Consider the following 53,802-nt stretch of genomic DNA (forward strand, 5'->3'; position numbering starts at 1 on the left):
GCTGATCGATCAGACGCTGGCTTGTGGTTCGGACACCGCCTGCCGAATAGCTGCCACCTTGGCCCGAGGTGACCATGGAGTGAAAGTCGATCTCAACCCTTTTGTAGCCAAATGTCGACGAGTTGGCGATGTTGTCAGAGATCGTGGCCAGCCTGTTGGCGTTGGCCTTCAGCGCTGCCACACCGGCATTCAGCGAAGAGGAAATGGTCATCGGCACGCCTTTTTGTTGCGTCTTTCGTTAATGCAACACGTACCGCACTGCCCCTTAACAGCGGACTAACACCTAAAATGCGTTCTATCCTTTGCCTCTCAGGGATTGCGCAGAAATATGATCTCGACCCGATCATTGCGGACCGCCATTGGGTTATTGACCGACAGTTCCCGGTCGGCATGCCCGGTCACACGGTCGAGCCGCGTTGGTTGGACCCCCTTGTTTTGCAGCAATTGACGGGTGCTTTGTGCACGTTCGGTTGAAAGATCCCAGACCGGATTATGCGCCACTACGACCGGTGCAGACCGCACATGACCTTCGACCGCTATTGCGTTTGTCACCAGATCAGAAGACCGTGCCACCAGCAGTGCCAGCGCGCGCATCATTTGCGTCGGCTTACCCGTACCCGATTCGAATAACGGTTGTTCATCTGTGGCGAACAGCTCAACCACCAGCCCTTCGTCGGTAACACGGGTTACGATATGCTTGAGCATCTTGTCAGACACGAGACTTTCGCCAGCGCGCCCGAGCAGTTGAGCCTCAAGCGACGAAAAATCTTCGAACGCGCCCGCATCACCGCTTTGGACGTCTACACCGGTTGAGCCGCGCGCCTGTTTCGCTTCAGTGGGGTGCCGATTGCTCGCACCAGAGCCATCCATCACCATGGTTTTTTCTGAGAACATGTTATCGCCGCCAAATGCACCATCGCCTCCGCCAGAAACCGGATTGACCGGGATCGTGGGCGAGAAATAGTCTGCCAGCCCTTTGCGTTGTGTCTCGGTCGTTGCATTTAGCAGCCACATCAACATGAAGAACGCCATCATGGCCGTCACAAAGTCGGCATACGCGACTTTCCACGCCCCACCGTGGTGGCCATCGCCACCCGACACACGTTTCTTCTTGATGATGATTGGCACCGCATTGGATTGCGCACCCATCTCCACCACCTTCTATTCACCCGTCTACCGGGGTAGCAGGGCAGGTCTTAAGGTGGGCTTAACACTTAAAACTGTTCGGAATTCTATGCCCGTTGAACTGGGTTCGCCACCGCGCGCCGCAAGATCAGAGACAGCCGGTTAAAGCTGTTGTCGATCCCGTCTGACTCAGCTTTGGCAAAGAAATCGTCCAACTCTTCGTGCACCCGAATCGCGCGGTCCAGCAATGGATCAGCCCCTTCGGCATAGAGGCCTGCTTTGATCATGACCTCGGACTGCTCATAGCTTCCGACTAGTTTCCGGGTTTCCGCGATCATTTCGTTTTCTTCAGCAGTGGCAGCGCGGGGCAGGCTGCGCGAAACCGACCGGCTGAGGTCGATTGCAGGAAATCGCCCCCGCTCTGCGATCTCGCGGCTCAGAACGATATGCCCGTCCAGTGCGCCGCGCAGAATATCAGCGATGGGCTCGTCCATGTCCGATCCGGCCACCAGAACGCTGAAGATAGCTGTGATATCTCCTTGTTCGGCAGTTCCAGGGCCTGCCCGTTCGCAAAGATTTGCGATCAGCGAAGTAACCGACGGCGGGAAGCCCCGTAACGACGGTGCCTCACCCATGGCGACTGCAATTTCTCGGTGTGCTTCGGCAAAGCGCGTGACCGAATCGGCCAGAAGCAGGACATTCATCCCCTGATCTCGCAGATGTTCCGCCACAGACATGGCCGACCACGCGCAGCGCCTGCGGGCAAGAGCGGATTGGTCCGAAGTGGCTGCCACAACAACCGATCGCTTCATGGCATCCGCGCCTAAGGCGGTCTCGACAAATTCGTTCACCTCGCGCCCGCGTTCCCCCACCAGAGCTACGACAACGGCATCGGCCTGCATCGCGCGGGCAAGGGTGGCCAGCAACGTAGATTTGCCAACGCCTGATCCGGCGAACAGACCGATCCTCTGGCCTTGAACAATGGGCAGCATTGTATTCAGAACCGCCAACCCGGTTTCCATGCGCGTACCAAGAGGTTTGCGCGCAACCGCAGTGGGTGGGGCCTGCATCAGATCGCGCTCGTGCACGCCCGCCAGCAACGGTTTGCCGTCTAGGGGCTTGCCGAACGGATCAACTACACGCCCCAGCCAATGCTGTCCGGGGGCGAATGCAGGCATCTGCTCCAATAGCACCAGATCACCCAAGCTCACCCCGTCAGGCGCGGCGCCGGGCAGCATCTGAATCTGATCTGCTTCGACATGCAAAACCTCACCTTGCAGCTCCGTTCCACTGCGCCTGCGCAGGGTCAGGTGATCGCCGATTCGAGCCCGATTGGCCAAACCGCTGATTTCAATCACGCCGCGGGCAACACCAGAGACGCGCCCAACGTGCCGCGCCGCAGACATCCTGTCGAATTCACATTTCAGGCGCATCGGATCGAGTTCGGACATCGTGGGGCCTCCAATTTGTTTCTGAAAACGGTTTCTAAAGGAATCGGGGTTAAGCCTTGATTGAAATTGATCGAGGGAGAAGCCCCGATGTTCTCTGACCTGAACGTCTTTAAAACAGCGTACGCAATGGCAACCCATGCCGGGCAACGGCAAGCTGTCATCTCGCGCAACATGGCCAACGCCGATACGCCGGGATACAAACCCCGCGATATTGAGGCCTTTCAGACAACATTTGAAAACACGGGCCAGGAGGTGGCGATGACTGCAACCCGTGCCGGCCATTTGCACAGAGATACGCACCAACAAGCCTGGGCCGTATATACGGCCACCGAAACAGGCGACCCAAACGGCAACGGTGTTTCACTGGAAGAAGAAATGCTGAAAGCCGTCGAGGTCAAACGACAGCATGATCGTGCCTTGGCGATCTACAAATCTTCAATCGGCGTACTGCGCACCAGCTTGGGTCGGGCGTAAGGGGGATCAGGATGAGCGACTTTTCCCATTCCCTGAGTGCGTCGGCGAGTGCTCTGCGGGCGCAAGCTGCGCGGCTACGTCACGTCTCTGAAAACATTTCGAACGCGGATACGCCGGGTTATCGGCGCAAAACAGTTCCGTTCGAGACGGTCGAGAGTAGTGGCAAAGAAATGGTGCGAACCGGGCAGGTCAAACTCGATCGCCGCGATCTAACCCAAATCTACGATCCCGGCCATCCGATGGCGGATGCAACCGGCTACTACCGCGGCTCCAACGTCGATTTGATGATCGAGATCGCCGACGCCCGTGAGGCGCAACGCAGCTACGAAGCCAATCTCAAGATGTTCGATCAGACCCGTCAGATGTCGTCGAGTTTGATGGACCTACTCCGTAAATAAAGGAAACCCAGAATGGATATCCGCTCAGTTATAGCCGCGCAGAACTATGCTGGCGCGCGTCCCGCAACGCAGGCCGATCCCGATCATCAAGGAGCCGCACAAGGCTTGCGCGCCACGTTTCAGGATTTTGCCGCAACGCTGAAACACAGCGAGCAGGTGGCGCAATCTTCGATGGTAGGGCAGGCCGATCCGCACGCTTTGGTTCAGGCATTGGCACAAACCGAACTTGCGGTGGAAACGGCTGTGATCGTCCGAAACAAAGTCGTTGAAGCCTATCAGGAAATCCTGCGGATGCCGGTCTGAACTATGCTGAGTGAAGGTCTGTTCTACGATATTGTCCGTCAGGCGCTCTGGGTTGCGGTCATCACGTCGGTTCCGATTTTGGCCGTGGCGCTGATTTCGGGCCTTACCGTGGGTCTGTTCCAAGCGCTGACCTCGGTGCAGGAGATGACGCTGACCTTCGTGCCCAAACTGATCGCCATCGTCGTCGTTTTTTGGATGTCGATGGGGTTCATGACCCAGACCCTTGTCACCTTCTTCATCGGGACGCTGATCCCGCTTATCGCCGGAGGCCGCTGATGGACACCGCCTATGTCACACTATCCCGCCAATCTGGCCTAATGAACGAGATGAGGCTGGTCGCCAACAACATCGCCAATGCCAACACGACCGGTTATCGCCAGCAGGGATTGGTGTTTTCAGAGTTTGTTCGGGATTTGCCAGGCCATCCCTCGCTGTCGCTCAGCCGCGCCCAAGTGCGAAACACCTCGTTGCAACAAGGCGTTCTGACCGAAACGGGTGGCTCGTTTGATTTCGCCATCGAAGGTGACGGGTTCTTCATGATCGAAACACCAGCGGGAAATCGTCTGACCCGGGCAGGCAGTTTCTCTCCGAGCGCCGAGGGCGACTTGCTAACAATGGATGGATATCGCGTTTTGGATAGTAATGGCGCGCCGGTCTTTGTTCCGCCGGATGCTGCAACGATCGATGTTGGCAGCGATGGTACTCTAAGTGCCAACGGACAACTGTTGGGTCAGATCGGGGTCTATAATGTTGCGAACCCAGAAAATCTGGTGCGCGAGGGTAAAACACATTTTCGACCCACTGGGCAGATTGATCTGGTCGATGAACCGATTGTGCTGCACCGTTTTATCGAAGGCTCAAACGTCAATGCCATCGGTCAAGTCACACGAATGATCGAGGTTCAACGGGCGTATGAACTTGGGCAGAGCTTTCTCGAGGCCGAGGACGAACGTGTTCGCGGGGCGCTCAAAGCGCTGATGCGCTGATCACCTGAAGGAGAAATTCAAATGCGTGCTTTGAAAATAGCGGCAACAGGCATGACCGCGCAGCAAATGCGGGTCGAGACGATCTCGAACAACCTCGCGAACATGAATACAACGGGCTACAACACGCGCCGGGCCGAGTTTGCCGACTTACATTATCAACAGATGGCGCGTGCCGGTGCCGTGAATGCCTCTGACGGGACGGTTCTTCCGACGGGAATCCAACTGGGGTTGGGCGTACGGCCTGCCGCGGTCACGGTGCAGTTGGAACAAGGCGGGCTTTCGGCAACCGGCAGTGATCTGGATGTCGCAATCGAGGGGCGCGGTTATCTTGAGGTGACATTGCCCAATGGCCAGTCTGCCTTTACCCGTGACGGCAGTCTGAAACGATCAGCCGAGGGGCTGATTGTAACATCCGACGGGTTCGCAGTCGCCCCAGAAGTCACCATTCCAGACGATGCCAGATCGATCTCGATCAACGCCGCAGGCGAGGTCTATGCCTATTTTGACGATACCGCTGAGGGCCAGTTGTTGGGAGAATTTACACTGGCCAGCTTTTCGAACGCCAAAGGTCTTGAGGCCGTAGGCAGTAATCTTTTCAAGGAGACTGAAGCTTCGGGCGCTTCGGTTGTCGGGACGCCGGGCGAGGACGGGCTGGGAACCCTGCGGCAGGGCTATCTTGAGGACAGTTCGGTCGACGCGGTGCGTGAAGTCACGGAGCTGATCGAAGCCCAGCGCGGTTACGAGATGAACGCCAAGGTTATTTCCGCCGTCGATCAGATGATGGGCGCAACCGCGCAGGTGCGGTGATGCGGTTTCTGATCCTGATCCTGTGTCTGACGCCATTCGCAAGCATGGCCGAGATTGTCGTACCGATACGGACGATCCGCGCCAAAGAGGTGATAGTTGCATCTGATCTGGAGATCAAAGCTATCGAGGTCAAAGGAGCGGTTCGCAACACCGAGATGTTGGTCGGTCAGGAGGCACGTGTTGCGCTTTATCCTGGCCGGCCAATTCGCCCCGGTGATATCGGCCCGCCAGCCGTCGTGGACCGAAACGATCTGGTCACGCTGGTTTTCGATCACGTCGCGCTGTCAATCACCGCTGAAGGTCGTGCCTTGGGTCGGGGTGCAGTCGGAGAGCGCATTCGCGTTATGAACCTGGCGTCCCGCACCACTGTAGAGGGCGTTATCCGCCCGGATGGTCAAATCGAGGTCAATTAATGCCAAGCCTTTCTAAATCCCTGTTGTTTGTCGTTCTAAGTGTCTCGGCCTGCGGCCGTCTGGACCATCTGGGTAAACCGCCGAGCCTAACGCCAAACACTGAATCGCCCGAGCATGTCGCGATGCTGTGGCCGGGGCTTCCCTTGCATAGCCAGCCGCGGCGCACGGTCGACCAATCCTCGTTGTGGAGCGGTGGACAGCATTCGCTGCTGGGGGATCAGCGGGCAATGAAAAAGGGTGACATTCTGACCGTCGTGATCGAATTGGATGAAAAGGCGGAGATATCCAACGATACCAACCGCTCACGCGCCGGATCGGAAAGCCTTGCCGTCCCCGATCTGTTTGGATTGCCCCAGCGCGCGGGCGAACGGCTGCCAGAAGGGGCGTCACTTGATGAGGCTGTGTCGATTGACTCGGCTTCCGTCAGCAAAGGCAAGGGGTCGGTCAAACGCAAAGAAAAGCTGACCTTGCGGGTGGCGGCAACAGTTACCGACGTACTCCCCAACGGGGTGCTCTCGATCTCGGGCTCGCAGGAGCTGCGGGTGAATTTTGAACTTCGTGAACTGCTGGTATCGGGCTATGTCCGCCCCGAAGATATCTCGCGCCAGAATGAAATCACTTATGACAAAATCGCTTCTGCGCGTGTCTCTTATGGTGGCCGGGGTCAGATTACGGATGTGCAGCAGCCACGCTATGGCCAGCAAATCCTGGACACTTTGTTGCCGTTCTGAGGGTTAGGTTTATGGGGAAACTGTTACCAATTGTTTTTCTGGTGGTGGGCTTGGCCATGGGCATCGGGGCCAGGATGGCATTCGCGCCCGCAGAGAAAATTACTGATAAAGCTGATGTTGAAAATAAACCGGCAAAGGGAAGGGATATGAAATCCGACCCCGGAAAAGATGATGCGCCAGCAACTCATGAATATCTGAAACTCACCAAACAATTCGTGGTTCCTGTAGTTGCCGAGGACGAGATTTCAGCATTGGTCACCATGTCTCTTAGCCTTGAAGTGCGTCCCGGGATGGCCGAGGCGTTTTACGAGATCGAGCCCAAATTGAGAGACCGTTTCCTGCAGGTCCTTTTTGATCACGCCAATACTGGCGGCTTCGACGGGGCCTTTACACACTCTGACAACCTTGCTGCATTGCGTACGGCATTGTTGGAAGTGGCTAAAAAGGATCTGGGGCAGGATGTATCGCAGGTTCTGATTATGAGCGTCAGCCGTCAGGATACCTAAACAGCATTGCTTGGAGGCTGTCCAAGCTCCCCCTTGCCGATACCCTGTTTTAAGTTAGCGCCACCTGTGCTTATGCAGCCGATGTGTCAGTTCTGCGACGGCCTGTTTTCGCCCAAACGCGTCGCGCAAGTTGTCTATCGCAGCAAGTTTTTGCGAACGTAGTTTTGCTAACTCGATATTCAGATCTCGTCGTGTGGATTCTTCCCAACTGTGCCAAACGAGGTCCGCTCCGGTAATCTGATAGCCCTTGGTCAGTGAGTTCTCAGACTTCACTTCGACCGATTGAGCCTGAAGGAGGGACAATTGCCGAAGTATTTTGGCCTCATGTTGCAGCAAAGGGCCGAGCTTTTGGTGTTCTCGCTGAAATACCGCTTCGGCCACACTCGATAGACTTTCTATGTGATCTCGTTTCATCAGACCTGGCCCTTTGCCTTTTTGCGCATGGATTCGGCAAACCGAATAGCTGCAGCGACCGGGCGATAATATTCTTCGGTAATCTCCTGTCCGATCTCGACCGTGGCGTGTATCGCCCTCGCAGTCGGCGGGTCAGAGTGAATAGGCACGCCTGCCGCCCCGGCGGTTGAGCGAATGGTCGCAGCGATTTCGTCAACACCTTTTGCAACGCAGACCGGCGCGCTGCCGGTCGCGCGAGACCACTTCAAAGCAACGGCAAAATGGGTCGGGTTGACGATCACAACATCGGCTTTGGGAACTTCTGCCATCATCTGATTGGTTGCAATGTCCTGTGCGCGCTGGCGCCGTTGTTGTTTGATATGCGGATCACCTTCGGAATCTTTGGTCTCGTCCTGGATTTCCTTGCGCGACATTCTGTTTTTGCGCAGGTGTTCTGCATGCTGCCACAGATAATCGACAACGCCGATCGCCAATGCAATCGTGATGACGATGAACAGAAAACGTGTGAGCAAACTCATCATCAATAAGATTGAGGATCGTGCGGGCGTCGCGCTCGCAGTTAGAATCTCAGGCAAATTGGCGCGTAAAAACAGGGCTAGGCAAGTGCCGTAAATCAATAATTTCACAAAGCTTTTGGCAAATTCGAAAAGGCCGCCCCGGCCAAATTTGTTCTTTGCATTCGAAATGATCGAGATCCGCGAGATGCGTGGTTTCAATTTGTCCGGGGCAAAAATCAGTGCGCGTTGTGCAATGAGGCTGAGCAATACTGCGGCAGCCGGTAAAACGAACAACACTGCGATCGGGGTCAGTGTCGATTTCAGAATACTAGCGACTGTGGAGGTGGCTGGACCGACGGTCACCAAACCTGCGAATTGGTCTGACTGGTCGATCAGCACTAATAACAGATTACCAAGTTGTTCAGCCATATACGGGCCTGCGGCCAATAGTGCGGCGAGCAAACCAGCATATGCGGCGACCACCGACAGGTCATTGGATTTTGCGATTTCACCCTTTTTGCGGGCTTTTTCAAGCTTTTGTGGTGTGGCCTCAAATGACTTGTCGCTGTCGTCGTCCGATGCGCTCATCGCAGACCTCGCAGCGGGTTTTGAAGAAAGTCGAACAACGTGTCAGACCAGGTTGACAGGATAAATGGGACCCCTGCGAACAGCAGGAACAAGCCCGCGAATGTAATTGCCGGAGCACCAACAAACGCGACCATGAGTTGCGGCATTGCCCGGTTGATCACACCGAGGGCGAGGTTGTAGATCAGCGATGCAATGACGAATGGCATTGCCAACGCGAACGCCAACCCAAAGCTACGCGCAATTTGTGTGACGCCCCAAGGTGAAAGGTCGGGTGCCGCTGGCAGAACCCCCATGGGGAATAGCATGTAACTGTTAATCATGAATTGTGCGGCGCGGATATGCAGGCCCAACAACATTGCCAGCGCCAACCCGGCCAATGTCAGCAGATAACCCATGGCCGGGACGGGCTCGGTAGCCACGCCGCCCAGAATCTGCGACAGTGACGTAGCTTGCGCCGCAATCGACCCAGCTGTTTGCAGGGCAAGCACAAACAAGCGCAACCCGATGCCGAGCATAAGGCCAATCAGGATTTCAATGCCGATCAAACCTGTCATGTTGGGCGCATCCGGGACTATTTCCGCGGAAGGGATCGCGGGCACGATAATCAGCGTGAATGCGACCGCGACCCCAAGTTTTACCCGCGTCGGAATGCTGCGCTCACCGAATGCGGGTAACAGAGAAACCAAGGCAGATACGCGAAGAAACACGGCGAACAGATGCCACAGGTTTTGCCCAAGAAGCGGCAAAAGCTCTGCCGGGGCTGAACTCACGCGGATACCGTTCCGACCAAGGCCGGCCTCGCCTCCAGCCCGATTTCTTCAAAAGACAGAACAGGGTTTGCAACGCCGCGTGCTTGCATGATGGTTCTAAGTAATCGGCGACGCCGGGTCGAGGTGACAACAGCTGGGAACAAGCCGCGATCGGCAGATTGCGCAATGCTGTTTACGACCCCATCAGCGAGCTTGTTGAACAGATTTGGTGGCAGTGCCACATCCAACCCGGCATTCGGGGCGTCGATCTGGTAGGTGGCGAAAGTGTCCTCCCACTCGGGGGCTAGCTGGATCAATGGGATCGATCCGTCCTCGCGCTTCATGTCAGAGACCAACTGAAAACCCAACCGCTGTCTAACCAATTCGCAAATCCCTGCGGGCTGAGTTGTGGTCAGGCGCGCTTCGGCCACGCTTTCAAGGATCAGTGCCATGTTGCGGATCGAGACCCGCTCATCAAGCAACAGCCGCAGGACTGCATGCAGTGTGTCGATTGGCACTTTGTCGGGGATCAGTTCGTCCAGCAACTTGCGGTTGGCCTCTGCCCGAGTCGGATCGCTGAGCCGCGTCATCTCGGACAACAGGCGGCGTAGGGATTTCAGATTCAGCAAGCGTGAGAAATTCTGTTTGATGATCTCAAGCAGATGGGTCGCAAGGATTTCCGGGGGGGTGACGATTGTAGCCCCATTGAGTGCTGCGACCTCCTGATCTTTGGGTAATATCCAGCGTGCAGGAGCGCCATAAACGGGTTCAGTCACGTCCGTGCCGTCGGGTAGAAAATCGTGCCCTTCTTGCACCAGAGCAAGCACAAGTTCAGAGTTTAGAACACCACGTGCCTGTTCAACCCCCTGCACTTTGATCACGTAGGTGCCCGTCGGCAGGTCCGCGCGGTCGGTCAGGCGTATCTCGGGCAGGATCAGGCCAAAGCTAGAAGCGACATAGGTCCGCATATTGGCGATCCGTGCATCTAGGCCGGTACCAGGATTCAACACCATGCTGACAAGGTCAGGTGCGAATTCAAGATGTACATCATCAAGGTCCAGGATGTCTCCGATGGCTTGCGAGACCGGTGTGTCAGCATCGACCACTTGCGGTTCGGTCTCGGCTTCTTCGCTTCGTTTACGGATACCGGAGTAGGCGGCATAGCCCAAAACCCCCGCCCCCAGAATAAAGGGCAGAAATGGCAAGCCGGGAACCAACGCAAACAGAGCCATCAGAACTGCAACCGTCCCCAACGCTGCCGGGTGGCGTCCAAGCTGCGAGAATATCGCGTTGTCAGTCGCGCCTTGCGTACCGCCGCGTGCCAGCAGCAAAGCCGAGGCGATCGATATGATCACCGCTGGAATCTGCGAGACCAACCCATCGCCAACAGTCAGGATGGCATAGGTCTCAAAGGCCGATGTGACTGGCATCCCATGCACGATAACACCCATGACCAGCCCCATCACGAGGTTAAGCAGCGTGATCAGCAGCCCGGCGATGGCGTCACCTTTGACGAATTTTGACGCCCCGTCGAGCGAGCCAAAAAAGGTGGTTTCCTGTTGTTCGCGTTCACGCCGTTCTTTGGCTTGCTGGTGGTCGATAGCTCCGGCGGACATGTCACTGTCGATGGCAAGCTGTTTGCCGGGCATTCCGTCCAGTGCGAACCGAGCGCCGACTTCGGCCATGCGTGCCGCACCCTTGGTAATGACCATGAAGTTCACGATCAAAAGCACGCCAAACACCACCAGCCCCAGAAATATGCTGCCGCTCATGACGAATTGGGCAAAGCCCTCGATCACGTCGCCAGCCGCATTGGTGCCAGTATGCCCCTGCCCAATAATCAGCTTGGTCGAGGACACGTTCAGCGACAAACGCAGCATCAGTGAGGCCAGCAGAATTGTCGGGAAGGATGAAAAATCCAAAGGCCGCTCAATGAACAATGTCAGGGTGAAGATCAGGATCGCCAGTGCAAATGAGGCGGCCAACCCCACATCTAGCACCCAGGCGGGCATTGGCAGGATCATCATGACGATGACCGCCATCAACGCTAATGCCAGTAGAATGGTCGGAGAGAACAAGGTGCGGGGATCGATACGGGGCACGGTCTGCTCCTAGTTGAATGTAATGAAGGCGGTGGCGGTGGTGGTTTCGGGTACCAGAGACCCCAGCGCTTTCTGTTCGGCCGGATGTACGCTCAAGGGTATGAGCGGAGCTGCCGCAGCTGTGAATGGATCGCGCCGACTGACTAGGGGTGATCCGTTCAATTGCGCCAATACAGTTTGAAAGCGGTCTGAATACGCCGCTGCGTGCCGACGGGTCCGCGAATGGTAGGCTCCGGCGGCAGCTGGCCATGATCCAAGCTCCGCATAGAGCTGGGACAGAAACCGGGCTGCGTAGGCGGCGTTTTCATCCGGATCGAACATTGCATCGATCGAGCGGAAGGCCTTGCCGTGCCAGCGGTAATTGATCTGGAAGCATCCCACATCAAAACTGCGAGTGCCAGATTTGAAGATGTCGAACACGTAGGACTTTGCTTCGACTTCAGAGGCGAACCAATAGCCTTGCCCATCGCGATTGACGGTCCAGGGCCAGGGTTCCAGTCTGCCGTCCAGTGTACGGCCTGTTTCGACCCGAGCAATTGCCCTGAGGACGTCAAGAGGAACGCCCTCGGACTGAGCTGCGCGGCGCGCGGCGTGATCGCACAGCGCGGCTGTCGATGTTGCATGTCCGGCGTGGGCCAGAAAGTTATGCGCCAGAAGTGCAGCAACGAGAAGTTTATGAATTGGCATTCTGTTGGTCCGGGATTCTGGTCAGTCCCGCTCAAGCTAGCCAATTATCTGTTTACAGAGGGTTAGCGCATCTCAGTTTCGATCAATTTTGCGGCCGAAAACAACGCTGGTGTTGGTGCGCAAAACACCGGGGACGCGCGCGAGCTCGTCAACCAAAATATCAAGGTCTTCGATTCGCGGGGCTTCGGCTGACAGCAACAGGTCAAACTCACCATTGATCGACAAGCAGAGCTTCACCTCGGGATAGGCTTCAAGCCGTTTGATGATGCGTGTGGTTTCCTTTTGCTGCACTTCTAGCAGTACAACGATCTGTACCTTCGGTGTGTCTTCGTTTTCTCGCAGCACGACGGAGTAACCAGCAATGACACCTCGCTCTTCCATGCGGTTAATGCGTTCATGCACAGTTGTCCGGGCAACACCCAGCATTGCCGCGATGCGCGTAGTCGAGTCGCGCGCGTTATGCTGGAGAGCGGCGATGATGCGTCGGTCAAGCTGGTCCATGCGGTCTCCGGGATGAGGCAGATGTGTCCGGGTTTAGGGTAGATGCCGGGCAAAGCTCAAGGTTCAAGAGGAATACGAGGGTGCAACTCGTCAATGATGATCGGATGGGCATGCGGTTTGGGTCCTGCGAGATGTGGATGATCCGGCGGCAGTTCCGGATGGTTGTGGACCACAGATTTTGCGTCGGTGCGAGGCCAAACCCTTATCACGAAGATAAGGCCCAAAACGGCAGCGGTGGCCATTCCGGCCATGGCGACCGTCGAACCAAACCAGGTCATCAGCGACCCGGCCAACGGATACAGCACCAGCCAGCAGGCATGAGACAGTGTGAATTGAGCGGCGAAGACTGCCGGGCGATCTTCGGGATGTGCAGATCGGGTCAGCAGGCGACCCGATGGTGTCAGAGTGCTAGAATATCCAAAGCCAACCAGTATCCAGATCGCAGTCAGCACGCCCAGCGTCATCGGTATGGTTGCGGCCAGAATAGCGGCCACCGCCATTGTTCCGGTTGCCATTGTGGCACCACTCAGCATGACACGACGATCAGGGATCCGATCCAGCAGGCGTGGCAGCGCGAACGCAGCCAACATCGAACCACCACCAAAACCGGCCAGTGCAATGGCAACAGCGCTTTCAGACAGGTCGAGATCACCACGCACGATCACGACGGTATTAACGATCACCATCGAACTAAGGGCCGCTGCGCTCCAGCTCAGAGCCAACAGGCCACGTAGGCGCGGGGTCTTGAGGTATATTCTGATACCACGGGTGGTTCGGTCATAGATGCCGCGTGGTTCTTTCGGTTTTGGGGAAGGCAGTGTTGCAGACACCACAAGCAGGGCGGAAGCGACAAAGCCAATACTGGTGCCCAGGAACAGACTGTCGAAACTGACGATCAATAAGAGTGCGGCGGCCAGTATCGGGCTTAGAAGACTTTCCAGATCGTATGCCAGACGCGACAGAGACAGGGCTTTGGTATAGTCCTGTTCGTCTGTAAGAACTTCAGGAATCGTCGCCTGAAAGGCCGGAGTGAACCCGGCAGAAGCCGATTGCAGGACAAAGATCAGCACATAGACCTGCCAAATTTCAGTGACGAATGGCAAACACAGAGCGACGATTGCACGCACAATGTCCAATGCCACAAGCATTCTACGCCGGTCCAAACGTTCGGCAAAGGCTGCGGCAAGAGGAGCCACAGTGACATAGGCTACCATCTTTATGGTTAGCGCGGTGCCTAGAACCAACCCTGCTGAATCTCCGGCCAGATCAAATGCTAAAAGCCCCAGCGCCACTGTCGCCAGACCGGTGCCTGTCAGGGCCACAATCTGGGCAGCCAGCAGATGCCGATAGGTGCGATTTGTCAGGACGCTGAGCATTGGTCAGAGGTACTTGGTTATAGTTTTGAAGTCTTCGATGGCAGTCTGATCTGCTTCACCAGACAGGCAGTGATCAACATGATCATGGATCAGCACGCGCTTGGCGTTGGTGATAGCTTTCTCCACCGCAAAAAGCTGCTGAGCGATGTCAGCGCAGGGGGCTTCAGCTTCTAGCATGGTGATCACCTTGGCCAAATGCCCGTGCGCGCGTTTCAGGCGCGCGGTGATCTGCGGGTGAGAATTATGGGTATGGGATGTCATGGTGTATCCTTATCCCCCCCATGGGGTTATTGTCAAGTTGGTCGCGATGCTGTAACTACGCGCGCGCCGAGGACGTTGAGTTTGGCTGCGAAACCTCCTATCTCGGGGTCGAGACCGCACAAAGGAAGTCGGCGTGGCGAATTATCTGTATAAAAACGATCTGCCCGAAGGGTTGAATATGGGCCCAGTCGTGGCCATCGATTGCGAAACCATGGGGCTGAACCCGCATCGGGACCGGCTGTGTGTCATCCAGATGTCGGGTGGGGATGGAAACTGTCACATCGTTCAGGTCGAAAAGGGTCAATCATCAGCCCCGAACCTCTGTGCGATGCTTGAAGACCCCAATGTGTTGAAGCTGTTCCATTTTGGCCGCTTCGATATTGCAGCCATGTATCACGCGTTCGGTGCGCTTGCAGCGCCGGTCTATTGCACCAAGATCGCCAGCCGGTTGGTGCGTACCTACACCGACCGCCATGGCCTGAAGAACCTGTGTCAGGAACTGCTGGGTGTCGATATTTCGAAACAGCAGCAAATGAGCGATTGGGGTGCGGAAACCCTGACGGATGCTCAGCTGGACTATGCTGCATCGGATGTATTGTATCTGCACCGTCTGCGCGACGCGCTGGACGGTCGGCTTGCCCGTGAAGACCGTACCGAGGTGGCACAGGCCTGTTTTGATTTCCTACCCACGCGTGCGAAGCTTGACCTCGCAGGCTGGCCCGAAACTGATATTTTTGCGCACTCATGACAGATACTGAGTCCTTTTTGAAAACTGCACGCCAGGTCATCACCGATGAGGCCCGTGCCTTGGACGTCCTTGCCGAAGGCTTGGACGAGCATTTTGCCGAAGCTGTGCAGCTGATCCTGCAGGCCACAGGCCGCATCATCATCAGCGGTATCGGCAAATCCGGGCATATCGGCCACAAGATCGCGGCGACCTTGGCTAGTACCGGTACGCCAGCCTATTTCGTCCACCCGGCCGAGGCCAGCCACGGTGATTTGGGCATGGTCTCGAAAGGGGATGTGGTTCTGGCTATCTCGAACTCAGGTGAAGCGCCGGAACTTGCCAATCTGCTGGCCTTTACGCGGCGCTTTGGAATTCCGCTGATTGGTCTGTCCAGCAAACCCGAAAGCACGCTGATGAAGCAGGCTGACGTGCACCTGCTTATTCCATCGATGGGAGAGGCCTGCGGCTTTGGTATGGTTCCCTCGATCTCGACCACTCTGACGTTGGCGATGGGTGACGCTTTGGCAATCGCGTTGATGAAATACCGAGATTTCAGGCCCGAGGATTTTCGTGCCTACCACCCAGGAGGCAAACTGGGGGCGCAATTATCTACCGTGCGCGATTTGATGCACAAAGATATGCCTCTGGTAACTGCCGGTACTCCGATGAGCGAGGCACTGCTGGTTATGAGCCAGAAGAGCTTTGGGGTCGTTGGCGTTACTGATGAGGCCGGCTGTTTGCTGGGCATTATCACGGATGGTGACCTGCGTCGGAACATGGACGGGCTACTGAACAAAAACACCACAGAGGTAATGACCGAAAATCCTCTGACCATCGCGCCAAACGCAATGGCAGAAGAGGCGGTTTCGATCATGAATGATCGCAAGATCACTTCTCTTTTTGTGGTGGATCCCGAGACCAATGGTCCGACATCGGGGCTGTTGCATATCCACGACTGTCTGCGTGTAGGGCTGGGTTAAGGAAGTGGCCGAGGTGGATCGCCATTCCCGTTGGGTGCAGTTTCTGAAAGTTCTGCTACCACTGGCGGCGATTCTTATATTGTCCTCTGTGTTTTTGCTGTCCCGCAGCATCGAAACCAATGTGTCGGCGCCCTTCAGTGATCAGGATATTGGAGAGCGACTGACAGATCAGGTCGTTACCCGCCCCGACTACAAAGGCGTAACCCGCAAGGGCGAAGGGATTCGGGTCGAAGCTCGTCGTGCCAGCCAAAGTGGTGAACTAGAAACCCCAACGGCTTCTGAGGTTCAGGGGCGATTTGAGTTGAGCAGCGGTGGCGTGATTACACTTGAATCGAATACGGGCATGATCCGGCCAGATAAGGGCACCGCGACATTTGTGGGCGATGTAGTCATCACGACGGCGGATGGTATTAAGGTAACGACTGACCTTTTGAATACATCTTTGGATGAAATCCGCGGCGACAGCCCAGGTCAGATTGACGGAACGGGTCCGATTGGCGACTTTACTGCAGGACGAATGATTTTTGGGACTGTAAAAAAGGACGGTCCGGTCCATATTCTTTTTACAGGCGGCGTGAAGCTGATATACGAGCCGCAAAAAGCAGAAAGATAACTTGTGTTCGATTTACGTGTCGCCGTTTTGTGTTGTGCCATCGCAGTTGGGGCCACGCCTGCATTTGCGCAGGAGGCTCAGGTGGCATTTGGATCGGTCAACGCTGACCCGACCCTGCCGGTTGAAGTCACGTCCGAGACTCTGAACGTAAATCAGGAAGACGGCTCTGCCGAGTTTATCGGCAACGTGATCGTCATACAGGGTGAAATGCGCCTGACCGCAGATCGCGTTCTTGTCATCTATAACGAAGAACGTTCGGCCATTGATCGGATGGAAGCGACCGAAAATGTCGTTCTGGTCAGTCCACCTGACGCTGCCGAAGGTGATTGGGCGGAATACACCATCGATTCCGGTGTGATCGAAATGAAGGGCAATGTGCTGCTGACTCAGGGGCCCAGCATTATCAGTGGTGATCAGATGATCGCAAATCTGACGTCCGGAACCGCAACGATGTCGGGGCGCGTCAAGACGATCCTGCAGCAAGGTGGCAACTGATGAACCGTCCCGAATTGTCCATCGCTGAAGGCTCTTCCGGTCTGAAAATCGAGAAGCTGCGGAAGTCTTATCGCAAGAAGACAGTCATCCGTGACGTGTCTATGGAGCTGAACCGATCTGAGGTCGTGGCGCTGCTGGGGCCGAATGGATCGGGCAAGACCACCACGTTTTATTCCGTCGCAGGTCTGGTTTTTCCTGAAGCAGGTACCGTGATCATTGACGGGCAGAACGTCACGACCCTGCCAATGTATCGCCGTGCGCGGTTGGGTATCGGTTATCTTCCACAGGAGATGTCAATTTTCCGCGGAATGAGTGTCGAGGACAATATCGCCTCGGTTCTGGATATCACGGTCAAACACGCTCATCGCCGGAAAGAGCGGCTTGAAGAGCTGCTATCGGATTTCTCGATCGAACACCTGCGCCGCGCGCCTGCGCTTGCTCTCTCTGGTGGTGAGCGGCGCCGGGTTGAGATCGCGCGCTGTTTGGCTGCCGATCCGAAATATTTGCTGTTGGACGAGCCCTTTGCCGGGGTCGATCCGATCAGTGTCGGCGATATTCGACATTTGGTCGCTGATCTGAAGAAACGGGGTATCGGGGTTTTGATCACGGATCACAACGTGCGGGAAACGCTGGAAATTGTGGATCGCGCCTATATTCTGCATGATGGTCAAGTTCTGATGTCCGGCACCCCAGACGAGGTAGTGGAAAACGAAAATGTGCGCCGGGTCTATCTGGGCGAAAACTTCCGTATTTCATAAGTTTACGCGGAAATGCGCCGGGCGCATGGCGGAAATCTCGCATAAACACATCTGTTTTGATTGACTCTCCCGCCGTCCCTTGCATCAATTGGGTCATGGCATTGCTTCGGTTCCAGTCAGGATCTCGATGTCCCTTCTTGGAAGGGCAGGATCAGCGGCAACCGCAGAAAATGCCGATACCCCCCACCCGATAAAAACAAGTCAGTCGCGTTACGCGGCGTCAGAATGGGTGTGAATTGTGAAGGAGATCACATGCGTTACCAAATCAGCGGAAAACAGATCGACATCGGTGCGGCGCTGCAGACCCACGTGCAGACCGAACTGGGCGAGGTCGTGGGCAAGTACGCCCAGCGACCGACTGACGCCAACGTCGTCTTTTCCCGTTCGGCGCATGAATATGTATGCGAAACCACTGTGCATCTGTCGACTGGCCTGACCGCTCAGGCCAAGGCTCATGCGACCGAGATTTATGCGGCGTTTGAAGGCTGCTGTGACAAGATGGAGACACAACTGCGGCGTTACAAACGGCGCCTCAAAGACCACCATAAGGATCGATCCGAGCCGGTTGAACTCTTTGGCGCGTCCTCTTATATCCTCGCCTCTGACGAATCGAACACGGCGGATGAACCCGAATCGCTGCAGCCGATGATTGTGGCTGAGATGGAGACCAAGATCCCATCGCTCAGTGTGGGTGAAGCTGTTATGCAAATGGAACTTGCCGGTGCCCCGGTGCTGGTGTTCCGGAATGAGAACAAGGACGGATTGAATGTCGTATATCGTCGTGAGGACGGCAATATTGGCTGGATTGATCCGTAACAGGCAAGAATAGTCGGAACGCCCCCTCGCAGAGGGGGCACGGCTTAGGAGCAGATTGATGGAGCTTTCGAGTATTCTAAAGCCCGAAGCGGTGCGTGTAATGTCCGCTGCGTCCAGTAAGAAGCGATTGTTTCAGGAAATTGGCGACGTAGGTGCTGCGACGCTTGGGCTGGATGCGCAGGCCATCGTTGAAAGCTTGCTTGAGCGGGAGAGCCTTGGCCCGACTGGCGTTGGCCATGGTGTTGCGCTTCCACACGCTCGGTTGTCGGAACTGGAATCGGTCTCGGGTGTGTTTGTCATGCTCGAGAAACCCATCGACTTTGGCTCGGTCGACCGTCAGCCCGTTGATCTGGCGTTTTCGCTGTTTGCCCCTGAAGAAGCCGGGGTCGAGCATCTGAAGGCGCTGGCGCTAGTCTCGCGCACATTGCGTGAGCAATCGGTCTGCGCGAAGTTGCGGGCAAATCCTGATCCGGTAAAGCTGTATGCTATTCTGACCGAAGCTCAGTCGATGCAAGCGGCTTAAGGTACTAAGAAACGAAGAATGCGTTGAGCGACGGCAGGGTAATCATCTTTGGCGCCGCCTTTTGCGGGCAATACACGGCTGATCAGTCCAACTAAAGATGATCCCAAAGAAAACTGAATATGGCGGCTAGGTAGAGGCCGGCGATCACATAGATTTTGTGTCCTTCATCCACCCATTCCTGCATTGTTAATGTAAAGCACTTTAGGCGACATGCGTCGTGCGAACCTGTAAACTCGCCGCCGAGCATCAGGAATGTCGCGATTCCGCCGAACAAAATCAGCGATATCCATTTTCTGTTTTGTCTGGGTATCTTAATTCGCATTGGGATTGCTTAGAGGAACACGATGGATATCACCGTGAACTATGTCACGCTTTAGCAGATGCCGCGTAAGCAGCGTTAAAACCCAATGCAAGTTGCTATCCAACGCCACCACCTTTTTCGGATTGCCCTCTGTGCTCACTCATTATTTTGACCAAAATAGCGTCTCTGAAATGACAGCACCCTCGCAAAAGTCTGCGAGGGTGCTCGTTTCGCAAGGGTGATAGACAGTCAAAGGTTCGTTCGGCCTGCGACCGGAATACTCAGCCGCCGGTGCCCATCTCCAATGTCCACCAGATTTTACCGCCTTTTTCCTGATGCCAGGCAAAGCCCATCTGTGTGGCTTTAGGGTCCATTATTACCGCGCGCGATCCAGGTTCCTGCATCCAAGCAGCTAGCGTTTCCGTCTCGGTCTCATAGGTCTCCGAGATCGCTTCGCCCAGGAAGGTGCCATAATATCCAACCCGCGAAGCCCGATCCAGGGGGGAAGACCCATCCGACCCAAAATGCCAGGGCCGATTTTGGCGGGCCATGTCCTTCGAGTGAGTCTCGGCGGCTGCGTTCAGCTGTGCGTTCAACTGAACTTGCTGCAAACCCGAGGCTTGCCGCAGTGCGTTTACTGAATCCAGCATCCGGAACTGCAACTTCTCTGGGTTGCCGCGGATTTTATAGACGCTCGGCAATGGCCTGCCATCTGCACCAAGAGTTGTCGTACCCGAATCAGTACATGCGGCAAGTGCGACTAAACAAATCGCTAGAAGAGAAAGAATACGTGTCATGATCGGCCTGAATTTAGTGTCGACCACGGAAATAGCCTGCCTGAGCGCCCAGAGCAAACGTTCAAAGGTCCAACCTTGCGTGATTCTGCCGGTTTGATTTGCGACTGAAGCATTCTGGCCATAAAATATCACAGAAATTGCATTTACCCATAACAAAGGACCGCACAACATGGTCAAGAAAACTCTTTTGTCTCCGACGCGTCGCGGCTTTCTGGCGGCTGCCACCGCCAGTTTGGCTTCGCCTGCGTTAGCCCAATACATTCCGGGTGATCCGTTGCGCCCTGCGCCCGAACCTGAGCCTCAGGTACGACGCAATGTATCCGGATTCAGGGCGCTGGATTGGCAGCCTTACTTTTCCAATACCAGAAACGGGGCCATTCTGGTCGATACGGTATCCCGAGCGCTGCATTATTGGTCAGATGATCAATCCGTATACAAACTGTACCCCTCGTCAGTGCCATTGACCGAAGAATTGACCCGTCGTGGGCGCACCAGTGTCATCCGCAAAGTCGAGGGTCCAAGTTGGTCACCGACGCCATCGATGAAAAAACGCAACCCCGAATGGCCTGATTATATCCCGCCGGGACCTGATAACCCATTGGGAACGCACGCTTTATATCTGAGTTGGAAATATTATCGCATTCACGGCACCCATGATACACGCAAAATCGGCCGTCGGTCTTCGAACGGATGCATTGGTTTGTTCAACGAAGATATCGCTGAGTTGTTCTCAATGGCCAAGGTGGGTACGCAAGTGTTGCTAATTTGACGACATTTTCGCGCACGAACCTGCCATTTACGTAAGTTGCAATTGCAATCCATGGGGATAGCTGATTAGAAAAACTCACGAGGTAAGTCTTAGATGTGCGGTTTCGCTATTGGGAATCGCGCAAATTCTGGAGGTTAATATGAAGAAACTCGTTCTCGCTGCTGCTCTGACTGCTGCTGCTTCGACCGCATATGCTGGCAACCTGGAAGAGCCGGTTGTTGAAGCACCTGTCGTTGTCGAAGAAACCCAAGGTTCGTCGCAGGGCATCATCCTGCCGCTGATCCTGCTGGTTGTAGTTGCCGCAGCTGTTGCAGCAAGCTAAGTCGACGAGACTTTATCAATTTAAGAAGGCGGTGGTGCAAGCCACCGCCTTTTTTTGTGTGTTTGGTTAAGTGGGCCGTCATTCCAACCAGCCGCGCAAATTGTCTTGGATAACCTTGCTCAGTGCCGCGATATGCGAATCATCATCGTTGAGGCACGGGATATAGGTGAACGATTCGCCGCCCGCGTGTTCGAAGCTTTCCTTAATTTCTTCGTTGATCTCTTCCAGCGTTTCGATGCAGTCGGCAGAGAACGCAGGCGCGATAACGGCGATATTTTTCTTACCTGCCCGAGCAAGATCGGCCACATGATCGACGGTGTAGGGTTTCAGCCACTCTTCCGGCCCAAATCGCGATTGGAAGGTTGAGACAAGCTGGTCATCTGACCAACCCAAACGCTCTTTCAGAAGTCTTGAGGTTTTGACGCACTGGCAATGGTAGGGATCACCTTGCTGCAGATAGCGTTCCGGCATGCCGTGATACGAGCACACGAGGACATCCGGTTTGGTCTCCATCACTGCATAGGCACGCTCGACCGAACTTGCCAGTGCGTCGATATAAGAGGGTTCATCGAAATAGGCCGGCACAGTTCGGCTGGCCGGCTGCCAGGTTTCTTTCATCAATGCACGGAAGAATTGATCGTTCGCTGTGGCGGTCGTAGCCCCGGCATATTGTGGGTAGAGCGGGAAGAAAAGGATGCGATCACAGCCTTCTTCCACCATCTGGCGCACCTTTGAAGGGGTCGAAGGATTCCCGTAGCGCATGCAGAATTCGACCATGACCTGATCGCCGTACTGTTCGTGCATCGCCTCGCGTATCTTGGCGGTCTGGTCCTTGGTGATCGTCATCAAAGGGCTTTCACCCTTGTCGTGATTCCAGATCGACTTGTACGCTTCGCCTGAACTGAAAGGGCGTTTGGTCAGGATGATGCTTTGCAGAATGGGCTGCCATTTCCAGGCTGGATAGTCGATCACGCGCTTGTCTGACAAAAATTCGTTCAGATAACGCCGCATGGGCCAATAGCTATAATCATCAGGTGTGCCCAAGTTGGCCAGCAGGACACCGACACGTCCCGTTTTAATCTTGGGGTGCTCTGTGGACGCGTGGGTAGGACGAGTGGCATCAAACATGTGAAGCTTCCTGAATTTATGTGTCTGGCCTGAGATAACGGGAAAAGGCCGGTCGTCAATCGGGCAGTTTGCCCTCATCCGTGCCCAACGCATCGGCAAGGCGCATTTGGGCCGATCCCGGACGCAAAGGTTTGGGCTGACTGTCATCAGGGGACCAGCCTGTCAGGCAGACCAGTTCGTAAGTTCCCCTCAAACGGCCTTGGGAGGTTGTGAAATGAGCGGCATAGATTTCCTGCGCTTTCTCGAAAACAGCCCGCCGGGTCGGTTGTTTCAGACGATCTTGCAGCGCATTGGTTTCTCCCATCGCGCGCAAATCATGCATCAGATGGTTAAGATCGCGGTATTCGGCAGATAACGTTGCCTTGTCTGCAACGGGCAAAGCCAAACCAGCCCGTTGCAGCAACGCGCCCAGATCACGTAATTCTGCCATCGGTGCAATACGCGGGCTTAGACCGCCCGTAACCTCAATCTCCGCCTGACCCAGTGCCGCACGCAATTCCTGAAGGGTGTCACCTCCCAAGCAAACGACCAAGAGCAAACCATCGGGCTTCAACGCACGATGGCATTGGATTAATTGGCCAACCGGGTCGTTTGCCCAATGCAACGCCATCGCGTGTATCACTAGGTCATGCGCGCCTGGCGTCAGGTCCAGAACCTCATCATCCAGGATGATCCGGGTCTCGGTCCATAACCCTTCCCAGATGTGTGGGAACGGGGTCACGACGACAGGCGCCTTAAAGATTTTATTAACCATCGATAGACGATCCTGCACCTCGTCAACGGCGGCGCGATGCAGAAACAGCGCCTCATCCTGCGCGCGGCCGCGGTGGAGCGCGAGGGCAGCGCGGTCAAACAGAGAGGGTGCAGTGTCGGACGGCAGTTTCATAAGCCGCAAGTATCGCATTCGTCAGGGGATTCAAACCGTTGTCGAGATGATCTATCCCCCGCGTTGCCTTTCATGCGGTGCGCTGACCGAATCCGACTTTGGCCTCTGCGGTCCATGCTGGCGAGACACACCATTTATCGGCGGCTCAGTTTGCGAAAGTTGCGGCGTGCCGGTCCCCGGCGCACGGGATGGGTACAGAATCGAGTGCGACGACTGCCTAACAAGGCCGCGCGCTTGGCAGGACGGTCGGGCAGCTCTGTTGTATCAAGGGGGCGCCAGATCTCTGATACTGGCGTTGAAACATGGGGATCGTACGGATTTGGCGCGCCCGGCTGCGCGCTGGATGGCACGAGCCGGGTCCGAAGTGTTTCGCCCCAACATGTTGATCACGCCAGTCCCGCTGCATTGGTCCCGAATGATCCGCAGGCGATATAACCAATCCGCACTGCTTGCGCATCATCTGGGTCAGGAAACGGGTCTGGCCGTATGCCCTGATCTTTTGGTTCGAACCAGACGCACGCCTGTCCTGGATGGCAAAACAGCGGTTGAACGTGCCGCAGCACTCGCCGACGCCATAGCTGTACATCCGAAACGAGAAAGTATGTCACAGGGCCGCGATATACTTCTGGTCGATGACGTTATGACCTCGGGTGCGACACTGGAGGCCTGCGCGCGTGTCTGCCGTGCTTCAGGAGCAAATCATATTTTCGTGTTGGTACTGGCGCGCGTTGCCAAGAATGCCTAATTCGCCCAAGAATGTGCGAAACCCAAAGGGACGGAATATGAAGCCGGTAGAAATCTACACCTCGCCGCTTTGCGGCTTTTGCCACGCTGCCAAACGGTTGTTGAAGCAGAAAGGCGTCAAGTTCTCGGAAGTCGACGTGCTGATGCATCCCAAACGCAAACCCGAAATGATTCAGCGGGCGGGTGGGAAACGCACTGTGCCGCAGATTTTCATCGGCCAAACTCATGTTGGCGGTTGCGATGACCTCTACGAGCTTGAACGTCAGGGCAAGCTGGATCGTCTGCTCGCGGCCTGATGCAGACCGCTCTGCTGCAAATCACCTCGTCGGACGACCCGGTCCAGAATCTGGACATGGTGCGCGCCATGATGGCTGAGGCGGCAGAGCAAGGCGCGGGCTTTATCTTGTCGCCCGAGGTGACGAACTGCGTCTCGACCAGCACTACGCGGCAGCGCGAAGTTTTGCAGCATGAAGAGGATGACATCACCCTGGCTGGCCTGCGCAAGCAGGCCGCTGATTTGGGTGTTTGGCTGCTGATCGGCTCTTTGGGGATCAAGACCCACGATGCCGATGGCCGCTTTGCCAACCGTAGCTTCATTATCAACCCGCAGGGGCAGATCGTGGCGCGATACGACAAGATCCACATGTTTGACGTGCAGGTCAGTGAGACCGAGACGTTCCGCGAATCGAAGAACTATCGCCCCGGCGAGAATGCCGTGATTGCTGAGACGGATTTCGGCAAAGTTGGTATGACGATCTGCTATGATATCCGCTTTCCGCATCTTTATGCAGCGCTGGCGCAGGCTGGTGCGCAGATTCTAACTGTCCCGGCAGCGTTTTCGCCGGTCACAGGTGCTGCACATTGGGAATCCCTGCTGCGCGCGCGGGCGATTGAAACCGGCTGCTGGGTGCTTGCCCCGGCGCAGGCTGGCGCGCATCCAAAGACGCGCGGCAAGACCCGATATACCCATGGCCACAGCATGGTCGTGGCCCCTTGGGGAGAGGTCGTCATCGACGCAGGCACCGATCCGGGCATTCACTTTTTCGAATTGCGTGATAGTTCTGTGTCCGAGGCGCGCCGACGCGTGCCCTCATTGACCCATGTACGGCCTTTCACAGGTCCCTGATCCAGAACCTGGCTTATGACGGACGAGAAAAATGCCCTGGCGGTCACGCTGTTCAGCGAAATACTGACCGCGGACCAGCTATTGCGCAACCGGCTGAGCCGGGTGCTGCCCAAGGGCATGGAAATCTCGCATTTCTCGGTGCTGAACCATCTGGTTTTTGTCGGAGACGAGCGTAGCCCGGCGCAGCTGGCCAACACGTTCCACGTGACCCGAGGGGCTATGACCAACACCTTGGCTAAGCTGGAATGGGCCGGATACATTCACATACGCCCCGACTGGGACGATGCCCGCCGCAAAATGGTCGCCATCAGCCCCGCCGGCCGCCGCGCGCGCGATCAGGCGATTTCCTCGATAGCCCCGCTGATCAACCGCGTCGTCGGAGAGCTGGGGCTGGAGCGCGTCCGCAGCACGCTGCCGGTGCTGCGGGATTTGCGGTTGCAGTTGGAGGGGGAGTAGGGTTTCTTCCATTTGATTGTTTTTATCGAGCGGGGAATCAACTCCGGCGGGAAGAAATGGATTGAGAGCTTACACACTTCTATTTGCCGTCATGGCGGTTCTGTTGACAGGTTGCGCCAAAAAGGCGGACTGGCATCAGAAAATGGTGCTGTATTTTGATACGCCGGACGGTCCGATGACTGCGTCAAGCGTTATCCGGGTGGATTTCACCGGCGCGATCGAATGGCTGGGCAGTATGGATGGGAATCATACAGACCTTACAGGCGAAGCGGTCGTGGCGGACCTTGGCGGGCGGTATCTTTTTGCATTGATTGAGGAAAATGCCGGTCCGTTGATTTGGCTGACCATGCTAAGAGAGTTTGATGACGTAGCCGGTTTCAAGGCTTCCACCCGCAAAATAAAACGGCAAACTGAACCTCTCGATGTGCCGAGGGACTTATGGCCGCGATTGGTGACCTTTGAAGATATCGATGACTCAGCATCGATTCAACTGGTGAATCCCGTTGATCTTACTGAGAGTTTCGGTCCGGGGTATAATATCCGTCGAGTGACAATTCAGGTCACGAAAGAACCAATCAGTAACGGAAAAATCGAGACAGTATTGGCCTGGTGGAACGAATTGACGACGCCGATTGGAGGTCCGCGACGACCGTATGCTGATCCTCTGTATGCAATTGGAAAATGGGATTTTGTAAAAGAAGATAAATCGTAGGATGGGTGCTTGCATCCATCGCGCATGTCTTGTCGTTGGAATGATGGGTGTAAACCACCATCCCACTCTCACCCCGACTTCACACTCGCCGTCACATAATTCACGCTCAAATCCCGGTCCGAGACCGACCAGCTCCACAGGATCGGATTGAACACGAACCCTTTGCGGTCCACCGGTTCCAGTCCGGCCTGGCGCAGCAGGTCGAACAGCTCATCGGGGGTGATGAACTTGCTCCACTCATGCGTGCCGCGGGGCAGCCAGCGCATGACGACCTCGGCCCCGAAAACGGCCATCGCATAGGATTTTGGGTTGCGGTTGATGGTCGAGCAGATCAGCAACCCGCCCGGTTTCAGCAACTGTTGCGAGGCTGTCAGGAAACCCAACGGATCGGCCACGTGTTCGACCACCTCCATGTTCAGCACCACGTCGAATTGCTCGCCCGCGGCGGCCATGTCCTCGGCGGTGGTGTGGCGATAGTCGATCTGCAGGCCAGATTGCTCGGCATGGATGCGGGCGACGGGCAGGTTGCCCTCGGCGGCGTCGGCGCCGACCACCGTAGCCCCAAGGCGGGCCATGGGTTCGCTCAGCAACCCGCCGCCGCATCCGATATCCAACAGGCGCAGGCCCTCGAACGGGCGCGGGGTCTTCAGATCACGGTCAAATTCGCCCGCGATCTGCTGTGTGATATAATCCAGACGGCACGGATTCAGCATGTGCAGAGGTTTGAATTTCCCATGCGGGTCCCACCATTCGGCGGCCATCGCCTCGAATTTCGCGATCTCTGACGGGTCGACCGTGTTCGGATGCGCTTGCATTCCTGTCTCCGTGTGCTCTTTTACGCTTAAGGACTATATAGGGCCGTAATGGATAAGTACCCGGACCAAAAGCGCGCAGTCCAATATCTTTACCCGCCGATCGATCCGTTCGATCAGCGCGTCGTTGATATGGGCGATGGGCACCGTATTTATGTCGAACAATGCGGTAATCCCAATGGGATACCGGTCGTGGTGCTGCATGGTGGGCCGGGTGGCGGTTGCAGCCCCGCGATGCGGCGCTATTTCGATCCAGAAGTCTACCGGGTGATTCTCTTTGATCAGCGCGGTTGTGGCCGCTCAAGGCCCACGGCCTCGGTCGAAGACAATACGACCTGGCATCTGGTCGAGGATATCGAACGGTTGCGAACGCTGTTTGATGTCGAGGACTGGATTGTGTTTGGCGGCAGCTGGGGTGCAACACTGGCTTTGATTTACGCGCAGACACACCCGGATCGGGTCAACCGTCTGGTGTTGCGCGGCGTGTTTCTGGCGACGCAGGCCGAGCTCGATTGGTTTTATGGTGGCGGTGCGGGCAAGTTTTGGCCGGAACAGTGGGCCAAGTTTGCATCCCTGTTGCCCGAGGCCGAACAGTCTGACGCGATCAATGCCTATCACAAGCGTCTCTTTTCGGGCGATCGTGCGACCGAGATCCTCTTTGCGCGCGCTTGGTCTCATTGGGAGAACGCTCTGGCCTCAATCCACACCAACGGATCGGTTGGGGAAAGCCCCGGGGAATACGCCCGTACCTTTGCACGGCTGGAAAATCATTATTTCAGGAACGGCGCGTTTCTCGAGTATGACGGCCAGATTCTGGACCAGATGGACCGTATCGCGCATATTCCCGGCCATATCGTGCAGGGAAGGTATGATATGATCTGTCCACCGCAAGCGGCTTGGAACCTGGCGCAACGATGGCCCGGCGTTGACTTGAAAATGGTGCGCCAGGCAGGGCACGCCTTGTCTGAACCGGGTATAAGCGTTGAGCTGGTCCGGATTATGGACCGCGTGGCGGAGGGTACGGCATGACCAGGATCGACCGTCGTGCAATGTTTGCCTCGGGTGCTGCCGCCGCCTTGCTGGCGGCGACGGGCGGGTCGCTGGCGGATACACCAAAGACAGGTGGCAAGTTGCGGCTTGCGGTTCCGCGCGATGAGAGTTTGGAAATATTAGCGCGCGGGGCCGTGTTCGACACCCTGACCGAAGTCGCATCAGATGGGACCTTGCGCGGCGAACTGGCAAAAGCTTGGCAGGCTGAAGAACACGCGCGTTTATGGAGCTTTGATCTACGCGACGACGCGATGTTCCATGATGGATTCGCCTTGCATGCAGACGATGTAGCTGCGGTATTTTCAGACATCGGACGCGCGGAGGCCCTGGCCCCTGATCGCGTTAGGTTGGAACTGGCCGCGCCCAATCCTGGTTTGCCCTTCTTGCTGGCCGACAGTCGGTTTGTCGTGACACGTGACGGGCAGGGAGTTACCCCATTGAACACGGCAACGGGCACGGGGTGCTATCGTGTAGAACGGGCCGAGGATTCTCGCCATTTCCTTGGGCGCAAGGTGGCGGGCCACTACAAAAATGGCCACGCGGGTTGGGCTGATGCGTTGGAAATCATTGTGATCCCTGATGCGCGTGTGCGGGCCGAGGCTTTGCGGGATGGATATGTGGACATTGCTGCCCTGCCCGAAGGTGATGAGCTTAAGGATCAACGCGGCCTCAGATACCATCCAGGTAAGACCGACATGGCGCTGGCGGTGGCCGCGCATGTCGGCATGCCGCGTCAGATTGGCAAGGGGTCGCTGGACGATGGGCGCATCGCCGAGCGGTGGTGGCTGGCCTAAATCCGATCACGATTTTCGCCGGGGGTTGCAGACTCGGAAAAGCCTGCGTATATGCAGTTACAACAGCGGCGCGTTGGACTTCTGGTCCGGGGCTCCACCGGGAATTTCGACGGGCCGCGCGCCCGTTTTTTTGTGCCCGATGACAGGGTAGAGAACCTGAATGACAAACGACCTGATAGCCAAAGCAGCCATTGACCGGCGACTGGCCGAGATCATCACACCCGTGATCGAGGATCTGGGGTATGAGCTGGTGCGCATCCGCCTGATGAGCGGCAAGACCACCACGATGCAGATCATGGCTGACAAGCCCGATGGCGGCATCGAAGTAGATGACTGCGCCGAGATTTCGAACGCAGTGAGTGCCACGCTGGATGTCGAGGACCCGATTCTTGATGCCTATACGCTTGAAGTGTCCAGCCCCGGCATCGACCGCCCTCTGACCCGTCTCAAGGATTTCGAGACCTTCGAAGGATACGAGGCCAAGATTGAGACCGCTGAACTGATCGACGGCCGCCGCCGCTTTAAGGGTGAACTGGCCGGGATCGAAGGGGATGAGGTACTGATCAATATTCCCGAAGGGGACGAGACGATCACCATCGGTCTGCAATTCGACTGGCTGAGCGACGCCAAGCTGGTCCTGACTGATGACCTGATCAAGGAAATGCTGCGCCAGCGAAAAGACGCCGGTGCCCTGAACGAAAACGCTTTCGACGAGATTGAGACCGAAGGGTCCGAAGAGGAGACGAACTGATGGCAATCACCTCAGCCAACCAGCTGGAGCTGCTGCAGACCGCCGAGGCCGTGGCCCGCGAAAAGATGATCGACCCCGGTCTGGTTGTCGAAGCGATGGAGGAATCGCTCGCCCGTGCCGCCAAGAGCCGTTACGGCGCCGAGATGGACATCCGCGTGTCCATCGACCGCAAAACCGGCAAGGCGACCTTTACCCGCGTCCGTACTGTGGTCGAGGATGAAGAGCTTGAAAACTATCAGGCCGAGTTCACCGTCGAGCAGGCCAAACAATATATGGAAAACCCCGAGGTTGGTGACGTCTTCGTAGAAGAGGTTCCGCCGGTTGAAATGGGTCGTATTGCTGCTCAGTCCGCCAAGCAGGTGATCCTGCAAAAGGTTCGCGAAGCTGAGCGTGACCGTCAGTACGAAGAATTCAAGGATCGCGCTGGCACCATCATCAACGGTGCCGTCAAACGCGAAGAGTTTGGCAATGTCATCGTCGATCTGGGTGGGGCCGAGGCTGTTCTGCGCCGCAATGACAAGATCGGCCGCGAAAGCTATCGCCCGAATGACCGCGTGCGCGCCTATATCAAGGAAGTGCGCCGCGAAGTTCGTGGTCACCAGATCTTCCTGTCGCGTACCGCGCCGGAATTTATGGCTGAGTTGTTCAAGATGGAAGTGCCGGAGATTTATGATGGCATCATTGAGGTCAAGGCGGTGGCTCGTGACCCCGGCTCACGCGCGAAGATCGCCGTGATTTCCTATGATGGCTCGATTGACCCTGTTGGTGCCTGCGTTGGTATGCGCGGCAGCCGGGTACAGGCCGTTGTGAACGAGCTGCAGGGTGAAAAGATCGACATCATCCCGTGGAACGAAGATCAGCCGACTTTCCTGGTGAACGCTCTGCAGCCTGCTGAGGTCTCCAAGGTGGTTCTGGACGAAGAAGCCGGAAAGATCGAAGTTGTGGTGCCTGAGGAACAACTGAGCCTCGCCATCGGTCGCCGCGGTCAGAACGTGCGTCTGGCCAGCCAGTTGACCAATCTGGACATCGACATCATGACCGAAGCCGAAGAATCGGCCCGCCGTCAGAAAGAGTTCGAAGCCCGTACACAGCTGTTCATGGAAACGCTGGATTTGGACGAGTTCTTCGCGCAACTGCTGGTTTCGGAAGGATTCACCAACCTCGAAGAAGTGGCCTATGTCGAAATCGAGGAACTGCTGGTCATCGACGGTGTTGACGAAGGCACTGCGCAAGAACTGCAGACGCGTGCTCGTGAATTCCTGGAAGCGCAGGCCAAGGCAGCTTTGGATGCCGCGCGCGCTCTGGGCGCCGAGGACAGCCTCATTGAATTCGAAGGCCTGACACCCCAGATGGTAGAGGCGCTGGCTAAGGACGATGTGAAGACGCTGGAAGACTTCGCAACCTGTGCCGATTGGGAACTGGCCGGTGGCTGGACCACAGTTGATGGTGAGCGCATCAAGGATGATGGTGTTCTGGAACCTTTCGGCGTGACGCTGGAAGAGGCTCAGGACTTGGTCATGACGGCGCGCATCATGTTGGGCTGGGTTGATCCGGCTGAATTGGAGCAGGCCGAAGAAGACGGCGAAGCAACCGATGAGGAGGTCGAGGCCTGATCTCAGGCCTCGGGTGGCTGGCATGGGTCGCGGTGGCGTCCAAAAGGATCGGTCGGAAGGCCCTGAACGCAAGTGCATCGCCACTGGCGAGATTCAGCCTAAATATGGCTTGATCCGCTTTGTGGCAGGGCCGGACGGTCAGGTCTTTCCCGATGTTGCGGCTAAATTGCCGGGGCGCGGGGTCTATGTGGCGGCGGATCGCGCCGCGCTGGACAAAGCAGTGAGTAAGAAACTGTTCTCGCGTGGGTTCAAGGCGCAGGTGAGTGCGGCCAAGGATCTAACAGATGAGGTCGAAAAACAGGTGGCGCGCCGGGTGATCGAGCTGATCAGTTTGGCGCGCAAGTCCGGAGATGCGGTCGCCGGGTATGAAAAGGTCAAATCGTGGCTGGACCGGGAAGATGCCCAGGTATTGATTCAAGCCTCCGACGGATCGGGGCGCGGTAAGTCGAAACTCAGCACGCCGCACTTTGGAAAATACATCGGCTGGCTGACTGCGGATGAGCTTGGGGCGGCATTTGGGCGCCAAACCGTGATTCATGCGGCCATGGCCTCTGGCGGACTCGCCAAACGTGTTGTAGAGGAAGCGCAGCGCCTGCGTGGCTTGCGCGAAAAGGATGACGGCGGCAAGGGCCGCTCGGAAGGGTAAGAAGCTTAATGAGCGATAGTGACGGCAAAAAGACATTGGGTCTTCGTGGCGGGGCACGCCCCGGAAATGTGAAACAGAGTTTCAGCCACGGACGCACCAAGAATGTCGTGGTGGAGACCAAACGCAAACGCGTGGTCGTACCCAAGCCGGGCGCGACCAAACCAAGTGGTGGTGCGGCACCTTCGGGTGATCCTTCGCGTCGTCCGGCGGGTATTTCCGATGCGGAAATGGCGCGCCGAATGAAGGCGTTGCAAGCTGCCAAAGCGCGCGAGGCTGAAGAGGCCGCTGCGCGCGAGGCACAAGAGAAGGCGCGTGAAGAAGAACGTGCGCGCCGCCGGGCCGAACAGGAAGCCAAGGAACGCGAACAGCGTGAGGCTGAAGAGCGTGCTCGTGCCAAGGCCGAGGAAGAAGAACGCAAGCGCAAAGAGGCGGAAGAAGCTGCCAAGCGCGCTGCTGCGGCACCCGCGCCCGAAGAACAACCGCGTACGGCACGCGGTCCGGCCAACAAACCGGCGCCAGCGGCTACACCCCGCAAGCAAGACCGCGAGCGCGAGCAGCGTGGCCGCGGCAAAGGCCGTGACGACAACCGCCGTTCGGGCAAGCTGACACTGGGTCAGGCTACCGGTGGTGAAGGTAATCGTCAGCGTTCAATGGCTGCGATGAAGCGCAAGCAGGAGCGTGCGCGCCAGAAAGCCATGGGCGGCCCGGTCGAGCGGGAAAAGGTGATCCGCGACGTTCAGTTGCCCGAGGCGATCATGGTTTCGGAACTGGCCAACCGTATGGCCGAGCGCGTGGCTGACGTTGTCAAATCGCTGATGCAGATGGGCATGATGGTCACGCAGAACCAGACCATCGACGCTGATACCGCTGAGCTGATCATCGAAGAGTTTGGGCACAAGGTGACCCGCGTCTCTGATTCGGATGTTGAAGACGTCATCAAAGAAGTCGAAGACAGCGATGACGATCTGCAGCCGCGTCCGCCGGTCATCACCATCATGGGCCACGTTGACCATGGTAAGACATCATTGCTGGATGCGATTCGTGACGCGCGCGTTGTGGCGGGCGAAGCCGGTGGCATTACCCAGCATATCGGCGCCTATCAGGTGAAAACCGATGGTGGCACCACGCTGACCTTCCTTGATACGCCGGGCCACGCGGCCTTTACTTCAATGCGGTCGCGCGGTGCTCAGGTCACAGATATCGTGGTCCTGGTTGTGGCTGCCGATGATGCGGTGATGCCGCAGACGATCGAGGCGATCAACCACGCCAAGGCGGCCGAAGTGCCGATGATCGTGGCGATCAACAAGGTCGATAAGCCGGATGCGAACCCGGACAAGGTGCGGACCGATCTGCTGCAGCACGAAGTCATCGTCGAAAAGATGTCAGGTGAGGTTCAGGACGTCGAAGTGTCCGCCATCACCGGTCAAGGTCTCGATGAACTGCTGGAAGCCATCGCGCTGCAGGCCGAGATTCTGGAACTGAAAGCCAACCCCGACCGCGCCGCCCAAGGTGCCGTGATCGAGGCGCAGCTTGATGTGGGCCGTGGTCCCGTTGCCACCGTTCTGGTTCAGAACGGCACTTTGCGTCAGGGCGATATCTTCGTCGTGGGTGAGCAGTATGGTAAGGTCCGCGCGTTGATCAACGACAAAGGCGACCGCGTCAAAGAAGCCGGCCCGTCGGTTCCCGTTGAGGTTCTTGGTCTGAACGGTACGCCTGAAGCGGGCGACGTTCTGAACGTGACCGAGACCGAAGCGCAGGCCCGTGAGATTGCTGCCTATCGTGAGCAAGCAGCCAAGGACAAGCGCGCCGCAGCTGGTGCCGCGACCACCCTTGAGCAGCTGATGCAGAAGGCCAAGGAAGACGAGAACGTCACCGAGCTGCCGATCTTGATGAAAGCTGACGTGCAGGGTTCTGCCGAAGCCATCGTTCAGGCGATGGAGAAGATCGGCAATGAGGAAGTGCGCGTACGCGTTCTGCACTCAGGTGTTGGCGCGATTACCGAAACGGATGTCGGTCTGGCCGAAGCTTCGGGCGCTCCGATCTTTGGCTTCAACGTTCGTGCCAATGCGTCAGCGCGAAACACCGCGAACCAGAAAGGCGTCGAGATCCGGTATTATTCGGTGATCTATGACCTCGTGGATGACGTGAAAGCAGCCGCATCCGGCCTGCTGAGCGCTGAAATCCGCGAGAAGTTCATTGGTTACGCCGAGATCCGCGAAGTCTTCAAGGTTACCGGCGTTGGCAAAGTTGCCGGCTGTCTGGTCACCGAAGGCGTGGCGCGTCGTTCCGCAGGTGTTCGTCTGCTGCGCGACAACGTGGTGATTCACGAAGGCACGCTGAAGACGCTGAAGCGTTTCAAGGACGAAGTGACTGAGGTTCAGTCGGGTCAGGAATGCGGTATGGCATTCGAGAACTACGACGATATCCGCGCAGGCGACGTGATCGAGATTTTCGAGCGCGAAGAAGTGACCCGGACGCTCGACTGATCTGGCTTCCAGCGAGAGATTTAAGACAGCGGCTCAATTGGGCCGCTGTTTTCTTTTTGGGGCTATTCGCCGCGCGACGACAAAAACGAGCCCGAGGGCATGATGATGTCGAAGTGATGTTTACCCTGTTGAAGGTCGAAACTGACCGAATGCCCTGCTTTTCGTAGCAACTCCGCATAGTCACGGCTTTGTCGAACAAATTCTGGTGTATCTCTTTCAGCAACCGTTACCCTGTAGCGCGGCCCCGGCGCGGGCAGATTGAGGCATGGGGAAAGATCGTGAATCTCGACCTTAGTCAGTTGCAAGGGATCATTTACCGAAGTTAGGCTAATCGGCTCCAAATCGTAAACGCCACTGATCAGAATTACGTTACGCACTCTTAGACCCGCCTGCGCCAACGCGCTGGATGAGGTGGCCATGACCATCGCTACCAGATGCGCACCTGCGCTATGACCTGACAGGGTGATGTTTGATGGATCGAAGCCCAATAACTCGGCCTGTGATGCAAGCCACAGCAAGGCATCGCGACATTCTTCGACCATCTGCCCCAACCTAGCTTCAGGGGCGAGTGTGTAATTCAGGGTCGCAAAGGCCTGCCCGTTTTCGTGTAGCACCGGTGCCATCGGGGCGGATTCGCGCTGGCTGAGCGCCTGCCAATACCCTCCGTGAATGAACACATGCAAAGGTGCGTTTGCGTCTGAGGAGGGGAAGAAATCCAGAACCTGCGCCGGACTGTCGCCATAAGCAAGGTTTTCGCGCACATCCATCCGTGTCCGGGCCTGAGCGCTGAGCGCAACATAACTGTCCAGATATGGCGTCAGATCGCCACCAATCATCGAACTGGGGGAGTATTCCTGTTCAAGTTGATCTTGGGTGAACCCGCGATATAGCATGCCTCAGTCTCCCGAATACATCAGCTCGGTGCGCATATCGTAGAGGTCGTGGAAGAAGCGCAATTCCAGCGCCTTGCGCAGAAAGGCCACACCGCTCGAGCCACCTGTTCCGGGTTGCATCCCGATGACCCGTTCGACTGCCGTAGCGTGGTCGAAACGCCAGCGCTGGAACAGCGATTCGACGTCCATCAGCTTTTCAGCCAGAGCATAGAGGTCCCAATACTTGCCGGTATCCTGGAAAATCTCGCACCAGATTTTCACGACGCGCGGGTCGCCGGAATAGGATTGTGAATAGTCACGTTCGATCAGGTCTTGCGGTACGTCAAACCCTTGCCGTGCCAGCATGTGCAGCACTTCGTCATAAAGGGACGGCTTGGTTAGCGCTGCGCTCAGCATCTCCATGACCTCCGGATCGTGTTCATGCACCTTGAGGGTCGAAGCATCCTTGTTGCCCAATATGAACTCGATCTGGCGATAACCGTAACTCTGAAAGCCTGACGAACTACCTAACGCATCGCGAAACGTCATGTAGTCGGCGGGCGTCATGGTCAGCAGCGTTTCCCAAGCGGTGATCAACTGCCGCTGGATCGCCTTGATCCGGTCGAGATTTTTCATCGCCGGGCCGAAATCATCTTGCTGCAGGAAGCGCCGCACTTCGACCAGCTGGTGATGCATCAACTTCAGCCATAGCTCGCTGACCTGATGGATGATGATGAATAACATCTCATCGGGCTGAGCAGGATCCTGAAAGGTTTTTTGCAGATTCAACAGGGTTTTGAGTTGCAGAAAGTCGCCATAGCTTTTGCGATGCGTCTCAGCGAAATCGGTGACCAGAGAATCCTCGATTCCGCGTTCCAGCAGTCGGTCATCTTTCGTGCTGCCCATCTTGCTCCTCCGGTTGGTTGCTCGATCCCTGTGTATGGGCCAGTTTTGCAACTATCCAGAGGGTCAGGTCCAGTCCAGAACAACTTTGCCGGACAGGCCCGACTTCATTGCTGCGAAACCTTCGGCAAAATCGTCAACACCAAACTGATGGGTGATCACGCGGCTTACGTCCAAACCGTTCTGCAGCATAGCAATCATCTTGTACCATGTCTCAAACATCTCACGGCCGTAGACGCCCTTGATGGTGATGGCTTTAAAGACAATTCGGCTCCAGTCGACCGGAGATTGGCCCGGTGGGATGCCCAGCAGGGCGATCTTACCGCCCATGACCAGCGCTTCGACCATCTGATCCAAAGCTGCCTGCGAGCCCGACATCTCCAAACCCACGTCAAAACCTTCTTTCATCCCCAGTTCGGTGATGACATCGGACAACTCTTCTATGGTTACATCGACCGTACGTACCGACTGCACCACATGTTCCGCCAGTTTCAGCCGATCTGCATTGATATCGGTGATTACGACGTTTCGCGCACCTGCATGGCGTGCGACAGCTGCTGCCATTATGCCGATCGGGCCTGCGCCTGTTATCAGAACATCCTCACCCAGCAGATCAAAGCTCAGCGCGGTATGAACCGCATTGCCCAGCGGGTCGAGGATCGCACCAATCTCATCCGGCACATCATCTGGCAAAGGTATCACGTTGAAGGCGGGCAGTTTCAAAAATTGCGCAAAGGCACCTTGTTCGTTTACGCCGATGCCTCGCGTTCCGGGGTCCAGATGGAACTTGCCAGCGCGACTCTGGCGACTTTCGGTTCCGATCAGGTGCCCTTCGCCCGAGCAGCGCTGGCCGATCTCAAGCCCGGTAACATTACGACCAATCTCGACTATTTCGCCAGCGAACTCGTGGCCGGTGATCATCGGCACTGGTACTGTGGCTGCGGCCCAGTCATCCCAATTCCAGATATGGATATCTGTGCCGCAGATGCCGGTTTTGTTTATGCGGATCAGTACCTCGTCCGGTCCAATCTCGGGCACTGGGGCCTGAACCATCCAAAGGCCTTCCTCGGGCTTGGATTTTTCCAGTGCTTTCATCGTGTTGGGTCGCATCAGATCACCCCCAATTCCTTGCCGACCTTGCCAAAGGCCGCGAGCGCGCGATCCAATTCATCCTTTGTTAGAGCCGCATTCATCTGCGTTCTGATCCGGGCCTGACCGCGCGGAACGACGGGGAAGAAGAAGCCCGAGACATAGACGCCTTCATCAAACAACCGCGACGCCATGTCTTGCGCAAGCGTTGCGTCCCCGAGCATCACCGGGATGATTGGGTGCTCACCGGGCAACAGATCAAAGCCCAGTTTCTCCAAACCGGCGCGCCAGTATTTGGCGTTGCCGAACAGTTGCGCGCGCAGCATGTCGCCCTCTTCAACCAGACGGATTGCTTCCATACCGGCAGCGACGATGGACGGCGGCAGCGAGTTTGAGAACAGATAGGGCCGCGCCCGCTGCCGCAGCAGGTCGATCACTGGCTGCGGCCCGGCGATGTAGCCGCCGATTGCCCCCCCAAGTGCCTTGCCCAGAGTTCCCGTCAGAATGTCCACGTCGACGCCGAAGTGATCCGGCGTGCCCGCACCGTTTGGCCCCATGAAGCCCGTGGCGTGGCAATCATCGACCATGACGATGGCGTCGTACTTGTCGGCCAGCTCGCGTATTTTTGGCAGATTGGCCAGATAGCCATCCATCGAAAAAACGCCGTCGGTGGCGATCATAATATGCCGCGCCCCGTCCTCGCGCGCCTGTTTCAACCAAGCCTCGAGGTCATTCATGTCATTGTTTAGATAGCGATAGCGTTTGGCCTTGCAGAGCCTTACGCCATCGATGATTGACGCGTGGTTCAGGCTGTCCGAGATGATGGCGTCTTCAGGCCCTAACAAAGGCTCAAACAGCCCGCCATTGGCATCGAAACAGGCAGCGAACAGAATTGAATCATCTTTGTTCAGGAACTTGGCCAGCCGTTGCTCAAGCTCGCGGTGAATATCCTGCGTGCCGCAGATAAAGCGGACAGAGGCCATGCCGAACCCTTTCGGTTCCATGGCGTTTTTGGCGGCGTCGATCAGGGCGGGGTGATCGGCCAGGCCCAGATAGTTATTGGCGCACAGGTTGATGACCTGCTTTCCGCCCACAGTAATCTCACCGCCCTGAGGCGAGGTGATCATTCGTTCACGCTTGTACAGACCTTCGGATTCGATCTGCTTAAGGGTGTCCGTGATGTGGGACAGGAATGCATTTGCCATGGCGACCTCCGTTCATCTGAGTCGCGCTTCTAACATAACGGACGAATATCCCAAATAGGGGATTTACGAAATTACGGAAAAATATCCGTGAAGGCGGATTATTGCTGAGTCAGGCGTTCTTTACAATTAGGAAAACACGCGCAGGGCTGTCGGCAGAAATGGAATGCGCGACGTCAGCGGCATATCGGGCTGTATCACCTTGCCTGAGTTCGCTCACTGCCACGCCCGAAGTAACTCGAACTGACCCTTCCAACACGGTCAATTGTTCCCGTGCACCGCGCGCATGGGGTTGGCTGTTCAGGGCGCCATTTTTGTCGAGCTGAATGTCATAGACCTCGTGACCGCCGGCTTCTTCTGGCGGTGAGAGGATCCGGATGCGGCAGTTCTCTCCCATGTTATCGATGCTGGGCACTTCGGAGTTTTTGAGAATCTCGATCTGGTCGGTTGTCTTCGTGTCTTCCAACAACCCGGCAAAATCCACCTGCAGAGCTCGGGTCAGGTTCCACAAGGTCGAAATTGTGGGGCTGCTCTCTCCCCTCTCGATCTGGCTGACCATGGATCGCGATACGCCACTGAGATTCGCAACCGCTTCAAGGGAAAGGCCCTGGGCCCGGCGCGCTTCTTTAAGGCGTGTCGGAAGGCGTGTCAGGATATCGTCTGTCTTGTCCGTCATGGCGGAATTTGATGCGCCTTGAATCAATAGATGTCAATTCCGTCTGTGACGGGACGTCTCAGGCGACAGAGAGTTACTGCGGGTGCATACTACGGCCAACCTCAGGAGGAGTGATCCATGACCGATATCGTTATTCTGGATGGCGCACGTACTGCCATCGGTACTTTTGGCGGTGCGCTGGCTTCGACAGCGCCGATTGATTTAGCGACAGTGGCGACCGAAGCCGCGCTTGAACGGTCGGGTGTCGAAGGCGGGCAAATCGGACATGTGGTATTCGGTCATGTGATCAACACTGAACCCCGCGATATGTACCTGTCGCGCGTAGCAGCGATGCAGGCGGGCATTCCGAACGGGACACCGGCAATGAACGTAAATCGTTTGTGTGGCTCCGGCGCGCAGGCGATTGTGTCGGCGGTACAATCTCTGATGCTGGGAGATGCCGATTTCGCAGTGGCTGGAGGAGCCGAGAGCATGTCACGCAGCCCCTACATCGTGCCTCAGGCCAGATGGGGCGCTAAGATGGGCGACGTCACCTCACTGGACATGATGTTGGGCGCGCTGAACTGTCCTTTCGGAACCGGTCATATGGGTGTGACGGCTGAGAATGTGGCCGACGAACATCAGATCAGTCGTGAACAGATGGATGCGTTTGCCTTAACCAGCCAGAGCCGAGCGGCAACAGCGATCGACGCTGGATATTTCGAAAGCCAGATCACGCCTGTGCAGGTGAAAGTCAAACGCGAGATGGTTGACTTTAAGGTGGATGAGCATCCCAAGGCCACCACAGCTGAGGCGTTGGCGGGCCTTCGTCCAGTGTTCAAGAAAGAAGGACGCGTCACGGCCGGGAATGCATCGGGTATCAACGATGGGGCTGCGGCGATGGTTCTGGCGACGTCAGATGCTGCTGAAAAGGCCGGATTGAAACCAAAGGCACGGATATTGGGATATGCGCATGCCGGAGTGCGGCCCGAAGTAATGGGAATTGGACCGGTTCCTGCAGTGCAGAACTTGTTCAAGAAGACAGGGCTGTCGGCAGTTGATTTCGATGTGATCGAGAGTAATGAGGCCTTTGCCGCACAGGCCCTGGCCGTCAATCAAGAGCTTGGGTTGGATGCCGCTAAGGTCAATCCGAATGGCGGTGCGATTGCGTTGGGGCACCCTGTGGGGGCAACTGGGGCGATTATCACCCTAAAAGCGCTGTATGAACTGGAGCGTGTTGGTGGTTCCAAGGCGCTTATCACCATGTGTATTGGTGGTGGGCAGGGGATTGCCCTTGCCATCGAGCGGCTCTGATTGAGGTCGAGCGGAGGGGGCTGTCTGCCCCCCAATCGCGCCGGTGGCGCGATTCCCCCCGAAGATTTGTGGCCAGATGAAGCAGGCGGGTTGTTGTTAGCCGAATGTCATCACGACAAGTGTGGCTGCGATCCCAACGGCTGCGCCAAGGGCGGCGGGTAGCAGCAAGGTTGTCTTGCCGGAAGTTTGCTGGTCATCTTTCGTGGTTTGCGCAATCAGGGCGTTTTCTACCAGCGCAGGTAAGCGTGGGCCGAAACGGGCCAGCACCATTGCGGTCTTACCAAAATCTCTCAGGGCGGCCCGGGGGCCGATGGAGCTTTTGATATAATCCTCGACGACCGGGCGCGCGACTTCCCAGATATTCATATGATCGTCGAGTGATCGGGCAACGCCTTCGACCACGACCATGGTGCGCTGCAGAAGAATCAGTTCGGTTCGGGTTTCCATGCCGAAGCGCTCTGTGACCTCAAACAGATAGCTGAGCAGTCGGCCCATGGAGATATGGGTCGCGTCCATGCCGAAGATGGGTTCTCCGACTGCGCGCAAGGCGCGGGCGAATTCGTCGACGTCCTGGTTGGCAGGGACATAGCCGGCCTCGAAATGGACTTCGGCTACGCGTTTGTAGTCGCGGCGGATGAAGCCGAAGAGGATTTCGGCATAGACCCGACGGGTGTATTCGTCGATATGCCCCATGATGCCGTAGTCATAGGCAATAATGTCTCCATTCGCGGCGACCTTCAGGTTCCCTTGGTGCATATCCGCATGGAAATAGCCATCGCGAAGGGCGTGCAGCAGGAAAAGGCGCAACACACGTTCTGCCAGATCGCTGCGATTGTGGCCTGCAGCGTCCAGCGCGTCATTGTCGCCCAGCGGGATTCCATCGGCCCAGCTGAGTGTCATCACCCGGCGTGCGGACAAGGACCAGACGACCGGAGGCAGCCAGAACCCGGAATCATCCTTGGTGTTGGCGGCGTATTCCGAAGCAGCAGCGCTTTCCAGGCGCAGGTCCAACTCGCCGCGGACAACTCCGTCAAAATGCTCGATCACCTCCATAGGGCGCAAGCGACGAGCACCGGGGGCAAACAGGTCGACAATTCGGGCGGCGAAATAAAAGGCGTCTACATCTTTACGGAAGGCGCGTTCAATTCCGGGGCGAAGGACTTTGACGGCAACATCTTCACCCGTGCTGGCCAGCTTAGCTTTGTGGACCTGAGCGATTGAGGCTGCGGCGATAGGCTCGCTGAAATCGCTGAACATTTCTGAAAGGGGTTGGCCCAGCTCTTTCTCGACCTCGGCCATGGCTTCGGCCTTAGAGAATGGCGGAAGCTTATCCTGCAAGACACGCAGTTGTTCAGCCAGTTCATTTCCAACCACGTCGGGGCGCGTCGAAAGGACTTGTCCGAACTTGATATAGGCGGGCCCAAGAGCAGTTAAGGCGCGGGTTGCGGGCGGCATCTGGGGATCCCCTTTGTACCCCAGCCACTGAAATGGTTTGCCCAGAACATGTGCGAGGATGCGGATAGCCCGAGGAGCCTCGAACGCGTCTAATACCACGTTCATGGCACCCGTGCGCTCGAGCGTTGCGCCTGTGCGGATCAGGCGGATAATGTTATGTGGGCCGCGCATCTAGATCTTCCAGCCGGAATGCAGTGCCGCGATACCCATGCTGAGATTGCGGTACTTGGCGTTTTCGAACCCGGCGGCGCGGACTATGCTCAGGAATGTCTCCTGATCCGGGAACTTGCGGATCGATTCCACCAGGTATTGATAGCTGTCGTAGTCATTGGCGATTAGTTTGCCCATGCGTGGAATGACGTTGAAGCTGTAGAGGTCATAAAGCTTTTGCAGTCCGTCATTGGGCAGTTGGCTGAATTCAAGCACCATTAGGCGGCCACCGGGTTTCAGCACGCGATAGGCCTCGTTCAATGCCTCTTGCGGGCGGGTAACATTCCGGATGCCGAAGGAAATTGTATAGACGTCGAACGTATTGTCCTCGAACGGCAGGGACATCGCATCGCCCACCACCCAGTTCAGGCTGTCGGACATCTGGTCGGCCTCGGCGCGCTGGCGGCCTTCGACCAGCATAGGCTCTGTCAGGTCCAGAACCGTGGCATGGCCGTGGCCCGCGCGTCTCAGGAAACGAAAAGAGATATCTCCGGTCCCACCTGCAACGTCCAGCAACCGTTGACCGGGGCGCGGGGCAAGCCAATCCATCATTGCGTCTTTCCAGACCCGGTGAATGCCCATCGACATGACATCGTTCATCACATCGTATTTCGAGGCGACCGAGTTGAACACGCCCTGTACGCGCCCGGCCTTGTCGGCCTCGCGCACGGTTTCAAACCCGAAATGAGTGGTCTTGTCGCTGTTGTTGGACATTTGCCTTGCCGTTCGTCGAATTTCGCCTCTGTTATAGGGCCATAAGAGGCGGGCACAATGCGGCCCTTTGGAATAGGAGCCATCTAATGCCCGAATTGCCCGAGGTCGAGACAGTAAGACGCGGTCTATCCCCGGCGATGGAAGGCGTCGTAATCAAAAGGGCGGACGTAAACCGCCCCGATTTGCGCTGGCCTTTCCCCGAGCGGATGGCTGAACGACTGACTGGGCAGCGCGTCGACCGATTGCGTAGACGATCGAAATACATTCTGGCCGATCTGAACAGTGGAGAAACACTGCTGATTCATCTTGGTATGTCCGGGCGTATGACCGTATCTGGTGATCCTCTAGGGCAATTTGCCCACAAACACCCGATGCCGGAAAAGCATGATCACGTAGTCTTTCATATGGCCAACGGCACCCGTATCACTTTTAACGATCCGCGTCGGTTCGGAGCCATGGACCTGCTGCCGACAGCCACGGCAGAGGATCACAAGCTGCTGTCAGTTCTGGGACCTGAACCATTGGGTAACGATTTCCACGAACAGCACCTCATTGAGGCGTTCAAAGGTAAGAATAGCCCGGTCAAATCCGCGTTGCTGGATCAGGGAATCGTTGCCGGATTGGGAAATATCTACGTCTGCGAAGCGCTTTATCGCGGCAAGGTGTCGCCACGTCGCAAAGCCGGACAAATTTCTGCGTCGCGTGTTGGAGCGCTGGTTCCGATCATCCGCCAGGTGTTGCAGGACGCGATTGAAGCGGGTGGTTCATCCTTACGTGATTTCCGCCAAGCCGATGGAGAACTTGGATATTTTCAGCATAGTTTTGATGTTTATGGGCGTGAGGGAAGGCCCTGCAGAACCAAAGGATGTAGTGGTGAAATCAAGAGAATCACTCAGTCTGGTCGCTCATCCTTCTACTGTGCGCAATGCCAAAGATAACTTGATCCAGCGAATTCGCGTGGTAAGGAATCGTACTTGAACGGAACAACCGGAAGCTTACACCTCATGGCTTTTGAGACGATCATCGTCGAAATCGAAGACCACGTCGCCCTAATCAAGCTCAACAGACCAGATGCGATGAATGCGCTGAACACCCAGTTACTGGGTGAGTTGTGTGATGCGCTGGAAGAAGCAGACAGCAACGACAAGGTGCGCTGCATCGTCATCACCGGCTCGGACAAAGCTTTTGCGGCTGGTGCGGACATCAAAGAGATGTCCGAGATGAGCTATGTCGATGTCTTCAACATCAACCTTTTTGCCGACGCGAATGACCGGGTATCGGCAATCCGCAAACCGATCATCGCCGCCGTTGCAGGTTATGCGCTGGGCGGAGGTTGTGAGCTGGCAATGCTGTGTGATTTCATCATCGCAGCGGATACAGCCAAGTTCGGCCAGCCCGAGATCAATCTGGGCGTCATCGCAGGACTCGGCGGCAGCCAGCGTTTGACACGGTTTGTAGGCAAGTCCAAATCGATGGACATGAACTTGACCGGTCGGTTCATGGACGCGGAAGAGGCCGAGCGTGCGGGGCTGGTCAGCCGCGTCGTGCCTGCCAAGAAGCTGATCGAAGAAGCAACCGGCGCAGCGCAGAAGATCGCTGAGAAGTCGCAGATCACGGCAATCGCGGCCAAGGAAGCCGTGAACCGCAGCTATGAGTTGCCGCTGAGCGAGGGTATGCTGTTTGAGCGCCGGGTGTTCCATTCGATGTTTGCAACTGAAGATCAGAAAGAGGGCATGGCCGCGTTTCTGGAAAAACGTGCGGCTCAGTTCCGCGACAAGTAACGATAACGGACATTCAGTGAATTCAGGCGGGCTTGGTCTCGCCTTTTTGCTACTGAAGCTCTTGTGAAGAATCAGCTTGGCAAAACCTTTAAACTTGGGTAGAGACCGCCGTCATACATGCGCGTGCGGCCCGCTTGGCCCGACTCACACTCGTGATTTCTGATCCGGTGCGGATATGTCCGTGGCGCGCAACCCTAGATAACCGTACCGAACAAAAGGTCAGAGACACATGGCAAATTCGCCCCAGGCAAAGAAACGCGCTCGTCAGAACGAAAAGCGTTTTGCTGTAAACAAAGCACGCCGTTCGCGCATCCGCACACATCTGCGCAAAGTTGAAGAAGCAATCGCATCCGGTGACAAGGACGCGGCTACCGCTGCCCTGCGCGCCGCTCAGCCAGAACTGATGCGTGGCGTCACCAAAGGTGTCTTCCACAAGAACACCGCAGCCCGCAAAATGTCGCGCCTGTCGGCACGCGTCAAAGCGCTGGGCTGATTCTTTGGGAAAACGCGTCAAGCGTTGATTTGCGAAAAAGGCGTCGCGCATAGCGGCGCCTTTTTCATTGTTGCCGGAAAGCCGCGCCTTCACGAAGTCGAGAGATTCTTTCGTCCTGAACCCCGAGTCAATATCAGAGTTTCGTTGCCCGGACCCATGGGCTCTTGCTACGACTGAGTCAGCGATTCACTCGCTTGGGGGGACAGGCTGTTCTGGGTATCTGACTGACGGGCATCAGTAGGAATCCGGAACGAATGTTCGAAAATCGGCTTCGGTCGGTTGGACGATCTGCTCTGGGTCTCGGGTTTTCCGATGATCTTGGCCCTGTCGAAAAATTGGATTGTGACGCGCCACCCTGTTTTCGGGGTTGTACCGACCGTTGGACAATGCGGTATCGGATTGCGCTGAACGTTAAAATGACCCGCCAGACCTTGTGGCCTGGCGCATGGGTATCCTTGTGGGTGGACGCAATAAACCGGTATACCGGACTATTTTGATAAGGCTGACAGGCCAATAAAGAATGGGATGCGTGAGGCGCCGAATGACACAAGAGAAATGGGGACAGTTGCGGAACAAGTTGATGAAGGCTGTTGGTAAGAACAACTTCACGACCTGGATCGAACCTTTAGAGTTTCAGGGATTGCAAGATGGCGTCGCGGTATTTTCTGTGCCGACCAACTTCATGGGAAACTACGTAAGTCAAAATTTTGCTGACCTCATTCTTTATGAACTAAACACGGCGGGCGAGCCTGTTCAGCGCCTTGCATTCCGCACCGCTGCTAATTCTCCGACCCGTCCGGCGCAGGCTGAGACCCCAAAACCCCAAGCCGTTCCGCAGCCCGTTGTTGTTGAGGCCTCGCATGATGCGCTTGAGGCGTTACAGGCGGCACCGCTGGATGCGCGCTTTACCTTTGACAGTTTTGTTGTTGGTAAGCCGAATGAGCTGGCTCACGCCGCCGCGCGCCGCGTTTCCGAAGGCGGGCCCGTAACATTCAATCCGCTGGTGCTCTACGGGGGTGTCGGCCTTGGTAAGACGCACCTGATGCACGCCATTGCTTGGGAGCTGAAAACCAAGCATCCCGAACTAAACGTTCTGTACCTGTCGGCAGAACAGTTCATGTACCGTTTTGTGCAGGCCCTGCGTGAGCGCCGGATGATGGATTTCAAGCATCTGTTCCGCTCGGTCGACGTGCTTATGGTTGATGACGTGCAGTTCATCGCGGGTAAGGATTCGACGCAGGAAGAGTTCTTTCATACCTTCAATGCGCTGGTGGACCAGAATAAGCAGATCATCATTTCGGCAGACCGCGCGCCGGGTGAGATCAAGGATCTTGAGGATCGCGTGAAATCGCGTCTGCAATGCGGCCTTGTCGTCGATCTTCATCCAACGGACTATGAGCTGCGTCTGGGAATCCTGCAGAACAAAGTGCAGCAATACAGCAGCACTTATCCCGATCTCACCATTGCTGATGGTGTATTGGAATTCCTTGCACACCGCATATCGACCAATGTGCGCGTGTTGGAAGGGGCGCTGACCCGCCTGTTCGCGTTTGCCTCGCTGGTTGGGCGTGAGATCGATATGGAGCTGACGCAGGATTGTCTGGCCGATGTGCTACGCGCATCCGAGCGCAAGATCACTGTCGAAGAGATTCAGCGCAAAGTCTCGGACTATTACAACATTCGCCTCAGCGACATCATTGGCCCCAAGCGTCTCCGGTCTTATGCTCGCCCGCGTCAGGTGGCGATGTATCTGTGTAAGCAACTGACCAGCCGGTCTTTGCCGGAAATCGGCCGTCGTTTCGGTGGGCGCGACCACACCACAGTCATGCACGGCGTCAAGCGCATCGAAGAGCTGAAGCTGACCGATGGCCAGATCGCCGAAGACGTCGAGATGCTGCGCCGGGCTTTGGAAGCCTAATCTGCGACCGTACTGGAAATGCCCCGCGCCCGTCTGGCCGGGGTATTTTCATGTGCGCAATAATCCACGATTGCGCGCGAACTGGCGGTGGGATGGCCGGTTGGCCTTGACGGTTTGACCATTCCAACCCAGAAATTCACAAAAAATCCTTGTGCCTCAGGGCGGAACCGGTAACTTGCCAGTCCCGCCCATGTACGCACTCAAGTCAGAGGAACTGAGGGTATGAAGATCAGCATCGAACGCGGCACCCTTCTAAAGGCCGTTTCGCAGGCCCAATCTGTTGTTGAACGTCGCAACACCATTCCGATCCTGGCCAATGTGCTGATCGAAGCCGAAGGGGATCAGGCGCTGTTCCGAGCGACTGATCTGGATATCGAGGTTGTCGACAAGGCTCCTGCGCAGGTTGAGAAAGCGGGCGCGACAACTGTCGCCGCCACCACGCTGCATGAGATTGTGCGCAAGCTGCCCGATGGGGCGCTGGTGACTTTAACCGCCGACAGTGCTGCTGGCCGATTGACGGTTGAGGCCGGTCGGTCGAACTTCTCGCTGGCGACGCTGCCGAAAGAGGATTTTCCGGTTATGGCGTCCTCGGAATACCAATCGAACTTTACGGCGTCGGCTGCGCTGCTGCGGCGGTTGTTCGACAAATCGAAGTTCGCCATTTCTACCGAAGAGACCCGTTATTATCTGAACGGTGTCTACATGCATGTCGCTGATGGTTCTGAGGGCGGCAAGGTGCTGCGCTGCGTGGCGACCGATGGCCACCGTCTGGCGCGTATTGATGCGGACCTGCCGGACGGAGCGGCGGATATGCCGGGTGTAATTGTTCCCCGAAAGACCGTGGGTGAACTGCGCAAGCTGTTGGATGATGATGAAATGGACATCGCCGTCTCGGTCAGCGAAACCAAGGTGCGGTTTGCAACGCCAGACATCACGCTCACCTCGAAAGTGATTGATGGGACTTTCCCTGACTACACGCGCGTCATCCCTCAGGGAAATACGCGCAAGCTAGAGGTTGACGCTGCCGAATTCGCGCAGGCCGTGGATCGTGTGGCGACCGTTTCGTCCGAACGGTCACGAGCTGTAAAACTGCAACTGGATGCGGACAAGCTGGTCCTGTCGGTCAATGCACCCGACAGTGGTGCGGCTGAGGAAGAGTTGGCTGTCGCGTATGGGGATGAACGTCTCGAAATTGGTTTTAACGCGAAATACCTGCTCGAGATCGCTTCTCAAGTGGACCGCGAGAACGCTGTCTTCATGTTCAATTCCGCTGGTGATCCGACACTGATGCGCGAAGGCAACGACCAAAGCGCTGTTTACGTCGTAATGCCGATGCGCGTCTGATTGCCCCGATCGGGTGATCTCTAACGAAAGGGAGGGGTCATGGGATTGGCCCTGACCGAGCTTACCGTTTCGCATTTTCGGTCTCATAAGCTGGCGCGGTTGTCCTTGGACGGGCGACCGGTGGCGATCCACGGGCCGAACGGGGCCGGAAAGACCAACATTCTGGAAGCAGTGTCACTGTTCTCGCCCGGACGCGGTATGCGGCGGGCGAGTGCGGCTGAGATGACCCGGAGGCCTGAGGCGTTGGGTTGGAAGCTGTCCGGATTGATGAACGTACAGGGCCAGAACTACGAAATTGAGACATGGTCCGAAGGTGGCGCAGCTCGGCAGGTTCGGATTGATAACAAGGCGGCCAGTCAGATTGATCTGGGCAAGTTGGCGCGCGTTGTTTGGTTGATCCCCTCAATGGATCGCTTGTGGATTGAGGGTGCCGAGGGTCGGCGGCGGTTTTTGGACCGGATTGCGCTGAGTTTTGATCCGTCTCACGCCGAAGCCTCACTGATCTATGAAAAGTCGATGCGCGAGCGGAACCGATTGCTGAAAGAGCAGGTTCGAGACGCCCATTGGTATGCGGCGCTGGAGGGACAGATGGCAGAGACGGGGCACCGCATCCACGCGGCACGAAAGGCGGCTCTGGAGCATTTACGGGCGGCACAGCATCAAGCGGAAACGGCGTTTCCTTCGGCGGAGTTGGAACTTGTCCAGACCGAAGGAGCGATGCCTGAAACTACAGAAGATTTGCGCGAAGCGTTGAATGAAAGCTGGTTTCGGGATTTGGCTGCGGGCCGTACGTTGGTTGGGCCGCATCGTTCAGATCTTTATGGAGTGTTTGCGGCCAAGGGTGTGCCCGCCAAAGACTGTTCCACCGGAGAGCAAAAGGCGCTGTTGGTTTCGCTGATCCTATCGAACGCGCGGGCGTTGGCGGGCATGGTCGGGGCGCCACCGATTGTGCTGTTGGATGAGGTCGCTGCTCATCTGGACGCGGACCGTCGCGCCGCGCTTTACGATGAGATTTGTGCGCTGGGCGCTCAGGCCTGGATGACGGGCACCGGGCCTGAGCTATTTGCGGAATTGGGCGACCGGGCCCAAACATTGATTGTAACCGAGGGCGACGAAGGCTCGGTTGTAACTGCTTAGGCAGGCTCGCTGACTTTACGCTCCCACAGGAAGCCGCGCATAACCTGGTCGACCGGTGTTTTGGCCATGTGGTTGACGTAGTTCGACATGGTTTTCTGCGCCAGTCCCAGAACCACGTCCAAAACCGCGCGGTGGGAATAACCTGCGTCGAAGAACGCCTGCAGTTGTTCTTCGGTCGGGTTGCCACGGGTTTCCATCACCTGCAGGGTGAAAGTGCGCAGTGCCTCAAGCTTTTCCGAGGGAAGCGGAGTCTCGTTGCGCAGTGCCTCTGTGATCTCGTCCGAGACTTTCATCATCTTAGCGATTCCAGTGTGGGCGGGCACGCAGTAATGGCATTCGTTTTCTACGTTGATTGTCTGCCAGACAACGGTCTTTTCGTCATTGTCGAAGTCGGTCTGCAGGAAAAGGCCGTGCAGAACCTGATAGCCTTCCAGGTGCTGTGGGCTTTCGGCCATTACTTTGTGCAGACCGGGCAGGCGCCCGAATGCAGCCTGAGATTTCTCAAGCAGCGGCTTGGATCCTTCTGGGGCAGATTCGAGGTCGTGGGACGGGAAATTGGCCATGTCAAACTCCTGTTTCTGGCGAGATGGGTCGTATTTAGGGTTTCTTGAGCGATCGCTCAAGTATATATTTGAGCGAACGTTCAAGTATTGGTGAGACCATGCCTCGCAAGCCCTCATACGACCGAGACGCACTAATCGCGCAGGCTCGTGATATTTTTTGGCGTCACGGCTGGGCAGGAACGTCGCTGAAAGACCTTGAGCGCGAGCTGAAGCTGAAACCGGGCAGCTTCTACGCGGCGTTTGGGTCGAAAGATACGCTCTACGCCCTGGCGTTAGAGCGGTATGCGCAGGATGGGGTTGCCAGCATGGGGACCTTGGCCGAGGAACTGGGTCCGCTCGGCGCGCTCAAGGCGCAGCCACGTCGCGTAATCGAGGCATCAGAGCTGCCGACCAAAGCCTGCATGTTGGCGAAAACTTTTGCCGAGTTGCAGGCAAAGGATCACGATCTGGCCGCTCAGGCACGTAGTCATATGGTTTCGATGAAGACTTGTTTTGCAGACCTGTTTCGCCGCGCGCAGGATGCCGGAGAAATCGCCCCTGATCACGACCCGGACCGCCTTGCCTCGCGCTATCAATCTGACCTTTTAGGGCTGCGATTATCGGCCGAACGCGACGATGTGAATGCAACAGAGATCGCCGAAGATATTGCAGCGGACCTCGATCGGCTTTGATCTGCAAATAAAGCGGATCAGAACCACAAAATGTTGGGGGATCGCGTGACATTCCCCACCAGAAAACGTATAAGTTACCAAAATAATATAGGTACTAACGGCATGTCCGAAGACGCACAGGCACCCCAGGAATACGGCGCTGATTCCATTAAAGTTCTCAAAGGGTTAGAGGCGGTTCGCAAGCGCCCTGGCATGTACATCGGGGACACGGATGATGGCTCGGGTTTGCACCACATGGTGTACGAAGTCGTGGACAACGGAATTGACGAGGCGTTGGCCGGTCATGCCGACCATGTGACCGTGAAAATCCACGCCGATTCCAGCGTTTCGGTCAGCGACAACGGTCGCGGTATTCCGGTCGATATTCACCCCGAAGAAGGCGTTTCGGCCGCCGAGGTCATCATGACCCAGCTGCACGCGGGCGGTAAGTTCGACAGCAACTCGTACAAAGTGTCGGGTGGTCTGCACGGTGTGGGTGTATCGGTGGTGAACGCACTATCCGATTGGCTGGAACTGCGCATCTGGCGCGCTGGCAAGGAGCATTTGGCGAGATTTGAGGGTGGTGAGACCGCAGAGCACCTGAAAGTCGTGGGCGAATGCGGCGACCGCACCGGGACCGAGGTACGCTTTCTAGCCTCGACAAGCACATTTTCGAATCTTGAATACTCGTTCGAAACGCTGGAAAAACGTCTACGCGAGCTGGCCTTTCTGAATTCGGGCGTGCGGATCATTCTGATCGACGAACGTCCCGCCGAACGGCTGGAAACCGAGCTGTTTTATGAAGGCGGCGTCAAGGAATTCGTCAAATACCTCGATCGATCCAAGACCCCGGCGATGCCCGAGCCGATCTATATCAAGGGTGAGCGCGACGATATCGGTGTTGAAATCGCCATGTGGTGGAATGACAGCTATCACGAGACGGTTCTGCCGTTCACCAACAACATCCCACAGCGGGACGGCGGTACCCACGTGGCCGGATTCCGGGGCGCTCTGACCCGAACAATCAACAACTATGCGCAGTCCAGTGGGATCGCGAAGAAGGAGAAGGTGAGCTTTACCGGCGATGATGCGCGTGAAGGCCTGACCTGTGTGCTGTCGGTGAAAGTACCTGACCCCAAATTCTCATCCCAGACCAAAGATAAGCTGGTGTCGTCCGAAGTGCGCCCGGCGGTTGAAGGTTTGATGAACGAAAAACTAGCCGAGTGGTTCGAGGAAAATCCGACCGAGGCCAAGGGGATCGTTGGCAAGATCATCGAGGCCGCCTTGGCCCGCGAAGCGGCCCGTAAAGCCCGTGATTTAACCCGCCGCAAGACGGCAATGGATGTAAACTACTTGGCCGGTAAGCTGAAAGACTGTTCCGAGAAAGACCCATCAAAGACCGAGGTCTTTCTGGTCGAGGGGGACTCGGCAGGAGGCTCTGCCCAGACGGGCCGGGACCGTCTGACTCAGGCAGTTTTGCCCCTGCGCGGGAAAATCCTGAACGTTGAACGCGCCCGGTTTGACCGGATGCTGTCATCTCAGGAAATCGGGAACCTTGTGATGGCGCTAGGCACCGGCATTGGTCGCGATGAGTTCAACATCGAAAAGCTGCGCTACCACAAAATTGTCATTATGACCGATGCGGATGTCGATGGTGCGCACATCCGGACCCTGCTGCTGACCTTCTTCTATCGGCAGATGCCGGAATTGATCGAAGGGGGGTATCTCTACATCGCGCAACCGCCACTCTATAAAGTTTCTCGAGGTAAATCTGAGGTTTACCTGAAGGACCAGGCTGCGCTTGATGAATATCTAGTTAATCAAGGTGTCGAAGGTGCGGTCCTAAAGCTTGGTTCCGGTGAAGAATTAGTTGGCCAGGACCTGACCCGCGTCGTCGATGAAGCGCGTCAACTGAAACGTGTGCTGGATGCGTTCCCAACCCATTACCCGCGTCATATCCTTGAGCAAGCCGCCGTCGCCGGTGCATTTGTGCCAGGTGCTGTGGATGCTGACCTGCAAGGTGTGGCTGACAAGGTTGCGGCCCGTTTGGATCTGATCGCACTGGAATATGAACGCGGATGGCAAGGCAGGATCACACAAGATCACGGCATCCGCCTGGCTCGTATCCTGCGCGGCGTGGAAGAGGTTCGCACCCTGGACGGCCCCATGCTCCGCTCGGGCGAAGCGCGCAAAACCGGCAGCTTCACCCAAAGCCTGCAAGAGGTTTATAACACTCCAGCGACCCTGATCCGCCGCGATCGGTCCCAAGTCATCCACGGCCCGCTGGATTTGCTGCGCGCGATTCTGGAAGAAGGCGAAAAGGGCCTGTCGCTGCAACGCTACAAGGGTCTGGGTGAGATGAATCCGGACCAATTGTGGGAAACCACACTCGATCCAGATGCCCGGACACTATTACAGGTTCGAGTTGACGATATGGTGGAGGCCGATGACCTGTTCACCAAGCTTATGGGCGACGTTGTGGAACCACGTCGAGAATTCATTCAGAAGAATGCGCTAAGCGTCGAGAATCTGGATTTCTGATCTAGTGTAGGTGTTCTCATAACGCTGCATTGTCTTCATTGAAGACATTCAGGAAATTCGGCTGTGTTCGCCCATAATTCTGCGCGGTATTTGCGCATAAGCTTGCACGATTTGCCCATAAATTTGCGCGGTTCGAAAAACGCTCTCAATTGATGGCAGCTGTCGCGCTCCTTCTTCAGCTTTAAAGGGCTATCTCTCAATCATAGGTGCATTCTGGGCGGCAAAATTCAACCCTTATCTGAAGGACGATGCTCGTCAGCGCTTGTGGTAGATTGCGGAACTGGAAT

General features: G+C 56.5%; 61 protein-coding genes. 38 read left to right on the forward strand and 23 right to left on the reverse strand.

Annotation, left to right across the window (positions count from 1 at the left end; all coding sequences use genetic code 11):
- The 3 genes from G7G_RS23235 to G7G_RS0116205 all read right to left on the reverse strand — a co-directional run.
- A partial coding sequence (locus tag G7G_RS23235) for a flagellar basal body protein (RefSeq protein WP_010442490.1) occupies positions 1–211 on the reverse strand: 211 nt, incomplete at its 3' end.
- A gap of 98 nt (positions 212–309) precedes the next feature.
- Positions 310–1,149 (reverse strand): flagellar motor protein MotB, encoded by an 840-nt coding sequence (locus tag G7G_RS0116200; RefSeq protein ID WP_010442491.1) that lies wholly within the window; start codon positions 1,147–1,149, stop codon positions 310–312.
- Positions 1,150–1,232: 83 nt separating this feature from the next.
- Positions 1,233–2,576 carry a FliI/YscN family ATPase gene (locus G7G_RS0116205; protein WP_010442492.1) on the reverse strand — a complete coding sequence of 448 codons (1,344 nt, stop codon included), beginning with the start codon at positions 2,574–2,576 and terminating at the stop codon, positions 1,233–1,235.
- Positions 2,577–2,663: 87 nt separating this feature from the next.
- Here G7G_RS0116205 and G7G_RS0116210 point away from each other — a divergent pair, with 87 nt between their 5' ends.
- The 9 genes from G7G_RS0116210 to G7G_RS0116250 are packed head-to-tail and all read left to right on the forward strand — an operon-like array spanning position 2,664 to position 7,194.
- On the forward strand, positions 2,664–3,050 hold the full coding sequence (locus G7G_RS0116210) for a FlgB family protein (RefSeq protein ID WP_010442493.1): 387 nt from the start codon (positions 2,664–2,666) through the stop codon (positions 3,048–3,050).
- Positions 3,051–3,061: 11 nt separating this feature from the next.
- The gene (gene flgC / locus G7G_RS0116215; protein WP_010442494.1) at positions 3,062–3,448 is read left to right on the forward strand and encodes a flagellar basal body rod protein FlgC; all 387 of its coding nucleotides are present in this window, start codon (positions 3,062–3,064) and stop codon (positions 3,446–3,448) included.
- A 12-nt stretch (positions 3,449–3,460) separates the two neighbouring features.
- On the forward strand, positions 3,461–3,751 hold the full coding sequence (fliE, locus tag G7G_RS0116220; protein WP_010442495.1) for a flagellar hook-basal body complex protein FliE: 291 nt from the start codon (positions 3,461–3,463) through the stop codon (positions 3,749–3,751).
- 3 nt (positions 3,752–3,754) lie between these two features.
- The gene (locus G7G_RS0116225; RefSeq protein WP_010442496.1) at positions 3,755–4,027 is read left to right on the forward strand and encodes a flagellar biosynthetic protein FliQ; all 273 of its coding nucleotides are present in this window, start codon (positions 3,755–3,757) and stop codon (positions 4,025–4,027) included.
- Positions 4,027–4,737 carry a flagellar hook-basal body complex protein gene (locus tag G7G_RS0116230; RefSeq protein WP_010442497.1) on the forward strand — a complete coding sequence of 237 codons (711 nt, stop codon included), beginning with the start codon at positions 4,027–4,029 and terminating at the stop codon, positions 4,735–4,737. The genes G7G_RS0116225 and G7G_RS0116230 overlap by 1 nt, the downstream gene beginning before the upstream one ends.
- 21 nt (positions 4,738–4,758) lie before the next feature.
- Positions 4,759–5,544, forward strand: a complete 786-nt coding sequence (flgG, locus tag G7G_RS0116235) for a flagellar basal-body rod protein FlgG (protein WP_010442498.1) — start codon at positions 4,759–4,761, stop codon at positions 5,542–5,544.
- Positions 5,544–5,957, forward strand: coding sequence for a flagellar basal body P-ring formation chaperone FlgA (gene flgA / locus G7G_RS0116240; protein ID WP_010442499.1), 414 nt, complete (start codon positions 5,544–5,546; stop codon positions 5,955–5,957). Before flgG ends, flgA begins: the two co-directional genes overlap by 1 nt.
- On the forward strand, positions 5,957–6,688 hold the full coding sequence (flgH, locus tag G7G_RS0116245) for a flagellar basal body L-ring protein FlgH (protein ID WP_010442500.1): 732 nt from the start codon (positions 5,957–5,959) through the stop codon (positions 6,686–6,688). Before flgA ends, flgH begins: the two co-directional genes overlap by 1 nt.
- A 56-nt stretch (positions 6,689–6,744) precedes the next feature.
- The gene (locus G7G_RS0116250; protein ID WP_238528822.1) at positions 6,745–7,194 is read left to right on the forward strand and encodes a flagellar basal body-associated FliL family protein; all 450 of its coding nucleotides are present in this window, start codon (positions 6,745–6,747) and stop codon (positions 7,192–7,194) included.
- A 54-nt stretch (positions 7,195–7,248) separates the two neighbouring features.
- On the opposite strand, the gene G7G_RS0116255 is transcribed toward G7G_RS0116250, so the two are convergent.
- The 8 genes from G7G_RS0116255 to G7G_RS0116290 all read right to left on the reverse strand — a co-directional run bounded on the left by G7G_RS0116255 (position 7,249) and on the right by G7G_RS0116290 (position 14,369).
- Positions 7,249–7,608 (reverse strand): hypothetical protein, encoded by a 360-nt coding sequence (locus G7G_RS0116255; RefSeq protein ID WP_010442502.1) that lies wholly within the window; start codon positions 7,606–7,608, stop codon positions 7,249–7,251.
- Positions 7,608–8,693 carry a flagellar type III secretion system protein FlhB gene (flhB, locus tag G7G_RS0116260; RefSeq protein ID WP_010442503.1) on the reverse strand — a complete coding sequence of 362 codons (1,086 nt, stop codon included), beginning with the start codon at positions 8,691–8,693 and terminating at the stop codon, positions 7,608–7,610. Before flhB ends, G7G_RS0116255 begins: the two co-directional genes overlap by 1 nt.
- The gene (locus G7G_RS0116265; RefSeq protein WP_010442504.1) at positions 8,690–9,463 is read right to left on the reverse strand and encodes a flagellar biosynthetic protein FliR; all 774 of its coding nucleotides are present in this window, start codon (positions 9,461–9,463) and stop codon (positions 8,690–8,692) included. The genes flhB and G7G_RS0116265 overlap by 4 nt, the downstream gene beginning before the upstream one ends.
- Entirely contained in the window at positions 9,460–11,544 is a 2,085-nt protein-coding gene (gene flhA / locus G7G_RS0116270; RefSeq protein ID WP_010442505.1) for a flagellar biosynthesis protein FlhA, read from the reverse strand. Before flhA ends, G7G_RS0116265 begins: the two co-directional genes overlap by 4 nt.
- A 9-nt stretch (positions 11,545–11,553) precedes the next feature.
- The gene (locus tag G7G_RS0116275; RefSeq protein WP_010442506.1) at positions 11,554–12,231 is read right to left on the reverse strand and encodes a lytic transglycosylase domain-containing protein; all 678 of its coding nucleotides are present in this window, start codon (positions 12,229–12,231) and stop codon (positions 11,554–11,556) included.
- Positions 12,232–12,303: 72 nt separating this feature from the next.
- A complete protein-coding gene (locus G7G_RS0116280) occupies positions 12,304–12,732 on the reverse strand; it encodes an Lrp/AsnC family transcriptional regulator (RefSeq protein WP_010442507.1) in 429 nt (142 codons plus the stop codon).
- Positions 12,733–12,788: 56 nt separating this feature from the next.
- Positions 12,789–14,108 carry an MFS transporter gene (locus G7G_RS0116285; RefSeq protein ID WP_010442508.1) on the reverse strand — a complete coding sequence of 440 codons (1,320 nt, stop codon included), beginning with the start codon at positions 14,106–14,108 and terminating at the stop codon, positions 12,789–12,791.
- A 3-nt stretch (positions 14,109–14,111) separates the two neighbouring features.
- A complete protein-coding gene (locus tag G7G_RS0116290; protein WP_010442509.1) occupies positions 14,112–14,369 on the reverse strand; it encodes a metal-sensing transcriptional repressor in 258 nt (85 codons plus the stop codon).
- Between the two features lie 133 nt (positions 14,370–14,502).
- Here G7G_RS0116290 and G7G_RS0116295 point away from each other — a divergent pair, with 133 nt between their 5' ends.
- From G7G_RS0116295 to G7G_RS0116325, 7 genes are all read left to right on the forward strand, one after another.
- Positions 14,503–15,117 (forward strand): ribonuclease D, encoded by a 615-nt coding sequence (locus G7G_RS0116295; RefSeq protein WP_010442510.1) that lies wholly within the window; start codon positions 14,503–14,505, stop codon positions 15,115–15,117.
- Entirely contained in the window at positions 15,114–16,076 is a 963-nt protein-coding gene (locus G7G_RS0116300) for a KpsF/GutQ family sugar-phosphate isomerase (RefSeq protein WP_010442511.1), read from the forward strand. Before G7G_RS0116295 ends, G7G_RS0116300 begins: the two co-directional genes overlap by 4 nt.
- Before the next feature lie 13 nt (positions 16,077–16,089).
- On the forward strand, positions 16,090–16,689 hold the full coding sequence (locus G7G_RS0116305) for an LPS export ABC transporter periplasmic protein LptC (RefSeq protein ID WP_010442512.1): 600 nt from the start codon (positions 16,090–16,092) through the stop codon (positions 16,687–16,689).
- 3 nt (positions 16,690–16,692) lie between these two features.
- A complete protein-coding gene (locus G7G_RS0116310; protein ID WP_010442513.1) occupies positions 16,693–17,184 on the forward strand; it encodes an LptA/OstA family protein in 492 nt (163 codons plus the stop codon).
- Complete coding sequence (gene lptB / locus G7G_RS0116315) at positions 17,184–17,942, forward strand: LPS export ABC transporter ATP-binding protein (protein WP_010442514.1); 759 nt, start codon at positions 17,184–17,186, stop codon at positions 17,940–17,942. Before G7G_RS0116310 ends, lptB begins: the two co-directional genes overlap by 1 nt.
- 252 nt (positions 17,943–18,194) lie before the next feature.
- Positions 18,195–18,758 (forward strand): ribosome hibernation-promoting factor, HPF/YfiA family, encoded by a 564-nt coding sequence (gene hpf / locus G7G_RS0116320; RefSeq protein ID WP_010442515.1) that lies wholly within the window; start codon positions 18,195–18,197, stop codon positions 18,756–18,758.
- Positions 18,759–18,816: 58 nt separating this feature from the next.
- Positions 18,817–19,281: a PTS sugar transporter subunit IIA gene (locus G7G_RS0116325; RefSeq protein WP_010442516.1), complete on the forward strand. Its 465-nt coding sequence runs from the start codon at positions 18,817–18,819 to the stop codon at positions 19,279–19,281.
- A gap of 582 nt (positions 19,282–19,863) precedes the next feature.
- Here G7G_RS0116325 and dalA read toward each other — a convergent pair.
- The gene (dalA, locus tag G7G_RS25045) at positions 19,864–20,640 is read right to left on the reverse strand and encodes a divisome-associated lipoprotein DalA (protein ID WP_476651034.1); all 777 of its coding nucleotides are present in this window, start codon (positions 20,638–20,640) and stop codon (positions 19,864–19,866) included.
- Between dalA and G7G_RS0116340 the strand changes: the two genes are divergently transcribed.
- Both G7G_RS0116340 and G7G_RS0116345 read left to right on the forward strand, forming a co-directional pair.
- Complete coding sequence (locus G7G_RS0116340) at positions 20,549–21,148, forward strand: L,D-transpeptidase (RefSeq protein ID WP_010442519.1); 600 nt, start codon at positions 20,549–20,551, stop codon at positions 21,146–21,148. The genes dalA and G7G_RS0116340 overlap by 92 nt on opposite strands.
- A 139-nt stretch (positions 21,149–21,287) precedes the next feature.
- Positions 21,288–21,470, forward strand: coding sequence for a hypothetical protein (locus tag G7G_RS0116345; RefSeq protein ID WP_010442520.1), 183 nt, complete (start codon positions 21,288–21,290; stop codon positions 21,468–21,470).
- A 78-nt stretch (positions 21,471–21,548) separates the two neighbouring features.
- Here G7G_RS0116345 and hemH read toward each other — a convergent pair whose 3' ends face one another.
- Together hemH and G7G_RS0116355 are read right to left on the reverse strand one after the other, a co-directional pair.
- Positions 21,549–22,598 (reverse strand): ferrochelatase, encoded by a 1,050-nt coding sequence (hemH, locus tag G7G_RS0116350; protein WP_010442521.1) that lies wholly within the window; start codon positions 22,596–22,598, stop codon positions 21,549–21,551.
- A 55-nt stretch (positions 22,599–22,653) separates the two neighbouring features.
- The gene (locus G7G_RS0116355) at positions 22,654–23,484 is read right to left on the reverse strand and encodes a methyltransferase domain-containing protein (RefSeq protein ID WP_010442522.1); all 831 of its coding nucleotides are present in this window, start codon (positions 23,482–23,484) and stop codon (positions 22,654–22,656) included.
- On the opposite strand from G7G_RS0116355, the gene G7G_RS0116360 reads away from it, so the two are divergent.
- The 5 genes from G7G_RS0116360 to G7G_RS0116380 all read left to right on the forward strand — a co-directional run bounded on the left by G7G_RS0116360 (position 23,465) and on the right by G7G_RS0116380 (position 26,522).
- Entirely contained in the window at positions 23,465–24,229 is a 765-nt protein-coding gene (locus G7G_RS0116360; RefSeq protein ID WP_010442523.1) for a ComF family protein, read from the forward strand. The two genes, G7G_RS0116355 and G7G_RS0116360, sit on opposite strands and share 20 nt — an antisense overlap.
- Before the next feature lie 37 nt (positions 24,230–24,266).
- The gene (gene grxC, locus G7G_RS0116365) at positions 24,267–24,524 is read left to right on the forward strand and encodes a glutaredoxin 3 (RefSeq protein ID WP_010442524.1); all 258 of its coding nucleotides are present in this window, start codon (positions 24,267–24,269) and stop codon (positions 24,522–24,524) included.
- Entirely contained in the window at positions 24,524–25,354 is an 831-nt protein-coding gene (locus G7G_RS0116370; protein WP_010442525.1) for a carbon-nitrogen hydrolase family protein, read from the forward strand. The genes grxC and G7G_RS0116370 overlap by 1 nt, the downstream gene beginning before the upstream one ends.
- A 15-nt stretch (positions 25,355–25,369) precedes the next feature.
- Positions 25,370–25,810 carry a MarR family winged helix-turn-helix transcriptional regulator gene (locus tag G7G_RS0116375; RefSeq protein WP_010442526.1) on the forward strand — a complete coding sequence of 147 codons (441 nt, stop codon included), beginning with the start codon at positions 25,370–25,372 and terminating at the stop codon, positions 25,808–25,810.
- 91 nt (positions 25,811–25,901) lie between these two features.
- The gene (locus G7G_RS0116380) at positions 25,902–26,522 is read left to right on the forward strand and encodes a hypothetical protein (protein ID WP_029622097.1); all 621 of its coding nucleotides are present in this window, start codon (positions 25,902–25,904) and stop codon (positions 26,520–26,522) included.
- Positions 26,523–26,590: 68 nt separating this feature from the next.
- On the opposite strand, the gene ubiG is transcribed toward G7G_RS0116380, so the two are convergent.
- Positions 26,591–27,337, reverse strand: a complete 747-nt coding sequence (ubiG, locus tag G7G_RS0116385; RefSeq protein ID WP_010442528.1) for a bifunctional 2-polyprenyl-6-hydroxyphenol methylase/3-demethylubiquinol 3-O-methyltransferase UbiG — start codon at positions 27,335–27,337, stop codon at positions 26,591–26,593.
- A gap of 48 nt (positions 27,338–27,385) precedes the next feature.
- Between ubiG and pip the strand changes: the two genes are divergently transcribed.
- From pip to infB, 6 genes are all read left to right on the forward strand, one after another.
- Positions 27,386–28,363: a prolyl aminopeptidase gene (gene pip / locus G7G_RS0116390; protein WP_010442529.1), complete on the forward strand. Its 978-nt coding sequence runs from the start codon at positions 27,386–27,388 to the stop codon at positions 28,361–28,363.
- Positions 28,360–29,178, forward strand: coding sequence for an ABC transporter substrate-binding protein (locus G7G_RS0116395; protein WP_010442530.1), 819 nt, complete (start codon positions 28,360–28,362; stop codon positions 29,176–29,178). The genes pip and G7G_RS0116395 overlap by 4 nt, the downstream gene beginning before the upstream one ends.
- A 160-nt stretch (positions 29,179–29,338) precedes the next feature.
- Positions 29,339–29,929 carry a ribosome maturation factor RimP gene (gene rimP / locus G7G_RS0116400; RefSeq protein WP_010442531.1) on the forward strand — a complete coding sequence of 197 codons (591 nt, stop codon included), beginning with the start codon at positions 29,339–29,341 and terminating at the stop codon, positions 29,927–29,929.
- A complete protein-coding gene (gene nusA, locus G7G_RS0116405; protein ID WP_010442532.1) occupies positions 29,929–31,542 on the forward strand; it encodes a transcription termination factor NusA in 1,614 nt (537 codons plus the stop codon). Before rimP ends, nusA begins: the two co-directional genes overlap by 1 nt.
- A 22-nt stretch (positions 31,543–31,564) precedes the next feature.
- Positions 31,565–32,188 (forward strand): RNA-binding protein, encoded by a 624-nt coding sequence (locus tag G7G_RS0116410; RefSeq protein ID WP_010442533.1) that lies wholly within the window; start codon positions 31,565–31,567, stop codon positions 32,186–32,188.
- An 8-nt stretch (positions 32,189–32,196) separates the two neighbouring features.
- Positions 32,197–34,674, forward strand: a complete 2,478-nt coding sequence (infB, locus tag G7G_RS0116415) for a translation initiation factor IF-2 (protein ID WP_010442534.1) — start codon at positions 32,197–32,199, stop codon at positions 34,672–34,674.
- A 62-nt stretch (positions 34,675–34,736) separates the two neighbouring features.
- On the opposite strand, the gene G7G_RS0116420 is transcribed toward infB, so the two are convergent.
- From G7G_RS0116420 to G7G_RS0116440, 5 genes are all read right to left on the reverse strand, one after another.
- The gene (locus G7G_RS0116420; RefSeq protein ID WP_010442535.1) at positions 34,737–35,567 is read right to left on the reverse strand and encodes an alpha/beta hydrolase; all 831 of its coding nucleotides are present in this window, start codon (positions 35,565–35,567) and stop codon (positions 34,737–34,739) included.
- A 3-nt stretch (positions 35,568–35,570) separates the two neighbouring features.
- Entirely contained in the window at positions 35,571–36,452 is an 882-nt protein-coding gene (locus G7G_RS0116425; RefSeq protein WP_010442536.1) for a tryptophan 2,3-dioxygenase, read from the reverse strand.
- Positions 36,453–36,515: 63 nt separating this feature from the next.
- Positions 36,516–37,544 (reverse strand): L-threonine 3-dehydrogenase, encoded by a 1,029-nt coding sequence (gene tdh / locus G7G_RS0116430; RefSeq protein ID WP_010442537.1) that lies wholly within the window; start codon positions 37,542–37,544, stop codon positions 36,516–36,518.
- A gap of 14 nt (positions 37,545–37,558) precedes the next feature.
- Positions 37,559–38,743: a glycine C-acetyltransferase gene (locus G7G_RS0116435; RefSeq protein ID WP_010442538.1), complete on the reverse strand. Its 1,185-nt coding sequence runs from the start codon at positions 38,741–38,743 to the stop codon at positions 37,559–37,561.
- Positions 38,744–38,852: 109 nt separating this feature from the next.
- A complete protein-coding gene (locus G7G_RS0116440) occupies positions 38,853–39,416 on the reverse strand; it encodes a helix-turn-helix domain-containing protein (protein ID WP_010442539.1) in 564 nt (187 codons plus the stop codon).
- A 117-nt stretch (positions 39,417–39,533) separates the two neighbouring features.
- Between G7G_RS0116440 and G7G_RS0116445 the strand changes: the two genes are divergently transcribed.
- Complete coding sequence (locus G7G_RS0116445) at positions 39,534–40,709, forward strand: acetyl-CoA C-acyltransferase family protein (RefSeq protein WP_010442540.1); 1,176 nt, start codon at positions 39,534–39,536, stop codon at positions 40,707–40,709.
- A 96-nt stretch (positions 40,710–40,805) separates the two neighbouring features.
- Here G7G_RS0116445 and ubiB read toward each other — a convergent pair whose 3' ends face one another.
- Positions 40,806–42,335, reverse strand: coding sequence for a 2-polyprenylphenol 6-hydroxylase (gene ubiB / locus G7G_RS0116450; RefSeq protein WP_010442541.1), 1,530 nt, complete (start codon positions 42,333–42,335; stop codon positions 40,806–40,808).
- Positions 42,336–43,088, reverse strand: coding sequence for a bifunctional demethylmenaquinone methyltransferase/2-methoxy-6-polyprenyl-1,4-benzoquinol methylase UbiE (gene ubiE / locus G7G_RS0116455; RefSeq protein ID WP_010442542.1), 753 nt, complete (start codon positions 43,086–43,088; stop codon positions 42,336–42,338).
- 86 nt (positions 43,089–43,174) lie between these two features.
- Here ubiE and mutM point away from each other — a divergent pair, with 86 nt between their 5' ends.
- From mutM to recF, 6 genes are all read left to right on the forward strand, one after another.
- Positions 43,175–44,026: a bifunctional DNA-formamidopyrimidine glycosylase/DNA-(apurinic or apyrimidinic site) lyase gene (mutM, locus tag G7G_RS0116460; RefSeq protein ID WP_010442543.1), complete on the forward strand. Its 852-nt coding sequence runs from the start codon at positions 43,175–43,177 to the stop codon at positions 44,024–44,026.
- A 66-nt stretch (positions 44,027–44,092) separates the two neighbouring features.
- On the forward strand, positions 44,093–44,869 hold the full coding sequence (locus tag G7G_RS0116465) for an enoyl-CoA hydratase (RefSeq protein WP_010442544.1): 777 nt from the start codon (positions 44,093–44,095) through the stop codon (positions 44,867–44,869).
- Between the two features lie 229 nt (positions 44,870–45,098).
- Positions 45,099–45,362, forward strand: coding sequence for a 30S ribosomal protein S20 (gene rpsT / locus G7G_RS0116470; protein ID WP_010442545.1), 264 nt, complete (start codon positions 45,099–45,101; stop codon positions 45,360–45,362).
- 541 nt (positions 45,363–45,903) lie between these two features.
- A complete protein-coding gene (gene dnaA, locus G7G_RS0116475; protein ID WP_010442546.1) occupies positions 45,904–47,280 on the forward strand; it encodes a chromosomal replication initiator protein DnaA in 1,377 nt (458 codons plus the stop codon).
- 222 nt (positions 47,281–47,502) lie between these two features.
- Positions 47,503–48,624, forward strand: coding sequence for a DNA polymerase III subunit beta (dnaN, locus tag G7G_RS0116480; RefSeq protein WP_010442547.1), 1,122 nt, complete (start codon positions 47,503–47,505; stop codon positions 48,622–48,624).
- A gap of 39 nt (positions 48,625–48,663) precedes the next feature.
- Positions 48,664–49,761, forward strand: coding sequence for a DNA replication/repair protein RecF (gene recF, locus G7G_RS0116485; protein WP_010442548.1), 1,098 nt, complete (start codon positions 48,664–48,666; stop codon positions 49,759–49,761).
- Here recF and G7G_RS0116490 read toward each other — a convergent pair.
- A complete protein-coding gene (locus tag G7G_RS0116490) occupies positions 49,758–50,324 on the reverse strand; it encodes a carboxymuconolactone decarboxylase family protein (RefSeq protein WP_010442549.1) in 567 nt (188 codons plus the stop codon). The two genes, recF and G7G_RS0116490, sit on opposite strands and share 4 nt — an antisense overlap.
- Positions 50,325–50,422: 98 nt before the next feature.
- Here G7G_RS0116490 and G7G_RS0116495 point away from each other — a divergent pair, with 98 nt between their 5' ends.
- Both G7G_RS0116495 and gyrB read left to right on the forward strand, forming a co-directional pair.
- A complete protein-coding gene (locus G7G_RS0116495; protein WP_010442550.1) occupies positions 50,423–50,995 on the forward strand; it encodes a TetR/AcrR family transcriptional regulator in 573 nt (190 codons plus the stop codon).
- A gap of 102 nt (positions 50,996–51,097) precedes the next feature.
- Positions 51,098–53,515, forward strand: a complete 2,418-nt coding sequence (gene gyrB / locus G7G_RS0116500; protein WP_010442551.1) for a DNA topoisomerase (ATP-hydrolyzing) subunit B — start codon at positions 51,098–51,100, stop codon at positions 53,513–53,515.
- Positions 53,516–53,802: the final 287 nt, after the last annotated feature.

This window comes from Ruegeria conchae, from assembly GCF_000192475.1.
GTDB lineage: Bacteria > Pseudomonadota > Alphaproteobacteria > Rhodobacterales > Rhodobacteraceae > Ruegeria > Ruegeria conchae.

Bases quoted from the DNA above. Each gene is read 5' to 3' on its own strand.
- G7G_RS0116200 (WP_010442491.1), bottom strand. From the start codon at position 1,149: ATGGGTGCGCAATCCAATGCGGTGCCAATCATCATCAAGAAGAAACGT.
- G7G_RS0116205 (WP_010442492.1), bottom strand. From the start codon at position 2,576: ATGTCCGAACTCGATCCGATGCGCCTGAAATGTGAATTCGACAGGATG.
- G7G_RS0116210 (WP_010442493.1), top strand. From the start codon at position 2,664: ATGTTCTCTGACCTGAACGTCTTTAAAACAGCGTACGCAATGGCAACC.
- flgC (WP_010442494.1), top strand. From the start codon at position 3,062: ATGAGCGACTTTTCCCATTCCCTGAGTGCGTCGGCGAGTGCTCTGCGG.
- fliE (WP_010442495.1), top strand. From the start codon at position 3,461: ATGGATATCCGCTCAGTTATAGCCGCGCAGAACTATGCTGGCGCGCGT.
- G7G_RS0116225 (WP_010442496.1), top strand. From the start codon at position 3,755: ATGCTGAGTGAAGGTCTGTTCTACGATATTGTCCGTCAGGCGCTCTGG.
- G7G_RS0116230 (WP_010442497.1), top strand. From the start codon at position 4,027: ATGGACACCGCCTATGTCACACTATCCCGCCAATCTGGCCTAATGAAC.
- flgG (WP_010442498.1), top strand. From the start codon at position 4,759: ATGCGTGCTTTGAAAATAGCGGCAACAGGCATGACCGCGCAGCAAATG.
- flgA (WP_010442499.1), top strand. From the start codon at position 5,544: ATGCGGTTTCTGATCCTGATCCTGTGTCTGACGCCATTCGCAAGCATG.
- flgH (WP_010442500.1), top strand. From the start codon at position 5,957: ATGCCAAGCCTTTCTAAATCCCTGTTGTTTGTCGTTCTAAGTGTCTCG.
- G7G_RS0116250 (WP_238528822.1), top strand. From the start codon at position 6,745: ATGGGCATCGGGGCCAGGATGGCATTCGCGCCCGCAGAGAAAATTACT.
- G7G_RS0116255 (WP_010442502.1), bottom strand. From the start codon at position 7,608: ATGAAACGAGATCACATAGAAAGTCTATCGAGTGTGGCCGAAGCGGTA.
- flhB (WP_010442503.1), bottom strand. From the start codon at position 8,693: ATGAGCGCATCGGACGACGACAGCGACAAGTCATTTGAGGCCACACCA.
- G7G_RS0116275 (WP_010442506.1), bottom strand. From the start codon at position 12,231: ATGCCAATTCATAAACTTCTCGTTGCTGCACTTCTGGCGCATAACTTT.
- G7G_RS0116280 (WP_010442507.1), bottom strand. From the start codon at position 12,732: ATGGACCAGCTTGACCGACGCATCATCGCCGCTCTCCAGCATAACGCG.
- G7G_RS0116285 (WP_010442508.1), bottom strand. From the start codon at position 14,108: ATGCTCAGCGTCCTGACAAATCGCACCTATCGGCATCTGCTGGCTGCC.
- G7G_RS0116290 (WP_010442509.1), bottom strand. From the start codon at position 14,369: ATGACATCCCATACCCATAATTCTCACCCGCAGATCACCGCGCGCCTG.
- G7G_RS0116300 (WP_010442511.1), top strand. From the start codon at position 15,114: ATGACAGATACTGAGTCCTTTTTGAAAACTGCACGCCAGGTCATCACC.
- lptB (WP_010442514.1), top strand. From the start codon at position 17,184: ATGAACCGTCCCGAATTGTCCATCGCTGAAGGCTCTTCCGGTCTGAAA.
- hpf (WP_010442515.1), top strand. From the start codon at position 18,195: ATGCGTTACCAAATCAGCGGAAAACAGATCGACATCGGTGCGGCGCTG.
- G7G_RS0116325 (WP_010442516.1), top strand. From the start codon at position 18,817: ATGGAGCTTTCGAGTATTCTAAAGCCCGAAGCGGTGCGTGTAATGTCC.
- G7G_RS0116340 (WP_010442519.1), top strand. From the start codon at position 20,549: ATGGTCAAGAAAACTCTTTTGTCTCCGACGCGTCGCGGCTTTCTGGCG.
- dalA (WP_476651034.1), bottom strand. From the start codon at position 20,640: ATGTATTGGGCTAACGCAGGCGAAGCCAAACTGGCGGTGGCAGCCGCC.
- G7G_RS0116345 (WP_010442520.1), top strand. From the start codon at position 21,288: ATGAAGAAACTCGTTCTCGCTGCTGCTCTGACTGCTGCTGCTTCGACC.
- hemH (WP_010442521.1), bottom strand. From the start codon at position 22,598: ATGTTTGATGCCACTCGTCCTACCCACGCGTCCACAGAGCACCCCAAG.
- G7G_RS0116355 (WP_010442522.1), bottom strand. From the start codon at position 23,484: ATGAAACTGCCGTCCGACACTGCACCCTCTCTGTTTGACCGCGCTGCC.
- grxC (WP_010442524.1), top strand. From the start codon at position 24,267: ATGAAGCCGGTAGAAATCTACACCTCGCCGCTTTGCGGCTTTTGCCAC.
- G7G_RS0116370 (WP_010442525.1), top strand. From the start codon at position 24,524: ATGCAGACCGCTCTGCTGCAAATCACCTCGTCGGACGACCCGGTCCAG.
- G7G_RS0116375 (WP_010442526.1), top strand. From the start codon at position 25,370: ATGACGGACGAGAAAAATGCCCTGGCGGTCACGCTGTTCAGCGAAATA.
- G7G_RS0116380 (WP_029622097.1), top strand. From the start codon at position 25,902: ATGGCGGTTCTGTTGACAGGTTGCGCCAAAAAGGCGGACTGGCATCAG.
- ubiG (WP_010442528.1), bottom strand. From the start codon at position 27,337: ATGCAAGCGCATCCGAACACGGTCGACCCGTCAGAGATCGCGAAATTC.
- pip (WP_010442529.1), top strand. From the start codon at position 27,386: ATGGATAAGTACCCGGACCAAAAGCGCGCAGTCCAATATCTTTACCCG.
- G7G_RS0116395 (WP_010442530.1), top strand. From the start codon at position 28,360: ATGACCAGGATCGACCGTCGTGCAATGTTTGCCTCGGGTGCTGCCGCC.
- rimP (WP_010442531.1), top strand. From the start codon at position 29,339: ATGACAAACGACCTGATAGCCAAAGCAGCCATTGACCGGCGACTGGCC.
- nusA (WP_010442532.1), top strand. From the start codon at position 29,929: ATGGCAATCACCTCAGCCAACCAGCTGGAGCTGCTGCAGACCGCCGAG.
- G7G_RS0116410 (WP_010442533.1), top strand. From the start codon at position 31,565: ATGGGTCGCGGTGGCGTCCAAAAGGATCGGTCGGAAGGCCCTGAACGC.
- infB (WP_010442534.1), top strand. From the start codon at position 32,197: ATGAGCGATAGTGACGGCAAAAAGACATTGGGTCTTCGTGGCGGGGCA.
- G7G_RS0116420 (WP_010442535.1), bottom strand. From the start codon at position 35,567: ATGCTATATCGCGGGTTCACCCAAGATCAACTTGAACAGGAATACTCC.
- G7G_RS0116425 (WP_010442536.1), bottom strand. From the start codon at position 36,452: ATGGGCAGCACGAAAGATGACCGACTGCTGGAACGCGGAATCGAGGAT.
- tdh (WP_010442537.1), bottom strand. From the start codon at position 37,544: ATGAAAGCACTGGAAAAATCCAAGCCCGAGGAAGGCCTTTGGATGGTT.
- G7G_RS0116435 (WP_010442538.1), bottom strand. From the start codon at position 38,743: ATGGCAAATGCATTCCTGTCCCACATCACGGACACCCTTAAGCAGATC.
- G7G_RS0116440 (WP_010442539.1), bottom strand. From the start codon at position 39,416: ATGACGGACAAGACAGACGATATCCTGACACGCCTTCCGACACGCCTT.
- G7G_RS0116445 (WP_010442540.1), top strand. From the start codon at position 39,534: ATGACCGATATCGTTATTCTGGATGGCGCACGTACTGCCATCGGTACT.
- ubiB (WP_010442541.1), bottom strand. From the start codon at position 42,335: ATGCGCGGCCCACATAACATTATCCGCCTGATCCGCACAGGCGCAACG.
- ubiE (WP_010442542.1), bottom strand. From the start codon at position 43,088: ATGTCCAACAACAGCGACAAGACCACTCATTTCGGGTTTGAAACCGTG.
- mutM (WP_010442543.1), top strand. From the start codon at position 43,175: ATGCCCGAATTGCCCGAGGTCGAGACAGTAAGACGCGGTCTATCCCCG.
- G7G_RS0116465 (WP_010442544.1), top strand. From the start codon at position 44,093: ATGGCTTTTGAGACGATCATCGTCGAAATCGAAGACCACGTCGCCCTA.
- rpsT (WP_010442545.1), top strand. From the start codon at position 45,099: ATGGCAAATTCGCCCCAGGCAAAGAAACGCGCTCGTCAGAACGAAAAG.
- dnaA (WP_010442546.1), top strand. From the start codon at position 45,904: ATGACACAAGAGAAATGGGGACAGTTGCGGAACAAGTTGATGAAGGCT.
- dnaN (WP_010442547.1), top strand. From the start codon at position 47,503: ATGAAGATCAGCATCGAACGCGGCACCCTTCTAAAGGCCGTTTCGCAG.
- recF (WP_010442548.1), top strand. From the start codon at position 48,664: ATGGGATTGGCCCTGACCGAGCTTACCGTTTCGCATTTTCGGTCTCAT.
- G7G_RS0116490 (WP_010442549.1), bottom strand. From the start codon at position 50,324: ATGGCCAATTTCCCGTCCCACGACCTCGAATCTGCCCCAGAAGGATCC.
- G7G_RS0116495 (WP_010442550.1), top strand. From the start codon at position 50,423: ATGCCTCGCAAGCCCTCATACGACCGAGACGCACTAATCGCGCAGGCT.
- gyrB (WP_010442551.1), top strand. From the start codon at position 51,098: ATGTCCGAAGACGCACAGGCACCCCAGGAATACGGCGCTGATTCCATT.